A 47,327-nucleotide genomic window follows, 5' to 3' on the forward strand; every position below is an offset into this window, starting at 1 on the left:
AACGCGGAACAGCCGGTCCTTGTACTCGCGGTTTGCCGCAGGATATTCCTGGTTATTTAATTTTTCATCATTCAATTAGTTGCACCTCCATTATAAAAAATAACTTCTGCAGTTGCAACCTTCTGTGAGCTCAATCAAAAGGAATTTGTCCGGCAAATACTCTCCTGGTAAAATCGCTGTTGCAAAACACATACGCTTTGCCGGATGAATGTTTCATTATTATAGGCGCAATGCGTTAATCTGTCAATATGGAAATATATACAAATCTTTAGACTGAAAATGTACAGCCTTTTTTGTCGTGAAGAACACGTAAAACCTATTGACAAACGCCCCTGTGTCCCCTACACTTAATAAGATTAAGCACAATTTTACATGGTAAGGAGAAGAGCCATGAGTGAGAATATTATTGAATTAAAAAATATCAAAAAATGTTTTGATGACATGGTTGTCGTGGAGGACTTTAACCTGACAGTGAAAAAAGGGGAATTCGTCACTTTCCTGGGGCCTTCCGGCTGCGGAAAAACGACGACGTTGCGGATGATAGCCGGGTTCGAGTTCCCCACGGAGGGGGAGATCCTGCTGAACGGGAAAGACATCAGCCATCTGCCGCCGAACTTAAGGCCGATCAATACGGTTTTTCAGCGGTATGCGCTCTTTCCGCACCTGAATGTGTACGACAATGTGGCGTTCGGACTGAATCTGAAGCGGCTGCCGAAACAGGTGATCAGCGAGAAGGTGAAGAAAGTCCTGGAGGTTGTGGATCTGGAAGGATTTGAAAAGAGAAGGATCTCCACACTCTCCGGCGGACAGCAGCAGAGAATCGCCATTGCCCGGGCAATTGTCAATGAGCCGGATATCCTTCTGCTGGACGAGCCCCTTGGAGCACTTGACCTGAAGATGCGCAAGGAGATGCAGCTGGAGCTTAAATCCATGCATGAACGGCTGGGGATCACATTTATCTATGTGACCCACGACCAGGAGGAAGCGCTTACCATGTCGGACAAGGTTGTTGTCATGTCGGACGGAATGATCCAGCAGGTCGGAACGCCTGAGGAGATCTACAATGAGCCGAAGAATGCGTTTGTGGCGGATTTCATCGGGGAGAGTAATATTTTCGAGGGCAGGATGACTGCATCCATGACGGTAGAGTTCTGTAAGGCACAGTTCCCCTGCGTGGACAATGTTCCCAAAGATACCCGTGTGGATGTGGTGGTGAGGCCCGAGGATGTGATCATTACCGCGCCGGAAGAAGGGCAGATACGGGGAGTCGTAGATTCCGCCATTTTCAAGGGCATGTACTATGAGATTACAGCCCTGTGCGGGGACAACGAGGTGGTAATCCAGAGCACGAAGAGCGCTCGGACCGGAGAGGAGATCGGAATGCGGATCGATCCGGACGGGATCCATGTCATGCCGGCAGGTGTGATGATGAATGTATTTGAGGGTGTTATCACGAAAGACGGCATGGCTGCTTTCGCAGGCGGAGAATATGCGTGCGATCTGACGCAGCTGCTCGAAGGCTCCGCTCCGGCAGAGGGCGCTTCCGTGATTGCCGCAGACGGAGAAGAGATCAGCCTGGCAGGGATGGAAGTTACTGTGGAAGTACCGGTAAAAGCGGTGTCCATGAGCGATGAGCCGGATGAGTACAGGGCAGACGGAAATATTATCTCCTTTATCTACAAGGGAAGCCACTACAATTATACTGTGCGCACAGGCACGGAGGATGATTTCGTACTGGATGAAGATGATCTCTGGAACGAGGGTGACCATGTCAGCCTGATTATTCCGGCAGATCAGATCATACTGAAGAGAAAACAGGGGGAATGATGTGATGGGGACCTTTCGTTTCAGCCGGAAACAACTGTGTATTCCATATGCACTGTTTCTGGTCTGTTTTGTTGTGCTGCCTCTGGCAGTGATTATTTACTATGCGTTTACGGACGGGAGCGGGAGATTCACCCTTGAGAATCTGCTGAGCTTCTTCACAAACGGCAATACCATCGGCACGCTGTGCTACAGTGTGGTGATCGCGGTGGCCGTGACCGCAGTCTGCCTGCTGATCGCCTATCCGGTGGCTTATGTGCTTGCCCGGAGCGGGCTGAAAAGAGGTCCGGTGATCCTGATGATGTTCATCCTTCCCATGTGGATCAACTTCACGCTTCGAATCACTGCGCTCAAGGAAGTGCTGACGCTGATCGAGGGAAATCTGTCACTGCATCCGTTCTTAAACACGATTATTGCCATGACCTATGATTTCCTTCCGTTTATGATTCTGCCGCTCTACACGACGCTTCTCCAGCTGGATGAGAGCCTTCTGGAAGCGGCGGCGGATCTCGGGGCAGGACCGGTGGCCGTTTTTTTCCGGGTGACCCTTCCGCTGTCCATGCCGGGAATCGTAAGCGGTGTGACTATGACATTCCTTCCGGCGATGACCAACTACGTCATCCTGGATATGATTTACAACAGCACCTATATTATGGGATCCCTGATCGGAAGTTATTTCAACATCTATGACTGGCACAACGGCTCTATGATCTCGCTGATCCTGTTTGCGGGAATCTGTATTGTGTCGATATTTACGGGAAAAGCAGATCAGAGTGATCTGGACAACAGGGGGGCGGTGTTATGATGAAGAAAGTACTATCATATTCGTGGCTTGTGCTCGTGGCACTGTTTATGTATATCCCTGTTCTGATTCTCGCCTTTTACAGCTTCACGGATTCCACAACCATCGGCGCGGTGCGTGGATTTTCCCTGCACAATTATGTGACTCTGTTTACCATGGAAGAGCTGAGAAACATGATCGGGGGAACGCTTCTCCTGGCTGTCGGCGCGGCTGCCATCGCCGCTGTCCTCGGGACTCTGGGCGCGATCGGAGCGTTCTATTCAAGACCCGTTCCCAGGACACTGGTGGAGACGGCAAACCGGGTGCCGGTTGTAAATGCGGATGTTGTAACCGCGTTTTCCATATGCATCCTGCTGATCGTTGTGCTTGGAATTGAGAAAAATACATTTATTCCCCTTGTGATCGGACATGTGGTGCTCTGTACGCCTTTTGTCTATCTGGCGGTGATGCCGAAACTCAAACAGATGGACAACGGGCTTTATGAGGCGGCGCTTGATCTGGGAGCCACCCCATTCCAGGCGCTCCGGAAGATTGTGCTGCCCCAGATCATTCCGGGAGTGATCTCCGGTTTCATGCTGTCCATCACGCTTTCACTGGATGATTATTTTGTTTCCACGTATACGAAACCGGCAACTTTTGATACGATCAGCACGTATGTGTATAATGCGACCAGAGGGGCACAGACCGAGATCAAAACAGCACTGTGGGCGCTTTCCACCGTGATCTTCCTGGTGGTAATCATTGCGGTGGTGCTTATGAATCTGGCGGCGTCGAAGCAGCCGAAGACACAGGAGGTGAGCGGGCATGACGGCAGAGAGAGAGAATAGAAAAAGCGCGGCGGCAAGAATTGCTGCGGCGGGAATCGCAGCGGCAGGGCTCGCAGTGGCGGGCATGCCGGCGAGGATCCTGAGTACCGGAGCAGTGCATGCGGAAGCGGCGGAGAAGGATACAGGCGCAGCGGCAGCTGGCACAGCAACCGGGCAGGCTTCCGGGGAAAAGGTGACGCTGAGGATCGCCAACTGGGAGGAATATATCGACGAGGGCGGCTGGGATGAGGAAGAGGCCATCGACCTGGACGACCGTGAGGGTACGGTGATCCTGGGGGAGAATTCCATGATAGAGGACTTTGAAGCCTGGTATCTGGAAAATTACGGCGTGGAGGTGGACGTGGAGTACTCTACCTTCGGGACAAATGAGGATCTTTACAACCAGCTCACGCTCGGCAATACGTTTGATCTTGTCTGTCCGTCGGAATATATGTTCATGAAGCTGATTGCAGAGGATGAACTGAAACCTCTCTCAGAAGAGTTCTTTGACGAGACAAAAGAGGATAATTACTATATCCGCGGCGTGTCCGATTATATCAGAAACATATTTGATTCGAATACGATCAACGGGGCGCCATGGAGCAGATATGCGGCAGGTTACATGTGGGGAACCACGGGAATCGTCTACAACCCGGAGAAGATCACAGAGGAGGAAGCTTCCCACTGGGCGCTTCTGACTGACCCGCGGTATAAAGGACAGGTTACGGTAAAGGACAATGTGCGTGACAGCTATTTCGCCGCCCTGGGAATCTTAAACGAAGAGGAGCTGCTGAGTCCGGACTTCATTAATTCCGACGACAGGCTGGAGCGGATTGCGGAGATCATGAACCGCACGGATGAGAAGACGGTGGAGGCTGCGGAGGATATCCTCAAGCAGATGAAAGAGAATGCCTACTCTTTTGAGTCCGACAGCGGAAAGGCAGACATGGTAACAGGAAAGGTCCTGGCCAACTACCAGTGGTCCGGAGACGCGGTCTATACCCTGGACCAGGCGGAGATCGATGACTATTATCTCGCCTATGCGGTGCCGGAGGAATGCACCAATGTGTGGTTTGACGGATGGGTGATGTTAAAGGACGGAATCGGCGATGACGCGCGGAAACAGCAGGCTGCCGAGGCTTTTATCAATTTTGTCTCCCGCCCGGACAACGTGGTGAGAAATATGTATTATATCGGCTATACTTCTGTTATCGCCGGAGGTGACAGCGATATCATTTATGCTTATGCAGACTGGTGCTACGGCGCAGAGGATGATGCGGAGGACACCATCGAGTATCCGGTTGGATTTTTCTTCAGCGGGGATAACGGGGATCCGGATTATATCATCACCGCGGAGGCAGATCAGGCAAACCGGCAGCTCTTCGCCCAGTATCCGCCCGAGGATGTGCTTGGCCGGGCAGTGGTCATGCAGTATTTTGACCAGGAGAACAACCAGAGGATCAACCAGATGTGGGTTAATGTGCGCTGCTTTGACCTGACGTCGATCTCTGTGGCAGACTGGGGAAAGATGGCGCTCGGCGTGATAATTGCCGCTGCCGTGATCTTTGTTTTCATCAAACGGGACGATATTTTCCGCAAGAAAAGTCCTGCTTGAAATTCTCCGTAAAATAGCGTATAATCTGTATCTGTCTGATACAGACAATACGCCGGCAGATACCGGCGTGCGTTACTTCCAGATATAGAATTGACAGTTCGAGACCATCCTGTCATTAAACAAAACTAGGGACAACAAAACTGAAAGTGTAACGTTGTTGACATCCCTGGAACAAAAGTTCCGGGGATTTTTTCTGCGGAGGAGATTCCGCGGTATTCTTATGGAGGTGAACGAAATGGATAATAGTGTAGAAAGCATGAGCCGGGTGCAGAAGATGACAGTCTCTGCCATGGTAATGGCACTTTATATTGTCATTCTGGCTCTCACCCAGAGCTTTTCATTTGGAGCGTACCAGATCCGTATCGCAACGGCACTGTATGCGCTTGCCTATCTTTTTCCGTTCCTGGTTTTGCCCCTTGGTCTCGCAAATTTTATATCAAACCTGTTATTCGGCGGTTTCGGAATCGTGGATATGCTCGGCGGCTGCATTGTAGGAATGACGGCTGCGGCATGTATTGTTCTGATCCGGAAAATGAAATGGAACCGTGTGTTTATCGCGGTACCGATCGTTCTCGTGCCGGGACTGGGAGTAGCGACATACCTGTCGTATTTCCTTGCCATGCCCTATCCGCTGATGGCGCTGAACCTGTGCATCGGGCAGCTTCTGCCCTCGGTCTGCGGCGTGGCGCTTGTGAAAGTACTGGAGCGGGTGCTTTATCCGCACAGGGCGGTCCGCACGGAGGAACAGAAGAGCTGAGATAGGTGTTCCGGCCGGATTGTATGTAAGAACAGATGAAAGAAAATATCAGATAAGGAGTCAGAAAAAATGAGCGGCAGATCAAAAGAAGAATTAAGCGGCGTATCCCTCCTGGGAAACCAGAAAGTTTCCTATCCGATGGATTATGCCCCGGAGATGCTGGAGACATTTCCAAATAAGCATCCGGAAAATGACTATTTTGTAAAATTCAACTGTCCGGAGTTCACAAGCCTCTGCCCCATGACGGGACAGCCGGACTTTGCGACAATCTATATCTCCTATGTGCCGGGGGAGCGGATGGTGGAGAGCAAGTCTCTGAAGCTGTATCTTTTCAGCTTCCGCAACCACGGAGATTTCCATGAGGACTGCGTCAATATTATCATGAAAGACCTGATCCGGCTGATGGATCCCAAGTATATTGAGGTGTGGGGAAAATTCACCCCCCGTGGCGGAATCTCCATTGATCCGTACTGTAACTATGGAAAACCGGGGACCTGCTGGGAGAAGGTCGCTTTCGAGCGCCTGACCCACCATGATCTCTATCCGGAAAAAGTGGACAACCGGTAAAGGAGGCACTATGTCAGAGAAAGCGATGGTTCTGTTCAGCGGCGGTGTGGACAGCACGACCTGCCTTGGACTTGCGATTGAAAGATTCGGAAAAGAAAATGTAATCCCTCTGTCCATCCATTACGGGCAGAAGCACGATAAAGAAGTACAGGCGGCGGAAAAGATTCTGGATTACTACGGGATCGAAGGAATGGAGATGGATCTCTCTCCGGTCTTTGCCTACAGTGACTGTTCCCTCCTGGAGCATTCGGACAAAGAGATTCCGGAGGCTTCCTATGCGGAACAGCTGCAGGGAAATGAGGGAAGCCCGGTTTCCACCTATGTTCCCTTCCGCAACGGCCTCTTCCTCTCCGTGGCAGCCAGTATCGCCCTGTCCCGGGGATGCTCCTGTATCTATTACGGAGCCCACATGGATGACGCGGCGGGCAGTGCGTACCCGGACTGCAGTGAGAGTTTCTATGAAAGCATGAACCGGGCAGTTTACGAGGGAAGCGGAAAGGCTCTGCGCATTGAGGCGCCCTTTATCAGCAGGAACAAGGCGGGAGTAGTGGCAGAAGGGCTGCGGCTCGGAGTGCCCTATGAGCTGACATGGAGCTGCTATGAGGGGAAGGACCGGCCCTGCGGCGTGTGTGGAACATGTATCGACAGGAGAAAGGCCTTCGAGGCAAACGGAGTGGAGGATCCGGCGCAAATCCCAGGTTGACAGAAAAAGCTCATGCGCACATAATATGATATCAGGAGTACAAGGTACGATCCTGCGTACCGGTATCATACTATACTGATGAAAAGACAGACTGGGAGTGAAACAGCATGAGATACAATTTCGATAAAATCGTTGACAGAAAAGGAACGGACTGCCTGAAATATGATTTTGCAGTTGAGCGGGGAAAGCCGGAAGGGGTTCTGCCTCTCTGGGTGGCGGATATGGATTTTCAGACGGCGCCGGCAGTCATAGAGCAGATCGAGAAGACGGCAGCGCACGGAATCTTCGGATACACCGACACAAAGGATGATTATTACCGGGCAGTGGCGGGATGGTATGAGAAGCATTTTGGCTGGAGACCGGAGAAGGAGTGGCTTGTCAAGACTCCGGGAATCGTATTTGCCCTGGCGGCGGCTGTCCGCGCATACACAAAAGAGGGCGACGGAGTTCTGCTCCAGCAGCCGGTTTACTATCCCTTCAGCGAGGTGATCCGCGACAATGACCGCCGGATTGTAAATTCACCGCTGAAACTGAAGGGAGGACGCTATGAGATCGATTTTGACGATCTGGAAGAAAAGATTGCCGGAGAACATATAAAGCTGTTCCTCATGTGCAGTCCCCACAACCCCACAGGACGTGTGTGGGAGGAATGGGAGCTTCGCAAGATCGGAGAGCTCTGCCTGAAATACCACGTGACGGTTGTCAGCGATGAGATCCACTGTGATTTTGTTTATCCGGGACATGAGCACCATGTGTTTGCCTCCCTGGATGAGCGGTATGCCGGAATATCCCTGATCTGCACCTCGCCGAGCAAGACCTTTAACACGGCGGGGCTGCAGGTCTCCAATATCTGGATTCCCAACCCGGATCTCCGGGAAGCGTTCGAGCGGGCGGTCCGCCAGACCGGATACAGCCAGCTCAATGTGATGGGGCTTGCCGCGTGCCGTGCGGCATATGAAGAAGGCGGGGAATGGTATCTTCAGGTTAAGGATTATCTGAAGGGCAATCTGGATTTTACCCGGGCGTTCCTCACGAGGGAACTGCCGGAGATCCATCTGATCGAACCCGAGGGAACCTATCTTCTGTGGCTTGATTTCCGGGATCTGAATATGACGGAGGAAGAGCGGGAAGATCTGATTCTGAACCGTGCAGGGCTGTGGCTCGACAGCGGCGCGATCTTCGGAGAGGACGGAGAGGGCTTTGAGAGAATCAATATCGCCTGTTCCCGGAAGGTGCTTGAGGAGGCGCTTGTGCGGCTCAGAGATGCGCTGGGCAGCCTGGAATCTGGCAGGGGTGTGAAAAGTAAGCGCACCAGAGCTGAAAAAGAAAAATAAAAAAAACTCTTGACAGATAAAAAGAAAGGGCATATAATCGCTAATATCAAAAAAACATATGAATCAAGCAAGGGCGCTTACCAGTGTGTAAGCGCCCTGTTTTTTTGCCATATGTTGTATACAACAGATATATTTTACAAATACAACGAAGAGAGGCGAAGGACATGAGTGAAGAAAAATATATGATTCGTTTGAAAGATGTGAATAAAAGTTTCGGTGATCTCCATGTGCTTAAGGATGTTAATCTGGATGTCCGGCCGGGAGAAAAACTGGTTATTATCGGTCCTTCCGGTTCAGGGAAATCAACCACAATCCGGTGCATGAATTTCCTGGAGAGACCCACCAGCGGTGAAGTCTGGATCAACGGGGAGCTGCTGACACATAAGAACAGAACCCGGATTATCCGGGAAAACATCTCCATGGTATTTCAGCAGTTCAATCTCTATCCGCACATGACCGTGCTGAAAAACCTCACGATGGCGCCGGTTATGCTGAAGCTGATGTCAAAGGAGGAGGCGGAGAAGACCGCATATGAATATCTGGATCTCGTAGGGCTTCGGAACAAGGCGGACGCCTATCCGGGGATGCTCTCTGGAGGCCAGCAGCAGCGGGTAGCGATCGCGAGAGCACTCTGTATGAAATCGAAGATCATCCTCTTTGACGAGCCTACATCAGCCCTCGATCCGGAGATGGTTCAGGAAGTGCTGGACGTTATGATCAGGCTCTCAAAGGAAAATATCACGATGGTTGTCGTAACCCATGAGATGGGCTTTGCCAGGGAGGTGGCTGACCGGATTATTTTCATGGATGACGGCAGGATTGAAGAGGAGGGCACTCCGGAACATTTCTTCCAAAATGCGCAGAATAAGCGGACCCGGGAGTTCTTAAGCAAGATACTCTGATCCAATGCCCCGGGCAGGGCAGCAGGGATAATTCCCCTGAACAAGGGTTTACATAGATTGTCACATGGAAACAGCATATCGCGGAGAATCAACGGATCCGCGAACAGATAAGAATGGAGGACAAATGTTATGATGAAGATGAAAACGGCGAAAAAACTCGGAGCAATGATCCTTGTAGGAGCAATGACCGCGGCGATGGCTGCGGGGTGCGGCTCTGATTCCGGAAGCGGAGGAACGGATGACAGCAAGACAGAGAGCGGCGGATCCGAGTCCTCAGGGAGCACCTCTGCAGTGGATGAGATCAAGGAGAGAGGCGTTCTGAGAGTGGGAACGGAAGATTCCGCCATCGGCTTCGGATATCTGGATCCGGCGACAAACGAGTGGACCGGAATCGAGGCGGATCTGGGGAAGATGATCGCCGACGAACTTGGCGTTGACGTGGAATACACGGCAGTTACGACAAGCACCCGCGGCCAGCTCCTGGACTCCGGAGATATCGATCTGGTAGCCGCGACATTTACCATTACAGATGAGAGAAAGCTTTCCTATGATTTTACAGATCCCTATTATACAGACGCTCAGAGCGTCCTGGTCATGAAGGACTCCGGGCTTAAGACGATTGACGATTTTGACGGGAAGACAATCGCAATGTCCGCAGGCGGAACCGAGAAAGACTCTATCGAGGCAATCACAGATGCGAATATCACATTTAAGGAGTTTACAGATTTCTCGGAAGCAAAGATGGCTCTGACAGCCGGCACTGTGGACGGATTTGCGGCAGACAGCTCGATTCTGCAGTCCTATCTTGATGACAGCTGTGAATTCATTGACACAAAATTCAGTCCGCAGCCATACGGAATTGCAACAAAGAAGGGATCCGACCTCTGCGGGTATGTCAACAATCTGATCGATCAGTGGAGTGAGGACGGTACACTTGACCAGCTTGTAGCAGATAATAATATTCAGCCTTCTTACGTGGCTGACGACGCGGAGTAAAGCGGCCGGTAAATAATTACTTTAAGAAATTTGACAGGACGGTGAGGGAAAGACGATGACAGATATATTTGCATTTTGGAGATGGGAGTATCTATGGGAAGACAGAATGCTCTTTGTTGATGCGTTCATAGTCACTGTGGAGCTTGCCGTCGGAGGACTGATACTGGCGCTGATCCTGGGATTTGCCGTGGGAATCGCATCGACACTTCCCTCACGGATCGTCCGCGCAGTGACAAGAGTATATGTGGAGCTTTTCCGGAATATCCCTCTGACACTGCAGGTAATGTTTTTCTATTACGGATGTATTTACGGAGGAATTCCCATATCCACAAGAACAGTCGGAATTGTAGGGCTTGGCGTCTGTTCCGGGGCATTTATCGCAGAGATTGTGCGGGGCGGGCTTAATGCAGTGCCGAAAGGCCAGTACGAGGCGGCGGCGTCCCAGGGGCTGAATTATTTCCAGACCATGAGGAAGATTATACTTCCACAGACGATCCGGATCATCCTTCCCCCTCTGGGAACGCAGCTATCCTGGCTGATTCTGGACACATCCGTGCTGTCGGTCATCGCAGGCGGAGATCTGCTGTATGTGACGAAAAACTGGGCGTCAAACGGAACACTCAGCTACGGGCCGGCATATCTGGTCTGCGGAATTATTTTCTTCATTATCTGCTATCCCATCACAAGGACAGCGCGGAAATATGAAGAGAAACTGAAGATAACGAGAGGAGGGCAGGGCTAAATGACGGATCTTATCACAGAAATTCAGATGCTGTTCAACAGTGTCACCATCCGGGCTCTCTTAAGGGCGCTGGTCCTGTCCTTTGAGCTGGCAGGGGGGATTCTCCTGGCAAGTCTCTGCGCGGGAACTCTCCTGGCGTGCCTGAAGACCTATGCGGGGAAGATTTTCGGAAGAATCGTCACGATCTATGTGGAGATCTTCCGGAACACTCCGATTCTCTTCTGGATCTTCGTCTGTTATGTGGCGTTCCCCTTCGGAAACCAGTACATACGGGCGGCGAGCGGTATGTTTTTCGCCTCCACAGCCACCATCTGCGAGATCGTCAGAGGAGGGCTGAATTCCATTGACAGAGGCCAGATTGAAGCGGGACATTCCCAGGGACTCAGTACATTCCAGGTAATGTATGCCATCGTCCTGCCCCAGTGTTTAAGAAGGGTGGTGCCCAACTTTATCAACCAGACCATATCGGTATTCAAGGACACCTCATTTTTAGGGCAGGTGGCAATCCCGGAATTCCTGTACTGCTGCAGACAGATCCTTGGCACAGCGAACAAATATACCGGGCATGGAATCGAGGCGAGGGATGCGTTCATCATATTCGGGATGGCGGCAATCGTCTACTTTATCATTAATTTCCTGCTCTCGAGCCTGCTGCGGGTTCTGCATCAGAACACTATGACTGGAGGGAGGACAAGATGAGCCATTACGCAATCACAATTACAAGACAGTTTGGAAGCCTCGGACGCCCCATTGCCAAACGGCTTGCCGAGCGGCTGGGCATTGAATATTATGACCGGGATATTGTGGAGCAGGTCTCCAGGGAAACCGGACTGTCAGTACATACTATCAGCGACGAGGAAGAGAGCGCCACGAACCGTTTCTGGAAGATGAAATTTCCCCTGGGAGTTCCGGGAACCAATATGGTTCAGGATCACATTTTCGAGGTTCAGAGACAGATTATTCTGGATCTTGCGGAGAAGGAGGACTGCATTATCGTGGGAAGGTGCTCGGACTATGTGCTCAGAGACCACGAGCAGGTCATCCGCATCTACATATATGCGGATACGGAGCAGAGAATGAAAAACTGTGTCAACACCCTCCATCTGGAACCCCACACAGCAGGGAAAATGATGAAGGATGTGGACAAGGCACGGGAGCTCTACCACATCCGGTATGCCGGATACTTCCCCAACGATGTGGAGCACCAGGACATTATGATTAACAGCGGGTTCCTGGGGGTAGACGGAACCGCGGAAGCCCTGGAAATGCTTGTGAGAAAGAAATTTGAGATCGGCAAAGATCCGGATATGACGGACTGATCTGAAGAATGGCAGATGGGTCTGAAAAATCACGGATTCATATAGAGTACTATCAAGAAAGAGAGGCAGAAATTATGAACATTTATCCTGAAAATTTCGACAAAACTGACTGGAGATATTCCCGTTCCTACCAGAGGAGCTTGGACCTGCTGAAAGGTTCCATCGACCTTCACGTGCATGCAGGTCCCCATCTGGTGAGCAGCCCGAGAAGCGTCAATCCCGTGCAGGCGGCGATTGAGGCGAGAGATGCAGGAATGCGCGCCATCGCTTACATGTGTGTGTTCAACTGGTCTGTGGGGACGTCCTGGATCGTAAATGAGACGGTGCCGGATTTCTCGACCTACGGCGGAATCATATTGAACACCGTGCTCGGCGGAATGAATCCGCGGGCGGTAAAGACGGCGGTGTATTACGGGAACGGCGCACGGTTCGTCTCCTTTGGAGCCCATTCCACGAAATACCAGGCAGGCGTGGAAGGACGCTATGTTGACGGAGAGTGGAAGAAGCTGACGGAGCTGTATCCGGAGTTTGTGGAGGAGGAATATAACCGCTGCATCGAGATCCCCCTGGACAAACCGACAAAGGAATTCGATGAGATCATGAAAGTGGTGGCGGATAATCCGCAGATCTATCTCGTCAGCGGACATCTCTCCAACGCCGAGGCACTGAAACTCTGCGACTATGCGCAGGAGTACGGAATTAAAAAAGTGCTGATCTCCAACGCGGTGACAGAGCATCTCTCAGAGAAAGAGATCGACTATGTGATCAGCAAAGGCGCAAAACTGGAGAAATGCCTTGCCGAGCACACCCACACGGGATCGATTCCGAAGACACACTACTATGTGGAACCGCAGTACCGGGCGTATGACGAGGGACAGTCGGGAGCACCCAAGGGCGGCGTGTTCGCATCTGCAAACCAGATGAAGAAATTCGGCGTGGAGAACTTCATCATCGGAACCGATTTCGGCGTCTATACGCTGCCCCATCCGGTGGAGGGCTTCCGGGAGTGGATCGCCTGCCTGATGGACTGCGGCTGGACGGACGAGGAGATCCGCATGGTCAGCACAGTGAACCCGGCGAAGATGCTGGATATCGATATCACAAAGCCGATGCCGTGGGAGCAGGAAGAGAAGAAGGAAGACTGACCGGAGGAGGAAGCCGGCTGACAAGAAAAACAGAACAGGGAAAGGTTCGGAAAGAAGGCGGAAGATGAGAGCGCAAGAGACAACAACAGCAGAACTTCTGGAAAAGGTGAAGGTTCTGAAAAAGAAATATAAGGAATATCTTGACATGGATCTGTCCCTCGACATCAGTCGGGGGCTTCCCTGTCAGGAGCAGCTTGACCTGAACGGGGAGATGTTCCATGTACTGGATGAAAATAACTGTATGGCAGAGGACGGAACGGACTGCAGAAACTACGGAGTCATGTACGGGCTTCCGGAGTGTATCCGGCTCTTTTCCGAACTCCTGGACATCCCGGAGGAGCAGATCATTCTGGGCGGCGAATCAAGCCTGAATCTGATGTACGACCAGTTCCTGCGGTATTATACATTCGGCACGCTGGGGGAAAAGCCCTGGGGCGTCCAGGCGCAGGAGCGGAAACTGAAATGGCTCTGTCCGGTGCCGGGGTATGACTGCCATTTTAACCTGACGGAGGCACTGGGATTTGAGATGATCAACATTCCTCTGCTGGATGGCGGACCGGATATGGATCTGGTGGAAAAACTGGCGGCAGAAGATCCTTCAGTCAAGGGGATCTGGTGTGTGCCCCAGTATTCCAATCCTACCGGCACCGTCTACAGTGACGAGACTGTGGACCGGCTGGCAGAGATGAAGACCGCAGCCCCGGATTTCCGCATTTTCTGGGACAATGCCTATGCGGTTCACCATCTGTATAAAGAAAACCATGTGAAAGATCTGCTGAAGGCGTCCCGGAAGCACGGCACAGAGGACCGGGTGCTGTATTTCTTCTCTACCGCGAAGATTACATTTCCCGGTTCCGGAGTCTGCATGATGGCATCTGGTCCGGCAACTGTGGAGGAGACGAAGAATCTTCTGAAACTGCAGATCTTCAGCCATGACAAACTCAATCAGCTCCGGCATGTGAAATACCTGAAAAGCCCGGAGAATATCATCCGCCACATGAAGGAGATCGCCGCTATTCTCCGCCCCAGATTCGATCTGGTGGATGAGATCTTAAGAGAGAACAGGCTCTTTGACGAGGCATATCAGTGGAAGAAGCCGGACGGGGGATATTTTATCACTGTGGAAACCTGCGGGGGCTGCGCGGCGAAAGCGCTGGCGATGGCGGAGCAGGCAGGGGTGAAAGTGGCGACACCGGCGGCCACCTATCCCTATCACAGAGATCCACATGATTCCACGATCCGTCTCGCTCCGACCCATCCGCCGGTGGAGGAACTGAAACAGGCGATGGAGCTGTTCTGTGTCTGTGTAAATCTGGCTGCTGCAGAGAAAGTCCTGGAAGAGAGGGGGATCAGAGATGCGGATAATATGTAATGACCTGTATAAACATCTGATCCGGGAAGAATATTACAGCGACATTCTCTTCCTGACAAATGAAGAATGTGAGAAATGCGCCTCCGACTACGACCTGTCGGGTGTGGAGATGGCGGTATTGCAGCCCTTTTACGTGCAGAAAGAATTTCTGGACCGCATGCCGGATCTGAAGTTTATCCAGATTACGGGAGCGGGCTACGACCGTTCGGATATGGAGGAAGTCAGACGCCGGAAGCTTCTTTTCAGCAATACGAGAGGAGTGATGTCCATCTCCATCGCGGAGGATGTGTTCTCCAAGATCCTGTTTTTTGCCAGGGAGATGCGCCGTATGGAGCAGGACAAAAAAGACCATGTCTGGGACATGTTCGGGCAGGATCAGTGGATGTGTACCTGTTATGATGATCTGTACGGAAAGACCCTGGGAATTATGGGATACGGCTCCATCGGAAGGGAGATCGCGAAGCGGGCGGAGGCCTTCGGCATGAAGATCTTTGTCTACGATGTGGTGGAGCAGAGGGACGAAGGAATCACCCGTTGCTTTGTGGGAGAGGAGCAGCTGCAGGAGTTCTACGGGGCGGTGGATTATCTGACGGTGTCTATTCCCCTGAATGAAAAGACAAGACATATGATCGGAGCGGAGGCATTTGCAGCCATGAAACCTACCGCTGTGCTGGTCAACGTGGCAAGGGGCGGACTGGTGGACACAGAGGCACTGCTCCGGGCGCTTGACCGCAGAGAGATCAAAGGCGCGGCACTGGATGTATTCGAGCAGGAACCGCTGCCTGCAGACAGCCCCCTGTGGGAGACGGACAACCTCTTTATCAGCTCCCACAAAGCGGGAATGGGCGACAGCTGGAAGGGATTTATCGGAAATCTGATCATGCGGAATATCGATCACTTTAAGAACGGAGAGGAGCCGGAGAATCTGATCCGTATATAAAAGGAATGTTCCGGGATACAGGAAGAACTTCCGAATAAAAAGAAGGAGAAGATTATGAGCACAATAGCAGAAAAATTTGCAAAACTGGGCGTGGAGAACGCGCCCGGGCAGGAGGGACTCAGAAAAAACGGAACACTGGACCTGCGGGGAGAGAAGTGCCCCGGGGTCCCCGTTGATTTCTCCCACGGAGATGTGGATGCGTTCCCGCCCCTGCCGGGGAGCTTTGAGGCTTTCGAAAAAGGATATCATGTGGGCGGAAAGCAGGCTTACACCGAGTACCGCGGGAAAAAATCCATCCGGGAGGATCTGGCGGAGAAGCTGGCTGCATTTACCGGAGCGCCCATCGATCCGGAGAAGGAGATTATCCTGACGCCGGGTACCCAGGGGGCACTCTTCCTCGCCATGGGCGCCATGGTGTCGGCAGGGGACAAAGTGGCGATTGTGGAGCCGGATTATTTTGCAAACCGGAAACTGGTGGAGTTTTTTGACGGGGAACTGGTTCCGGTCTCCATGGATTACTACGGAAAGGAAGGCTGTGCAGGACTGGATATGGAAAGTCTGGAGCAGGCTTTCAGAAGCGGGGCCAGGCTGTTTCTATTCTCCAATCCGAACAACCCCACCGGTGTGATTTATTCCCGGGAGGAGATCGTGAAGATTGCGGAACTGGCGAAACAGTACGGGGCGGCGCTTCTTGTGGACGAACTCTATTCCCGGCAGATTTTTGACGGAAAGACCTACACCCATCTGCGGGCGCAGAAGGAGACACCGGATAATCTGATCACCATTATCGGTCCGTCCAAGACCGAATCGCTGAGCGGCTTCCGGCTGGGGGCAGCCTTCGGAACGGCGGAGATCATAACACGGATGGAGAAACTGCAGGCCATTGTATCCCTGCGCTGTGCGGGATACTGCCAGTCCGTGTTCTCCGTGTGGTTTGATGAGCCGGAGGGCTTTATGGAGCAGAGAGTGAAAGAGCATCAGGCGATCCGGGATGAACTGGTGGAAGTTTTCACCGCTGTTCCGGGAGTGAAGGTAAGACCGTCCGACGGCGGCAGCTACCTGTTCGTCACAATGCCGAAACTGGATGTGAATATCGGAGAGTTCGTAAAGATCGTGCGGGAACTGGCGGGTGTGACAGTGACTCCGGGAACGGAGTTCGGACCGGAATATACGGACAGTTTCCGGATTAATTTTTCACAGGATCACAGGGCGGCAGTGGATGCTGCAAAAAGACTGCTGACCGTTATGGAGCGGTACCGGGCAGAAGAAAGGTGGGAGGACGCATGAAAAAAATCGGTTTCCTGGGATGCGGGAAGATCGGACAGGCACTTTTGAAACATATAAAAGAAAAGAGATATGGACAGGTGGTGTTTATTGAAGATCCTTTTGCGGATCTTCCGGGAGAACCCGTGGTGCGTTCCCCCAGGGAGGAACTGTACGGGGAGACAGAGCTGGTGATCGAGTGCTGTACGGCGGATGTGCTGAAAGAGCACATTGAGCTGATCCTGAAGCACGGGGATCTTCTCATGTTTTCCGTGACCGCTTTCTCGGATGAGACATTCGAGAAGAAGGCCCGTGAACTCTGCGGGAAATATGGAAGAAAGATCTATATTCCCCACGGCGCGATTCTGGGGACGGATGGAATCTTTGATGGAAAGCCGGTCTGGGAGAGCGTGGAGATTACGACTACAAAGAGCCCCAAAAGCCTTGGCAGGACAGATACAGAGAGAACTGTTGTCTACGAGGGCCCTGCCCGGGAGGCGTGCAGGCTCTATCCGAGAAATGTCAACGTCCATGCAGCTATCGCCCTTGCGGGAATCGGTTTCGACCGGACGAAGTCCAGGATCGTGTCCGATCCGGCTGTCAGCACCAATGCCCATGAGATACGCCTGAAGGGAAGCGGCATTGACATTGCCATGCACATTGAAAGCTATGCAGCCGGCGCGGTTACGGGGGCTTATACACCCTGGTCCGCATGCGGCAGCCTGGACCGGATCTGCGGGGAAGACAGCGGAACACGGTTTGTATAGAGACGGATATGAGGTGATGCGGATATGAAAGAGAAACAGGAAATCACAGAAAGTGCAGAACGGACAGACGGATCAGAAAAGACAGAAAGATCGGAACAGATCAGAAAACAGTTCTGCAGGCTGGCAGAGATCGGCAAAGAAGAAAACGAGACGGGGATCAGCCGTGTCTTCGGGAGCCCCTTCATGGAGACGGCACAGCGGGAAGTCCGGGAATATTTTGAAACATGCGGGCTGACCGCCTGGATCGATCCTGCGGGCAATGTCCACGGCCTGCTGAAAAGCGGCAGGAAGAATGCTCCCGTGATCTACGCGGGCTCCCACCTGGATACGGTAAAGGAGGGAGGAATGTTCGACGGGCTTCTGGGCGTGGTGGCTGCGGCGGAATGTGCTGTCTCTCTTCAGAGGGAGAAGATCCCGCTCTCCTGTGATTTTCACGTCATCGCCACCAATGGAGAAGAAGGAAATGAACTGGGCGGCACATTCGGGAGCAGGGCCATGGCAGGGCTGCTCCCGCTGGAGTCGGCAGAGTATCTGGAAAAGGCTGAAAAATACGGCTATACAGAGGACGATCTGAGAGCGGCCTGCATGGACTTTTCCGATGCAAGGTGCTGGCTGGAACTCCATATCGAGCAGGGACCGACACTCTGGAAGCAGGGGGAGCAGATCGGGATCGTGACCGGTATCGTGGGGCTGCAGAGGTATGCGGTGACGGTATACGGGAAGAGCAACCATGCCGGGACCACCATGATGGAGGATCGGGACGATGCCCTGGTCACAGCGGCCAGGCTGATTCTGGAAGGGGACGCTCTGGCGAGAAAGACGGGGCATCATTTCGTGGAGACGGTAGGCATTATGCATGTGTACCCCGGTTCCGCTCCGGTGATTCCGGACCGGGTGGAGATGGTTCTGGAGATCCGCAGCGAGGACGAGAGCCGGATGGACTCCTTTATGGAAAAATACCGTACTGTTGCCGAACATACAGGAAAAGTTACCATAGAGCCCATTGTCAGAAAAGCGCCGGTTACGTGCAGCAGTAAGATCGCCCATGAGATCGGCGGGGTGTGCAGGGCATGCGGAGTATCATACCGGAAGATGCCAAGCGGCGCCACCCACGACGGCAACGCCATGGCACAGCGGATGCCTGTGGGAATGATCTTTGTGCCCAGTGTGGAGGGAATCAGCCATGCCGGGGAAGAATGGACAGACTGGGAGGATGCGGAGCGCGGCATGAGGATTCTGACAGAGACAGTGAAGAGGCTGATGGAAGAGGAGGATGCAACATGTTAGATCTGCTGTTAAAGAATGGAAACGTATATCTGGACGGACATTTTACCTATGCTGATATCGGGGTGAAGGGAGGAAGAACCGTATTTGTCGCTTCGCCGGGAACATACACGGAAGCGGAGCAGACGCTGAATCTGACCGGTCAGTATGTGATCCCGGGAGCCATTGACACCCATATGCACGTCCGGGATCCGGGACATACGGAGAGAGGTAACTTCTATACCGAGACGCTGGCTGCAGCGGCAGGCGGTGTGACCACGATCATGGAGCATCCCATCAGCGTGCCGCCTCAGTACAATGTGGAAATCCTGGAAAACCGGATCCGGCGTGCCGAGGCACAGTGCGTGGTTGACTTCTGTTTCTACGGAGCAGCCGGAGGAGAATTCCCGGAAGAGATCACAAAACTCGCCGCCGACGGGCGGATCGTGGCATACAAGACATTTCTCCACGCTGCGCCGGAGGGCAGGGAACAGGAGTTCCGGGGACTGACCATGGCGGATGACGGGGAACTGATGGCAGGGATGCGGGAGCTTGCAAAGACCGGGCTGATCTGCGCATTCCACGCCGAGGACAATGACCTGATCCAGTATAATATCCGGAAAATGAAAGCGGAAGGCAGAACTTCCGGGAGAGACCATGCCTTAAGCCGCCCGGTGATCTCCGAGGTGCAGAGCGTGGAGCGGGTGCTTCGTTTTGCCGGGGAGACCGGGGCGAGAGTGGAGATCGCCCATGTCTCCACACCCCAGGCAATGGAGCTGATCAGACAGGCAAAGAGAAGCGGGCTGGATGTATACGCGGAAACCTGCCCTCATTATCTTTTCCTGAATGAGGACGCCCTGGAAAAATTCGGTCCCTTTGCAAAGTGCAATCCCCCGCTGAGAAGGCAGGAACTTGTGGATCAGTTGTGGGAGTACGTAGTTGACGGAACCGTGGATTACATCGGAAGCGACCACAGCCCGTTCCTGTATGAGGAAAAGACAAAGGGGCTGAAAGACATTTTCGCCGCCGTGTCCGGATTCCCGGGAGTGGACTTAAGACTTCCCCTGATGCTGAACGCAGTGAAGGAAGGGAAGATCACTCTGGAGCGGGTAACAGAGCTGCTCTGCGAAAATCCGGCGAAGATCTTCGGGATTTTCCCGCAGAAAGGAACCATACGCCCGGGGGCTGACGCAGACTTCGCGGTGTTTAATTTCGACCATACAATGACCGTGGATAAGAAGAAAAACTATTCCCACGCCAGAGATATCGCAATCCCCTATGACGGCTGGAAACTGAACTGCCAGGTAAGCTATACGATTCTCAGGGGGCGCATCCTGATGAGGGACGGTGTTGTGGATGAAGGGGCGAAAGCATACGGGCAGCTGGTGTGCCCGGGAAGACAGAGGTAAACCGCCCTGCTTGCTTTTTTATATTGATTGCTATATGATGAGAGAAAGGAAACGGACAGATGGAAGAATATACAGTGGAACAGCACGCGGTCCTGATCGGACTTGCAGGAAAGTATCTTGAAAAATACGCAGGCGAGTACGGAACGGATCTGTTTATCAACAGCATTGTAAAATACGGGAACCAGCGCGGGCAGAGAATGAGAAAGCGTGCGCTTGCAGACGGGAGACCTCTGAATTACGAGACATTTCTTGCGTATGGGGAATTGAAGCTTGACACGCTGCCCGGGGACTACAGTGTAAAGTCAGAGTCTCCGGTATATATCAACTGCTGTCACAGATGTATGTGGGATGAGGCGTGGAAGAAGTTCGGGCTTTCCAGATACGGAGAATGGTACTGCAGATATATTGATATCAACCTGGTGCAGGGCTTTTCCAATGATATGGTGATGATTGCAAAGACCATGAAGGGCCTTGGGGATGAGTGCTGCACTTTTGTAAATGTAGGTTACGAGCAGACCGAAGAGTCCAAAAAGAGAATTGCGGACATGAAAGAGGAACTGAACGGAAAATACTGCCGGGACTTCCTCTATCATGAAGGACATTTTCTGAACGCCGTGAGGCGGATATGCAGCGCGCCTCTCAAAGAAAATTATTCCCGTTTTGAACAGGATATGATGAATGAGTTTGCCGGAATCTACGGGAAAGAACTGGCGCAGAAGGTAATGGAAGAGTCAGAGAAAGATTTTGATAACTGACCGGAAGGAGAGCAGGGTATGGAGAATTTACGGACAAGAGCATATACGGGGATAAAGGAGAAGATTATTAACTGTACTTATGCCCCCGGCAGTTTCCTGGATTCGATATACCTTGCGCAGACCCTCGGAATGAGCAGAACGCCGGTGCGCGAGGCGCTGACCATGCTGGAACAGGAAGATCTCGTCACGATCGTTTCCCAGAAAGGAGTCATGGTCCAGAATATCACACTCAAAAATGTAAGGGATGTCTATGCCACAAGAGAGATGATCGAGCCTCAGATGATTCTCTGCTATGGAAAGGATATACCGAAAGAGACGCTGGAAGACTGTAGAGAAAGACTGACTGTCGATATGTCTTCCCTTCCCGTGGAGGAAGTCGTTGAGCTGGATGATCTCCTGCATAAAATCATTATGCATGCGTCCGACAATTCCTTTATTATTCTTCTTTTCCAGAAACTCTGCGATCAGAACCGGAGAATCCAGTATATGACGCGAAGTCTGACGGAACGCCGCCGGAAGAACCAGGACAGGCATATTGAGATTCTGGACCTGATGCTTCAGGAAAAGCTCGAGGAGGCGTCAGAGATGATGCGGTCGCACCTGAAAGAATCCCGGGAGGATGCTTTCCGCTATATGATCAGTCACTGAGGAGTTGCCAGTATCCCCAAAAACGGTTATAATGGAGAACAGATTTTGGGACGGAGGTGTTTCTTTGAAAATTCTGATTATTGACGGACAGGGCGGAGGTCTCGGAAGACAGCTTGTGGCGGCGGTAAAGGAGCGTTTCCCGCAGATTGAAGTGATGGCTGTGGGAACCAACAGCGCTGCAACGAACTCCATGCTCCGTGCAGGGGCAGACCAGGCGGCTACCGGAGAGAATTCCGTGCGCGTGGCGTCTGCGAGGGCTGATGTTATCATGGGACCGGTGGGGATCGTGATCGCGGACTCCATGCTGGGAGAAATCACTCCGCAGATGGCTCTGGCTGTGGGCCAAAGTCATGCAAAGAGAATCTTGATTCCGGTCAATCTATGTGATAATATCGTTGTGGGTGTTTCAGAATCATCCATGGCAAAAAATGTACAGAATGCAATGGACGCGCTTGAAAAGCTGCTTGGGCAGCAGTCCTGAGAAAAGAGAGAATCCGGCAGAAGCCGGAAGGAGACGGCAGAAGCCGTATAAGAGAGTGCAGAAGCTGTATAAGAGAGCGCAGAAGCGCCGGAATATGCATACATACGGAAAGGCACATATCTGAAAAGAGCGTGCTTTCATAAAATATTTTGATAAGATACTAGGAAGGTATCTGTTTTCAGGAGGGAACAGACGCCTTCTTTTTTTGCGTGGGAGAAAAAAGAAGCAGATACTTTTATTGTAAAGGAAGGACTCAGATTATGACGACACTGAAAGATTATTTTAAAAGTGTACCGAAAGCGGCGGTGGCTTTCTCCGGAGGAACGGATTCGGCATTTCTCCTGTGGGCGGCGAAGACGTATGGGTGTGATGTCACAGCATATTATGTGAAAACGGCATTTCAGCCGCAATTCGAACTGGAGGATGCCGTAAGATTTGCCGGAGAACTGGACATTCCTCTTAAGGTGATCCGAAAGGATATTCTGGCTGTGCCGGAGGCGGCCCAGAACGGACCGGACCGCTGCTACTACTGCAAGAGAGCACTGTTTACCGCCCTGTGGGACGCAGTGAGAGCAGACGGCTTCAACGTTCTTATGGACGGAACCAATGCCTCGGACGATGCAGGAGACCGTCCGGGTATGCGCGCCCTCCGGGAGCTGGAAGTGCGCTCCCCCCTAAGAGCGTGCGGGGTTACGAAGCGGCAGGTACGGGAGCTTTCTGAAAAGGCAGGGCTTTTCACCTGGGACAAGCCTGCCTATGCCTGCCTTGCAACCCGGGTGCCGACAGGAGTCCCCATTACGGAAGATGTTCTGCGAAAGATTGAGAGTGCGGAGCGCTCACTTGAAAAAATGGGATTCCGGGACTTCCGGGTGCGGCTGTACGGCGATGGCGCGAGGATACAGGTGAGAGAGGAACAGCTCCCACTGCTGATGGGGCAGCGCAACGGCGTTCTTGACGCGCTGAAAGCGTATTTCCCTGCAGTGCTTCTGGATCTGGAAACCAGAACGGGAAAGGAATAGAACGTAAAGTGACAGAAAATGCGGAAGGAGAAAATAAGATGGATAATAAACAGGAAATACTGAAATTGCTCCGCAGTGTTGCGGATGGAAAAACCACGCCCGAGGATGCGCTTTTGGAACTGAAAGAAGAGCCTTTTGAAGACCTCGGCTATGCAAAAGTAGACTATCACCGCAGTGTCCGGCAGGGCGCGTCCGAGGTGATATACGGGGCGTCCAAGACACCGGAGCAGATCCTCGGGATTGTTACTGCCATGGGAGCGCGCGGCTGCGGCAATATTCTGATTACACGGATCCATGAGGAGGCGGCTGAGCTTCTGCAGAAGAAGGTTCCGGTTGACTATCACCCGGAGGCGCGCCTTGCGGTTGCCTTCCCGAAAGAGCAGGAGCACCGGGGAAATATTGTGGTGGTCACGGCGGGGACAAGCGACCTGCCGGTTGCCGAAGAGGCGGCGCTGACGGCAGAAGTACTCGGAAACAAAGTGACCCGGGTCTATGATGCCGGGGTCGCCGGACTGCACAGGCTTCTTTCCAATCTGGATGTGCTGATGAGCGCCCGCTGCATCGTTGCAGTTGCCGGGATGGAGGGCGCACTTGCTTCGGTGGTGGGCGGCCTGGTGGACTGTCCGGTTATCGCAGTGCCCACAAGCGTAGGGTACGGCGCAAGTTTCGGCGGATTGTCCGCCCTTCTCTCCATGCTTAATTCCTGCGCTTCCGGGTGCAGTGTAGTTAATATTGACAATGGATTCGGCGCCGGGTATCTGGCGGGAAGGATCAATCAGATGGAAGGAATCAGGGAGGAATAAGAGATGAGAATACTTTATATAGAATGTAACATGGGAGCAGCCGGAGATATGCTTATGTCTGCGCTGTATGAACTTCTGGAAGACAAGCAGGGCTTTGTGGATACCATGAACGGACTGGGACTGCCCGGAGTGAAGATTGAGCCGCAGAGAAGCCGGACATGCGGAATCGCGGGAACACATATGGCGGTTACAGTGCACGGGCAGGAAGAACTGGAGCACGGACACGAGCATGGACACGACCATGAACACGGACACGGTCATGAACATGGACACGGTCATGAGCATGGATACAGCCATGAGCACGGACACGAGCATGAGCATGGACGCGGTCATGAGCATGGACATGACCATGAGCACTCTCATCATCATGCCACGCCGGGGCATATTGCTGAGCTGATCGACAGCCTTCCCCTTCCTGACGAAGTGCGCGCCCACGCCCGGGCTGTTTACGATGCGATTGCCGATGCAGAGGCAAAGGCTCACGGCTGTCCGGCAGGGGACGTGCATTTCCATGAGGTGGGGGCTCTGGATGCAGTGGCGGACGTCGCGGGTGTCTGCTATGCCATGTATCTTCTCCGCCCGGAAAAGGTTGTGGTCTCACCGGTTCATGTGGGAAGCGGAACTGTGCGCTGCGCCCACGGAATCATGCCGGTTCCCGCTCCGGCGACTGCCAATCTGCTCCAGGGCGCACCGTTTTACGGCGGGGAAGTGAAGGGGGAACTCTGTACGCCTACCGGGGCGGCACTGCTGGTTCACTTCGCGGATTCCTTCGGTCCGATGCCTGTAATGCTCGGGCAGGACGTGGGAATTGGAATCGGCACAAAGCAGTTTGAACAGGCAAACTGTGTCAGGGTTTTTCTGGGGGAGAGCATGAATCCGGGAGCAAACGTTCCGGCGGAGAAAATCACGGAACTGGTATGCAATATTGATGACATGACGCCGGAGGCACTGGCGTTTGCATGTGCCCGCCTGCTTGAACTTGGTGCTTTGGATGTGTACACCATACCCGGCATTATGAAAAAAGGGCGCCCCGGTCATGTGCTGACGGTACTCTGTGCGCCGGATCAGGAGGAGGAGACTGCCCGGAATATTCTGGAACAGACTACGACCAACGGGGTGAGAGTCCGCCGGTGCGGAAAATATTTTCTCAAGCCCGGCAGCAGGACGGTTCAGACAAAATGGGGGGAGGTAAGGGTCAAGACAGCCTCCGCATTCGGAATTACCCATGAGAAGCCGGAGTATGAGGATGTAGCGGCACTGGCGAAGGAAAACGGAGTCCCTTACAGAAATGTCTATGAAGACGCGCTGAGGAATCTTTCGTGAGAGGGTGCCCGAAAAGTGCCCCGGCTACCGGACCCCTGACAGGAAAACAGCTTGGAAAATTATCCTGATAACGCGGAAACCCACCGGCTTTACAGCCGATGGGTTTCCGTTGTTTTATAAGTTATCTAAAAAGGAATGAGAGTAAAGTGCGGAATCCCGGTCTCCCGGGATTCCTGACTTTATGAGGGGGGAGATAGTTGTTTTATCAACTATCTGGGATATAGTATAGCCAGAAAATGTGTCCAAAGTATGTTTAAAGTCTAAAAGAAATAAAAAATTATAAAGAAATTATTAATCGGAAATATTTGTATGCGGTTTCCCTGCCAGCCGGATTCCTTTGAGGCCGAGGAGAAAGATTATGGCTCCGATCAGGCTGACGATCAGTTCGGTTGCCGGAAATGAGGACCATACACCGATGATTCCGGCAATGGAAGAAAGCAGGAAAGCCATGGGAATAATGACGATGAATCCCCGCATCAGCGAGATAATGTGGGCGGGCAGCGGCCATTCGGTAGATGTAAAATATACGGATACCACGATATTAAACCCGGCAAACACACATCCGATAAAATAAATTTTAAGTCCCGTGGCAGCAATTTCCTGCAGGAGGACGTTATGCTCGCTGTTAAAGACCGCGGCGATCGGCTCTGCAAAGAAAAATATGCACAGATAGACTGCAGCGGAGATAAACAGGACGCAAATCAGGGCGTACCGGAGTGTTGCCAGAATATTTTTCCGGTTCCCGTATCCGTAATAGCTGCTCAGGAGCGGTTGGATTCCCTGGGCGATTCCGGTGTAAATTGCAATGACGACAAGAGAGAGGTTGGCAATCACCCCGTATGCCGCCACCCCGGTATTTCCCGCGATCCCCAGAATAATGATGTTAAAGACGATGATGACAATACCGGACGAAACTTCCGTAACCAGGGAGGGCAGACCGCTGGAAAAAATATCCAGGGCTGTCCGAAGGCTGATCCGGCATTTGTCCAGATGAAAATGGTTCTTCTTCCGGAACAGAAACGGCGAGAGAATACCGATGCTGATTACCGGGGCAAGGCCTGTGGCAAGTACTGCACCGAATATTCCCATCCCGAAAGGAAACATGAATACATAATCCAGCACCACGTTGGAAAGGCTGCCGCCGATCATGGCAGCCATGGAAAGCTGCGGGGCGCCGTCGTTGCGGATGAAGCAAAGCAGCAGGTTATTTGTCATAAACGCAGGGGCAAACAGAAGAATTACCTGCAGATAAGTGCGGCTCATCTCATACACGGTTTCATCCGCGCCAAGCAGACGGATCAGAAAACCGGAGGCAAAGACCCCGAGGAGAAAGAATACGGAGGCAAGAACTGCCGTCAGCATTACAGCGTGGGTGAATGCCTGGCAGGCTTCTTTCATATTTCCCTGGCTTTTGAAGATAGAAAACTTCGTGCTGCCGCCCATGCCGATCATCAGGCCGCTCCCGTGGATGAAACTGTAGACCGGGATCGCCAGGTTCAGGGCGGTAAGTCCGTCTGCTCCCAGTGCCTGAGAGACGAAGAAAGTATCCGCCAGTATGTAGCACGACAGACCGATCATCCCCATTATATTGAGGGAAGAATATTTTGCAAAATCTCTGAAACATGACCTGCTTTCCATTTTATACCCCTTTCTGTGTTCTTTCCTTTTCACGGATCAGTTCAATGGCTTCTTTTCCGCTCAGGTGTTCGATATCCATGCGGAGCATGCAAAGAGGTGCATATTCCCTGTCAATAGCGGCATTTATACTCTCCCGGCTTTCCAGGGGCGCATATTTCCGGGCCAGTTTTTCGATGGCGTCTCTTTTTTCTGTGTCATTTTCGATGATGTGGATTCGTCCGAAGGCAATGATACTGCGGAAATATGTGGTGTATTCTTCCGGAACGATTCTGTCCTGGTCAATGACACAGAAGGAAACCCGGTCATTTCCTGCGATGGCGTCAAGTTTATGGCCGCTTCCGGCACTGTGAAAGAAGATTTTTCCGTCTTCATAAAGATAACTCAAAGGAACGGCGTAGGGATAGCCGTCATCACCTGATACTGCCAGAACCCCGGAGGTTCCCCGGCAAAGGACGGATTCACATTCTTCTTTTGAGAGCATCTGTCTTTTTCTGCGCATTTGTCTGAACATATGGACTCCTTTTCTGCCAAAAAAAACGTCTTATATTATTTCAACAAAGGCCTACTGAAATAAATAAGACGTTACCCGGCGGTAAAATGTATTATTAATGATTTTAAATGCTGCGGCGTTGAGCCTGCAGCACTTCTGACCCTGGTATCATATCACAGAGATCTGCAAAAGTCAACGCGGAAAAATTCCCGGAAATTCCTGGAATCCCCCCGGAGTTCCGATAGAGTCCGCTGTCTGCCGGTCGGATGTCGGGAACCGGTCAGGGAATCCGTCAGGGAATACGGATCGTGGTCCCGGCATAGATCCGGTTCGGATCAGAGATGCCGTTCAGGGCGGCAATGGCGCTGACGGAGGTGCCGAACCGCGCGGCAATTCCACTCAGTGTGTCGCCGGAGCGGACCGTGTAATATCTGGCGCCGGTTCCTGTTTCCGGGACTTTAATTGTCGTCCCGGCATAGATTTTATCCGGGTTGGAGATGCCGTTCAGCCGGGTGAGTTCGGCAACCGTTGTGCCATAGCGTGCTGCGATTCCGCTTAATGTGTCTCCCGGCTGTATCACATAGGTGATATACCCGGAAGATGGTCCGGGAGCAGGCTCCGGGGAAGGAGACGGCGAGGTTCCGGATAAATGATTCAGCCCTGCGGAACGGATTACGGACGGATAATCTTCATAAGCGGTGTCAAGATCTACATTTCCGCTGAGGCCGGGGACGCTTCCCTGGCTTGTGTACTGCCAGATCCCGCAGTCGGTTCCGTCAAAAGTATCGGTATACCGGGCGTACCAGAGTGCGTAGCGTTTTGCAAGATCCATGCCGAGATACTGATCGATAAAGCTGCGGTTGCTGTAGTACATGGCAAAGTAACCGGCCTTTTCAACCCGGTCGCAGAAATTTCTGACAAATTCCTGTGCAAGAGCGGGAGTTACCGTAACGCCCTGTCTGACTGCGTAATCTACGGACGCCTGTTCCACGTCGTAACAGACGGGATAATCCAGGCGATAGGGTGAGATGGCGTTAAGACACCCTTCTGCCTCGGTCACTGCATCGGCAGCGCTTGTGGCGTAGCAGAACCAGTAGACGCCGATTGGCAGACCGATGCGGTTGCATTCGGATGCGTTGCGGTGAAACTGTTCATCAATAGTATCTGTGCCGTATCCTGCTCTTATCATGGCAAACTGATATCCGGCAGCCCGGACCTGTTCCCAGTCCACGGTCCCCTGGAATTTACTGACATCAAGCCCTTTTATGCTCATGGAATAACATCCTTTCAAAATAGTGTGGTGATATCAGTATATGTCCCCGGCCGGGAAGTGTGAGGAGGGAGAGGCAGCAAAAACGATATCAGAATCCTCCCTTTTTCTTCACGATATAGATTGGTCTTTTTTTGCTCTCCATATAGTCCCGGGAGATGTACTGTCCCAGGATGGAGATGAAAAACATCTGAATGCCGCTGAGAAAGAGAATCAGGCAGACTATAAGCGAGGTGCCTGCAATCGGGTGCCCCGAAAGAACTGTACAGAGGGCAGTTATGACAGCAGCAATGACCAGAAACATTCCTGCGGAGCCGGCAAGGGTTGCCGGTGCGGAGGAGAAGGAGAGAATTCCGTCCACCGCGTAGCGGAAGAGGGAGCGGAAGTTCCACTTTGTCTCTCCCGCCGCACGTTCCACATTGTGAAAAGGAATCCATTTGGTGTCAAATCCCACAAAGGAAAAGATCCCCTTCATATAGCGGTTGTACTCTTTGAGCTCAAGGACAGAGTCTGCCATGGTACGGCTCATCATGCGGAAGTCTCCTGCACCGTCTGTCATATCAAGCCGGCACATGCGGTTGATAATCCGGTAAAAACTGTGGGAGAGAAAATTGCGCAGGCGCCCTTCCCCGGTGCGGTCCTCCCGGAGACCGGCACAGCAGTCGTAGCCTTCATTTTTTACGGCGTGATACATTTCTTTAAGGAGAGCAGGCGGATGCTGCAGATCCGCATCCATGAATACGCAGTAGTCACCGGATGCGTTCTGCAGCCCCGCGTACATGGCGGCTTCCTTGCCGAAATTTCTGGAAAATGAGATGTATTTGCAGCGGTGGTCAGCGCAGGAAAGACTCTGCAGTATATCCGGCGTGTGATCGCGGCTGCCGTCGTCCACAAAAATGAATTCGCACTGAGCGCCTTCGATGTCCGCCACCGCGGCGGACGTCTCGCGGTAGAAGGCGGAAAGGACTTTTTCTTCGTTATAGCAGGGTACAATAATGCTGATTTTATCCATGACAGATCTCCTCCTTTTTATCAGCAGACTTTTTGAATACACCATATTTGCAGAGCACGTAGTTGCCGGCCACTGTCACCACACTGACCAGGAGTTTTGCGGGAAACGGGAGAAACTTCAGCCGGCTGATGAGCAGCCAGAGCAGGAAGTTTTCTGCCGCCAGGGTGAGCAAACGGAGCCCCGCAAACGATATCAGTTCGTGCAGAACGCGGTTCCCGGATCGGAAGACCCACATCCGGTTCAGGACATATGCCGTCACGACTGCGCCCGTCCAAGCGATGCTGTTGGCGGCAAGATATGGAATATGTGCCGACAGGAGCGCGGCATAGAGAACATAGTTCACTCCCGTGGTAATGCCTCCGCTTAAGATGTAAGTGACAAGTTCTTTTTTCAGTTTCATGGGAATCCTTCTTTCTGTATGAGATTTGGAGCTGCCCTTTTTACCGGCAGCAATACATGCGTTTGGACAGATGTTTTCTGCCAGAAGCAGCCTCAGGCCCGGGAGAATCAAAAAAAGCACGTATCCGCATACGGACAGGATGCTGAGAATACATCCGGCAGCTTTTCCCGGCGGGGTAAAGCGGATTTCAACCGTATGGGTTCCCGCTTCCACAAATGTTCCGGCAAATGCTTCGTTTACGGAAATCAGATCGGAGGGCTCTGAGTCCACCAGAATCTCCAGACCGTTCTGCAGGGGGATGGATGTGGCAAGATATCCGTCCGTCTCTGCGTGAATGGTTCCGCTCTGTACCGTCCGGGACCAGATATTTTTCCCGGAGATCTCTGAGCCGGTTTTCCCGGAAGATTCCAGGGGTGTATATGATTTCTCCTGCAGAAATTTCTGGTCGTACAGATGCCAGGTAAAGCCGCTGAGGATGTAACGGCCTTTGGGCAGCGAGATCTCAAGCCGGGTTACGCTCCCGCCGTCCTTCGGGGAAAACTGATAGTGAAAGCAGTTGTTTCCGTTCGGATACGGGGCAAAGCGGTTGGACAGCTTGTTGCGGATTCCGTTGATGTCGATCACGACGGATCTGCTGGTCAGGCTGTCAACCTGAAATTCAAGCAGTACAATCTTCCCGGGAACAGGGTTGCGGATCTCTGCAGTGACGGTACAGTTCTGTTCCGCATGGATCTCATAGCCGGCGGAAGTCTTTTCCACAGAGAGACCTTCGGGCAGATCCGACAGCTTAAGATCCGGTTCCCAGCTTTCCATTGTTGAGCAAAAGGGTGTACTGCTGCCGGCGCCATCCACGATGGTGTACCGGGTCAGAGCATCCAGTTTTTCATAGGGGCCCAGGGTGTCATATTCTTCCTGTGATATTGTGTCCCCGGTAAAATACACGATGGGAAGAACCTGTTTGTTCTCTGCCACAACGGTATTTCCGGATTCGAAGAGAATCTCATATCCGGCGGGAATATTGTCTTTTGCGGTCTCCAGGTAGCGGACGCCCATCAGGTTGGTCATAAACGGATTGTCCGATGTCAGTATGGCAACTCTGTTGTTGATGCGGATGGGCGTCATAAGCGTATCGTAATAAAGGCCGGAATAATCCCGGTTCGTGATGGAGGAATACATACTGCTCCGTGGCTGCCCGGTGCGGATCAGTTCGTTGGAACTCTCCAGGGGGCTGATCAGGCTGTCGAACCGGTATCGGGTATCCAGATCCGGTGCCTGGGCTTCTTCTTTCGTAAGTCCGGCACTGATTTCGGAAGCGGAGACCCATTCCTCCGTCTGAGCTGTTGTCAGATACAGTCCTACCGGTGCGGTCAGTGCCAGCAGCAGGGCCAGGGCACCCGGGACAATTCCGGGGAGCCGCCTGAATACGGGGCGTGTTTTTAAAAACCGGCCATGTCTCAGCAGGATACAGAGACACAGGAGCAGGAAAAGTTCCAGCAGGATCATGGGAAACTGTGCCTGGCTGAACCACAGGAGGCCAACCGGGATCATCACGGCAAAGGGCCACCGGGGAAACGGGTTTTCTTCTGAACCTGCCTGTCCTGCCGGGAGCCTCTCCTCCCGGGAGATCTGGACGCGGTGCCATGCCTCCTGAAAGTACCGGGCACAGTGCAGAATCACCAGCGGCATAAACGGAATCAGGATCTTCGGGCGTGCATACAGGGTACCGTTCAGAAGGTAGGAAAAGATTCCGAACAGGCCCAGGAGGAGAAACAGGATGCTCCATCTGCGGAATTTTTTCCGCCCCAGTCCCGCAAGTATGGCATAAAAGCAGATAAAGGACAGTCCCATGCCGTATTCGTTGAACAGCAGGTTATTGAACGCCACATTGGGGCCGAACAGTTCCGGAAGGAAAGGGCTGCTTCCGCTCCGCCGGTGTTCCAGGATGACAAGCCCGGTGGGGATCAGAAGAGCCGCCGCCATACCTGCGGAAAGGACCGTGGAACTTACAAATCCTTTCAGAAAATATTTCCGGCGGAAATCCCTGCCTTCCACGGAAAGCCAGTACCAGCCCACCGCAGCAAGCACCCCGATAATATAGTAGAAACTGTGGAGCCAGATCAGGCAGAGGCAGAGCGGCAGCCAGCGGAGCCGTTTCCTGCGGATGCACAGAAATGCCAGGAGCAGAAAAGGCATATAGCTGACGAACATTACCTGACGGTGCATGTGGAACATGCACCCGGCTGTCATGAACAGGACGCTTCCACCAAAGGCAAAGGGAACCGCAATATCTTCTGTCCGCAGAAAGCAGTAGCAGAGCAGAACCGATGCCAGGTATATGGCGAGCATACAGGCGGTCAGTATGCGGATCATCGGAACCTGGGGTAGCAGGCAGCCGATCAGGATGTCCGGGCGCAGGAATCCATAATAAGAAAACATGTATCCGTTGCTGCCGCCGCCAAGTTCAAGCCAGGAGGGAAGGATGGTGCCCTGTTCCAGACAGGCATTCCGGATCGTTTCAGCCAGTGCGGCGTGCTGGCTCAGCCAGTCTACATGGGAGCCGAAGATACATCCCTCAGGAACACTCAGGGTAATCAGAAGAATAAAAATCAGGATAAGCGCCGCCGGTACAGACAGGCTCCGCAGGATAGTGCGTGCGGAGTCCTTACGGACAGCCGTTTTATTCCCAATAAAAATCGATGTCATAGTTTTGCCTCGCTTCCGGTTGTTTTTGCAGTATTTTGTGCTGCATCTGTTTTACTATAGAGTAGCTGTGATTTCTTAATAAAGGCCCGAAGAGATTCTAAAGAATTCTTAAGAAGAAGTGCATAAATATTAAAAATGTGTATAATGACAGAGGAAGATGAAAAGAGAAGGGAGAAAAAGATGGAGCACGGGAGTGAAAAGCCGGGAATTCTTATTGTGGATGATAACCCGGAAATACGGGAAGTCCTGCGGATCCTTCTGGGGGGAGAAGGCTTTGAGATCCACGAGGCCAAAAACGGGAGTCTGGCGTTGGAAAAGGTGCAGAGCCGGGAATTCGATCTCATTATTCTGGATATTATGATGCCCGGCATGAACGGCTATCAGACCTGCATGGAGATCAGAAAGAACAGCAACGCACCGATTCTTTTCCTGAGTGCAAAGACACAGGAAGGGGACAAGATGCTTGGGTTTTCAAGCGGGGGTGACGATTACCTGGCAAAACCATTTTCCTATAATGAGCTGGTCAGCCGCGCTAAAGCGATGATACGGCGGTATCAGGTCTATCAGGGAAAAGACGGGAGAAATGCGCAGGGCCAGGCAGGCACCGGATATCCGGCCGGAACGGAAGAAATTGCGGATTCGATAATCAGAATCTTTGATATAGAGATTAACGAGACAAGGTCCTGTGTCAGCCGGGGCGGGCATGTCATCGACCTGACAGATACGGAGTATGCGGTGCTGCACCTGCTTGCGAAAAACAGGCACCAGATTTTTTCTGCAGAGCATCTGTACGAGTCCGTCTGGGGAGAGCCCTACTACTATGGGGCAAATAATACGGTTATGGTCCACATAAGGAATCTGAGACGGAAAATTGAGGACGATCCCAAGAATCCGACGGTGATCCGGACCGTATGGGGAAGGGGATACCGCTGTGATTAGAGAAAAATGGAAGCAGTTTTTTGAAGAGCACAGACTGGCAAAATGGAAGATCCGGACAAAACTGGCAGTATTGATCCTGGTGATGGCAACGGTGAGTCTTTCCGTTTATAATGCACTTTGGGTTTCACAGAGAGCTGTATGCCTTTTTCTGGAAAAGACTGGAATTGTGACATTTTTTGACGAGGAGAAATTCGTCGGGAAGCTGAGAGCAGAGGCTGTGAAATATAGGGTGCCGCTGGAACTTGAAGAAGCGCAGTGGGATGAGATAGAAGGCTTTTTTGATGTGATGACAGGGGATGGCTACACTTCCGTGTCGATATACAGAGAGGATGGGGATCTGTATTACTGCGGCCGCCTGGCGGCAGTCCTGTCCAGACTTTTGTACGGGACACTGACAGACGAGAGCATGTCCAGGCTTGGAGAACGGGTGGGACACGCGATTGTCGAATTTCAGAACGGGACATTCTATGTGGAATACCGTTCCTATCACAGAGCACTGTTTACCTATCCTTACACGATCACTATCGTTGCGCTGTGCGTGCTGATCTTTCTTGCAGTCATCCTCATTTTTATCGGCAGGGTGATCCGCCGGATCCTGAGAGTACAGGAGGCAATCACACGAATGTCTCTGGGGGATCTGTCCCGTCCGGTTCCGTCCTGCGGAGCGGATGAGGTCGGGATACTGGCGGCGGAGCTGGACAGTCTGAGGAAGACACTGGATGAAAATATTACCCGGGAGGAGGAGAACCGCCGGGCAAATCAGGATCTCATCACGGCAATGTCCCATGACCTGCGGACGCCGCTCACTGTGCTTAACGGTTATCTGGAAGTGCTTAAGCTGAAAAAAGGAGATCCGGAGAAGCAGGAAGAATATATAGACCGATGCCTGAAAAAGACCGGAGATATCCGCGCCCTGACAGACCGTATGTTTGAGTACGCCCTCGTATATGAAGATACCGAAACCGCCCGGCTCAGACAGATCCCGGTCGCTCTTCTTGAGAATATCCTCCGGGAAAACTGCGATTTTATTACACTGGCGGGATTCCGTGTGGAAATGGCGCTCCATCCGGGAAGGCAATATATGTTCGGGGATGAGATCATGCTGAAGCGGATTTTCAGCAATCTGTTTTCCAATGTATTGAAGTATGGCGATAAATCAGGTCCGGTGATCGTGGAGCTGTCTCCCGACAGAGGAAGAATCAGGATAACCGTTGCAAATACGGTGAAGAAAGACGCTGCGGAGGTGGAAAGCAACCGGATCGGGCTTAAGAGCACGGAGAAGATGGTGAAAATGCATCAGGGGGAATTGTATACATTTGATGAAAATAACGTGTATTCTGTGAAAATTTGGTTCGGGACGTAGTCAAATTTAATTTGACTACGTCCCGAATTAACTTTTGCCCTGTCCCTTTTTGAAAAGCCTGTCTGAAAAGTCTGTCAATATCTTATCCGGAATCTATATATAGTATATCCGGCATGATTTATGTCCAAAAGGTCTTTAAATTATCAGAAAATTCATATAAAAACATACAATAATAAATTTATTTAAAATAAAATAATATAATGTGTTGACAAATACAAGCTCGGATGGTATTATTAAGTCAATCCAAAAGAGATACAAAAGTACAAAAGAAAAACATCTCAGATGGATATTTATCTAAGAGAACATAAATTATCAGGTGTTCGATTAGATTAAAAATACAAGGCAACAGGAGGTCAGTCCAATGGACAGTATAGTTTCAGTTAATAATCAATATGTCAGTGGTACGGCAGATGGAAGTTCCTGTGATGCAAGAGACCTTTGCTGTAGATAAAGATTAATAATCCAGAAATAAGTACAAGTGAGATAATTTGATCGGAGAGTTCGGAATCTGGATGAAAATCAAGAGATTTAACATCTGCAGACGTATTGAATATAGATACCACATATAGTAAAATTTCGAAAGATGTGTAAAGAAACATTGAGTAGAATATTCATTTTATAATAAATGATATATAGTTATAGAAGCAATAATTCAGTAGGCTGTTGGAATATCGGGTTATGGTACTGCTTCAGGTGAACGATTATAGGAATAATAACTGAGAGATTATTTATAGAGATAAAATGGTACCGGAGCTGACGGAAAGCCGAATGCAGAAGGATTTTACTATGAACCTCAATTTGTTATTAAAGGAGGGAAGATTTAGTAAGCTGGTCTTAATAAATCGACCGCGAATTATAATAGCAAACCGGCAGAGGTCTCACAGGAACAAAATCAAGTATTTGCCTCCGATTTCAAATATAAAATAATAATAATGAAAAAATTAAATAAATCATAAAATGCATCTTCAATGTCAATTGAGGGTGCATTTTTTTGACATTGAGCAGCTCATATGGTAAACTAGGGAAAGAGTAGCGCTTTGTGTCAGGAAGACGCAGGGGGAGCTAAGAAATCGATAAAACATTATTTTCGATGAGGTGAATGCGGTGGATAAGTATGAATATAAGTTAAAGACAGAACAGATGCTTGAACTTATGGAAGAGGGGTCATATAGGAAGGCAGCAGAACTGGCGGACGAGATTGACTGGCGGAAAGTGCGCAATATTACGATGCTGATGAATGTCAGCGATATTTATGAGAAAAACGGGGAATATCAGAAAAGCTATGAGGTGCTTAATGACGTTTACCGCCGTGCGGAAGGAAGCAGGAAGGTTATCTATCGCCTGTGTACTCTTGCACTGAAGACGGGAAATGTGGATGAAGCTATTGACTTCTACGATGATTTTATGCAGATCGCTCCGAAAGATCCAAATCAGTATATCCTTCGCTACCAGATCCTGCGGGCACAGAGAGCACCGGTCGAACAGCAGATTGAGGCTCTCGAAGAATTTAAGAAGTCGGAATATATTGAAGAATGGGCTTATGAACTGGCAAAACTGTATCAGGAAGCCGGAATGACAGCCGAGTGTCTGGAAGAGTGTGATGATCTGATCCTCTGGTTCAGTGAAGGCAAGTATGTATATAAGGCAATGGAACTGAAGATGCAGTATAAGCCTCTTACGCCTTCCCAACAGGAGAAATATGACCGGAGATTTGAAAAACTTTCTGCTGAGACGGAGGAAATGCCTAACCTTGAGGCATTTGAAGAAAACCAGGAGGAGCAGGAAGAACCGGAAGTGGTTGAAGACGCAGAAATTATAGAGGAACCGGAAACTGCTGAGGAGAAAAAGGGACCGGAGCCGGCGGAAGAATCGATCCCGGAAGTCGCTGAAGCCGGAGAGCCAAGAAAGAAAAAAATCGGCGACACAATGCGTCTGGATGAGGCTCTTCAGAAGCTGCTTCACAGAGAACCGGAGCCGGAAGTTGTGGAGACAGAGTCAGTATCAGCAGTGACGACGGCTGAAACACAAGAAGATGCGCCGGATGTGGAAGACATAGAACTTACGGAGGATGCAGAAGATCTGGACGAGGAGCTGGATGACAGTCTGAGTGAGAATGTGACCGCCGATCTGTGGGATGAACCGGAAACAGAAGAGGTAGATGAGGATATGGCAGATCTTGAGGACGCTATCGGTGAGATTGAATCCGTTGCAGACCTTGATATTGTCAACCGGATAGCGGAAGAAAAGGCGGCAAAGGCTGCCGAAGCGAACAGCCGGATTTCTACGGCAGGCGCTATGAAAGAAATTATTCCCGAAGAAACAGTGGATGAGATACCGGAAGATGAACTTCCGGAAGCTGAAGCAGATGAGGCACCGGAAACTGAGAAAGCGGAAATGCAGGAAGGCGGAACCGCAGATCTGACGGAGACAGCAGAGCTTGATCTGGCGGAAGCTGAAGAATTCCTTGATGAAAGACCAACAGATGAAGCAGCTTCGCCGGAAGCAGACACTTCCTTGGCAGATGCTTCAGAGACAGATAAGGCCGGAAAGAATATTGAAGATGAGGAGGAGAACACTGCGTCTGGAGATGATGACCAGATTGCCGGACAGATGAGCCTGGAGGATATACTGGCAGGATGGGACTCTCCGCAGGAGCCGGAAGCCAAGCCGGAGCCGGAGGCCGAGAAGGCTGCTTCGGAGCCGGAAGCAAAAGCCGCTCCGGAGAAAGTGGAAGAAAAGCCGGAGGTCGAGAAGGCCGCTCCGGAGCCGGAAGCAAAATCTGAACCGGAGCCGGAAGTAAAAGCCGAACCGGAGAAAGCGGAAGAGGAGCCGGAGGTTGAGAAGGCCGCTCCGGAGCCGGAAGCAAAGGCTGAACCAGAAACCGAGGAGGAAATCCTTGATGTTGAGGAGGCGGAAGAACTTCCGGAAGAGAGTACACCGAAAAAGAAGACTGAGCCGATTCTTCCGCCGGATATCCAGAGGATGATTGATGAAATCGAAGGTGTTATACCTCCGGAAGAGCCGAAGCCCAAGGCCCCGGCAAAGAAAGCAGATGAACCTCGTGAAAATATGGGGAAAGTTGCTGAAGAACTTCGGATCGATGATGAGTTTGAGCTTGACGAGAGTGAGGATCTTCTGGATGATGAAGAGCTTTTCGATGAGGAAGATGAAGTAGTTCTCGACGAAGGAGAAGCACTGGAAGATAGTGACGCAGAGCTCGTCGATGATGGGGAAGAGCTGGAAGATAGTGACGCAGAGCTTCTCGATGATGGGGAAGAACTGGAAGACAGCGAGGCAGAGCTCATCGACGATGCTGAAGAGCTGGAGGATGATGACGCGGAAATCCTTGATGACGGAGAAGAACTGGAAGACGATGATGCGGAACTTCTGGATGATGGCGAGGAATTTGAGGAAAGCGATGAGGATCTTCTTGCAGACGCCGAGGAGTTCGAGGAGTCTGGTGATGATCTGACAGCGGATACAAAGGATCTCGGGGACTTTGAGTTTGACGATGAGGGGGCACCGGATCTGGAGGAAGAGTTCCGTGTGAATCCGGAACACAGCAACGAGCCGGATGACAGAGAGATTCCGGATGACGATGATGATGATATGGATATCCTCTCGGCGACCACGCCGCTTAGCAGAAAAGAAACTGCCAAATTGATTGCTACAGGAAAGACGGCGCCGCTGCCGCTCGATGAGATATCGGATGCACTTTCCATGTCAGATACCGGGTTTATCGTACACGGGCGTTATGATCTGGAGATGCAGAGCGGAATAGGAACGCGTGCAGGACTGACGGAAGAACAGAAGAAGCTGTTTTCCTATTTTGTGCCGGTACGGGGAATGAGCGAACAGCTGGTGGATGTGCTTGAGCAGGATAAGAACTGTACGAATCGGGAAGGAACTTCCCGGACGGGAAATCTGCTCATAATCGGAAATAAAGGAAACGGAAAGACCGTTCTGGCGGTGGATGTTGTAAAAGCAATCCAGAAACAGAGAAATATCCGTCAGGGAAAAGTTGCCATCGTTACAGGTGAATCGCTCAACAAGAAGAAGATCGGAGATATCTTTGAAAAGCTGTACGGAGGTGCTCTGATTATTGAAAAAGCGGGTAAAATGAATGAAAAAACCGTGGCGAGACTGAATAAGGCCATGGAGAAGGATACGGGAGAACTTCTTATTGTTCTGGAAGAGCAGCGTAAACCGCTTGACCGCCTCCTTTCATCCAACCGTGAATTCAGGCGGAAATTCACCTGTCGTCTGGAAGTACCGATCTTTATCAATGATGAACTGGTAACATTCGGCCAGACCTATGCTCAGGAAAACGGATACCGCATCGATGAGATGGGAATTCTTGCACTGTACAGCAGAATTGACTCGCTCCAGAGGGAAGATCATGCTGTTACTGTTGCCGAGGTAAAAGAGATCATGGATGAGGCAATCCGACATTCACAGAAGGCATCGGCAAAGAAGCTGGTACGCCGTGTGTTTGGAAAAAATACGGATGAGGCAGATCGAATCCTGCTTTCAGAGAAAGATTTTAACGTTTGACAGACAATAGACCGGCAGTCTTGAAAAAGACTGCCGGTTTTTGTGCAGAAAGGCTGTTTTCTCTTTCTTTTTCCATGTGATTCAAGTATAATAGATACTATGAAAATAAACTTGAGCGGCGAGGTGGCTTTATGGTTAAGAAAGAAAGCACAAAAAAGAAAGTGCAGCCTTATGAAATCGGTGAACTTGATCAGTATCTTTTCGGCCAGGGGAATCATTACGAGATTTATCAGAAAATGGGAGCTCATCTGGTTACTGTTGACGGGACGCCGGGAGTCTATTTTGCGGTATGGGCGCCGCATGCACGGAGAGTCGCTGTCGTAGGTGACTTTAATGAGTGGGATTTTGAGGCAAATTATATGGAACGGCAGGAGCCGATGGGAATTTATACCTGTTTTGTCCCCGGTGTAAAAGAAGGCGATCTCTATAAGTTCTGCATTGAGACCCAGCAGGGCAAGAGAATCTTCAAGGCAGATCCGTTTGCCAATTATGCCGAGTTGAGGCCGGGAACAGCATCCCGTGTGACAGATATCTCTCACCTGAAGTGGACGGACGACGCCTGGATGACGGAGAGAAAGACGTGGGATCACAAGGTGAATCCTGTGTCGATTTATGAGGTGCATCTTGGCTCATGGATGAGACATCCGGGGAGAGAAGATGAGGGCTTTTACACTTACAGAGAATTTGCAGAGGCAATTACGAAATATGTGAAGAATATGGGTTATACGCATGTCGAGCTGATGGGAATGGCAGAGCACCCGTATGACGGTTCCTGGGGATATCAGGTAACCGGGTATTACGCTCCGACTTCCAGGTACGGGACTCCGGAGGATTTTGCCTACATGATCAACTATCTTCACAGGAACAAGATCGGAGTAATCCTTGACTGGGTTCCGGCGCATTTCCCGAAAGACGCGCATGGTCTGGCAGATTTTGACGGAACGCCGACATTTGAATATGCAGATCCGAGAAAAGGGGAACATCCGGACTGGGGAACGAAGATCTTCGATTACGGGAAACCGGAAGTAAAGAATTTCCTGATTGCCAACGCTCTGTTCTGGATTGAGCATTATCATGTGGACGGGCTTCGCGTGGATGCAGTTGCCTCCATGCTGTATCTGGATTATGGAAAGCAGGACGGGCAGTGGGTGGCAAATAAATATGGCGGAAACGAGAATCTGGAAGCAATTGAATTCTTCAAACATCTGAATTCGGTTGTCCTGGGAAGAAACCACGGAGCGATGATGATCGCGGAGGAGTCTACGGCATGGCCGAAAGTTACGGGGAAACCGGAGGACGGCGGGCTGGGATTCAGCCTGAAGTGGAATATGGGCTGGATGCATGATTTTATAGAATATATGAAACTTGATCCGTATTTCAGGAAAAACGCCCACCATATGATGACTTTTGCAAGTTCATATGCATACAGTGAGAATTACATCCTTGTGCTTTCTCATGATGAAGTAGTGCATCTGAAGTGCTCCATGATCAATAAGATGCCGGGCCTGGGATTTGATAAATATGCGAATCTGAAAGTCGGGTATGCATTTATGATGGGGCATCCGGGCAAAAAACTGCTCTTTATGGGGCAGGAATTCGCACAGCTTCGGGAATGGAGCGAGGAGAGAGAGCTTGACTGGTTCCTTCTGGAGGAGGCTCCGCACCAGCAGATACAGAACTGGTACAGAGACCTGCTGCATCTGTATAAGAAGAACAAGGCCCTGTTCGAGATGGATGCGGATCCGGCGGGCTTTGAATGGATCAACGCGGATGATATATTCCGCAGTATATACAGCTTTGTGAGACACTCAAAGGACAATAAGAAAAATCTCCTGTTCGTCTGCAATTTTACACCGATGGAGCGCCGGGACTACAGAGTGGGAGTACCGCGCAGGAAACAGTGTAAACTGATTCTGAACAGCGATGAACTTCAGTACGGCGGTACAGGTGAAGCGAGACCTCTGCTCTATAAGCCGGTAAAACAGGAGTGCGATGGAAGAAAATATTCATTTGCATATCCGCTTCCGCCATATGGCGTTGCAGTATTTGAGTTTTAGGGACATGTCGTCTCCCGGGAATAATTCCCGGGAGATTTTTTTTGTGGCGCAGGCGCTGTTTTTGTTGCAGAAGGTGCGTATCCGGAGCAGAGGTGAAGCTTTCTGTCCGCCTCTCCTATTTTATGAATAATTTGTTAATAATGAAATAAAATCAGAAAAATATATTAAAATTTTTGTAAAAGTGTTATAATGGATTGCGTATTCATAAAATTTTATATAAGGATTGGAGGAATGATAGAAATGGATAATCAATTGGCACTACTGACATTATGCGGCTCCATTATCGCACTTCTCTTTGTGGCAAGCAGGGCACAGAAAGTGCTCCGGTTCCCGGAAGGAAGCGATAAAATGAAAAAGATTTCCGCATCCATTCACCAGGGGGCAATGGCGTATCTGAGACGCCAGTACAAGATCCTTATCGGATTTTTTGCAGCGATGTTTGTGATCCTCTTTGTTATGGCAGCTCTCGGACTGCTTACATGGTTTGTTCCGTTCGCGTTTGTGACGGGAGGATTTTTCTCGGGACTTTCCGGATTTGTGGGAATGCAGATCGCGACCCGGGCAAATGCCAGGACGGCTGCAGCCTGCCAGAAAAGCCTGAACAAGGGACTGAATGTGGCGTTTTCGGCCGGATCGGTTATGGGATTTACCGTTGTCGGACTCGGTCTTCTGGACATCTCGATCTGGTACCTGCTGCTCAGGCTTGTGTTTAAACTCCCGATCGAAGATATCACAAGCACAATGCTGACATTCGGTATGGGTGCTTCTTCCATGGCACTGTTTGCACGTGTCGGCGGCGGTATTTATACAAAGGCGGCGGATGTGGGAGCTGACCTCGTAGGAAAAGTCGAGGCGGGAATCCCGGAAGATGATCCGCGAAATCCGGCTGTTATTGCCGACAATGTGGGTGATAATGTAGGAGATGTTGCCGGAATGGGAGCGGACCTGTATGAGTCATACGTAGGTTCGATCCTGTCAGCATGTGCTCTTGGGGTTATCGCATTCAATAAGATAGAATCTGTGGACCGTGTGAATGCAGTTGTGATTCCGATGATCCTGGCGGCAGTCGGAGTACTCGCGTCGATTATCGGCTCGCTTCTGGTAAAAACGGGGGAGAACACGGATCAGAGCACACTGCTGAAAGCACTCAGAAGAGGAACAAATACGAGCGCACTCATCATTGCGGTCGTTGCATTTCCGATTGTATGGTTTATCCTGGGCAAGGAGTTTATCGGATTTTACTTTGCGATTCTCGGAGGTCTGCTCGCAGGTGTGCTGATCGGATTCTTTACGGAATATTTTACTTCGGATACATATAAACCGACGCAGAAGCTGGCGGATAAGTCGGAGACAGGCTCTGCGACGATTATCATCGGCGGTCTGAGCCTGGGAATGCTTTCCACCGCAGTTCCGATCGTCATCATTGCAGTATGCGTTATGGCGGCATATGCGTTCTCGGGTGGTTTTATTGAGTCTACAAGAGGTCTGTATGGTATTGCTCTTGCGGCTGTGGGAATGCTTTCCACCCTTGGAATTACTCTTGCCACAGATGCATACGGACCGATTGCTGACAACGCGGGCGGTATCGCGGAGATGGCAGGACTGGATGAAAACGTGAGAAAACGTACAGATGCCCTGGATTCTCTGGGAAATACCACAGCCGCGACCGGAAAAGGATTCGCTATCGGATCTGCAGCGCTTACAGCGTTGGCACTGATTGCTTCTTATGTTGAGAAGGTTCAGGAAGTAGGCGGTTCGGAGGTTGTGCTTGATATGAGTGTCATGAATCCGACGGTTCTGGTCGGTATCTTCATCGGTTCATGCCTGCCGTTTGTATTTGCAGCGCTTACGATGGACTCCGTGGGACGTGCGGCGCAGAGTATCGTAGTTGAGGTGCGCCGTCAGTTCAGGGAAATCAAGGGGCTGATGGAAGGAAAAGCGGATGCGGACTATGCAACCTGTGTTGATATCTGTACAAAGGCAAGTCTTCGTGAGATGATCCTTCCGACGCTGCTTGCCATTGTGACTCCTGTTGTGACAGGTCTTATTCTCGGATACAACGGCGTGATCGGACTTTTGACAGGTTCCACGGCAACCGGATTCCTCATGGCTATCTTCATGGCGAATGCCGGCGGTGCATGGGACAATGCTAAGAAATACATTGAGGGCGGCGCTCACGGCGGAAAGGGAAGCGAACAGCACAAGGCTGCAGTTGTCGGCGATACGGTGGGCGATCCGTTCAAGGATACATCGGGACCGTCCATCAATATCCTGATCAAGCTGCTTTCCATGGTTTCCATCGTGTTTGCGGCACTTGTGGTGAATTATCATATTTTCTGATGCGGGGATGTGCAGTTTCAGCACCGGGGATATCAGGATGAAGTGAATTTAAAGAACGATTAAGAGTGAAAAAGATGGCGGTGATGGCCATCTTTTTCCTTTGTGAACAGGCTTATAATTTTTATTTGGCCGGCACTATTTCGAGCCAGTACCCGTCAGGATCGGAGATGAAGTAGATCCCCATTTTCGGATTCTCGAAGCAGACGCAGCCCATCTCTTTATGTTTTGCAAAAGCAGCGTTAAAATCATCTACTTCAAATGCAAGATGAATCTCGTTGTCGCCGAGATTGTAGGGACGGTCCATATCCCGGAGCCAGGTGAGCTCAAGAAGATGAGGCGTGGTGCCGTCTCCTAAATATACAAGTTTGAAACTGCCGTCGTCCGCGTCTTTTGTGCGCGTTACGGTGAGCCCGAGCGCTTCTTTATAGAAAGCAAGCGATTTTTCCAGGTCGTAAACATTCAGGTTATTGTGTGCGAATGTAAATTTCATGTGAGAGCCTCCTTATTTTGGATTTCTGTACAAAAAGGGATCTGCCTGTTGATGAATATTGTATTCAGCGGCAGGAGATATTCTGTGTACCTGCTTATAGTAACAGAAAATACGGGGATTTTCAATAAAATCGGTCGGTGCGGAAAAGTGATAAAATTTCTGGCTGCCGGACAGCAAAACAGGGCATGGCTTACTGATTTCCTGCATACATTGTAAAAATGAGGTTTGCAGGGGGATTTTTTTGAAGGATTATATTGAAGAGAGAGCCGTGGAGATCGCAAATTATATTATAGAGAACAGTGCAACGGTGAGACAGACGGCAAAGAAGTTCCGGATCAGTAAGAGTACGGTACATAAGGATGTCACCGAGCGGCTCCTCCAGATCAATCCAACCCTCGCCCGGGAAGCGCGCAAGGTTCTGGATACCAACAAATCAGAACGACACATCCGGGGAGGGATGGCCACGAGAGAGAAATATCTTCATCAGCACTGAGAATCGCCGGAAGTGCCAGAAAAGAATTCCCGGCAGGGTAGAACATGCCGGGAATTCTTTTTTATAAAGGGTAGACAAAATATAGAGAACATAGCCATTATAAAAATGGCTATGTTTTTTACTTGTGTGCCGAGCATGGCACTAATCTTACTGGTGAAAGTCCAGTCACGGGTATTTACCGCCAAGTGTAGTGAACCACAAGCCGGTGTCAGTAATGGCATAGGTGGAGGAAGTGGTGTAGCAAAGTTCTTGAGCCTACGAACAGAAACTTGATCAGGCAATTAGGTGGGTAAGGTTGCAAGACAAACTGAAGCCCGAAAGGTAAACGTAAGCCAAAGTTGTAAATCAAGAGGTTGTGGAACGAAAGATTAGTGTCTTACCTCGGGAGGCCCTACTCACATACCGGGAGGTATGGTCGAAAAAGGTTTGGAGAGGGAGTCAGATGATGTCATAGTAGGCGAAGCCCCAGTGGGGATATAGCCGAAGGACTGAAACGATTTATAGTACAAATCGCTATGTTTAAAATAATACATGAGCCGGAAATCGGGTGGACAGGAAAGTAGGAACGTAACCGAGGAATAATGTCTATACCTGGAGGGGCGGTATGTATGAATCTTGAGATAGGTCAGAGGAGTAACAACGATGGAATTAATTGAAGTGATTTTATCAAAGGAAAACCTGAACAGAGCCTATAAAAAGGTAGTTGCCAATAAAGGCGCGGGCGGCGTTGACGGAGTTACTGTAGAGGAGTTGGGGAACTATATAAGGGAGAACCGGGAGAAAATCATAATGTCTCTCAGAAACAGAACTTATATGCCGAAGCCAGTCCGAAGAGTATTCATTCCAAAAGACAACGGAAAGAAAAGACCGTTAGGGATACCGACGGCGCTGGACCGAACAATCCAACAGGCAATATCACAGCCTATATCTGATATTTACGAGAAAATATTCAGTGACTACAGCTACGGGTTCAGACCGGGAAGAAGTTGCCATGATGCCATCAGGCAGGCACTGGAATACTTGAATGAAGGGTATGAATGGGTAGTAGATATAGATATAGAACAGTTTTTCGATAAGGTAAATCATGACAAACTAATTCAGATACTAAGGGAACAGGTAAATGACAGTACCACATTAAATCTGATTCGGAAATATCTGAAAGCAGGAGTAATGGAAAACGGGTTGGAGAAAGCGACAATCACGGGCGTGCCACAAGGGGGTCCACTTTCCGTCGTATGTTCAAATGTGTATCTAGATAAGTTGGACAAAGAACTGGAATACAGAGGGCTCCGGTTTACGAGGTATGCAGATGATGTGCTGATATTTACAAAAAGTGAAATGGCAGCCAACCGGGTGATGAAATCCATAAGCAACTGGTTGGAAAGAAAACTATTCCTGAAGGTAAATGCAGCCAAAACGAAAGTTGTCAGACCGACACGGAGTAAATATCTGGGATTCACATTTCTGAAGAATGGTGGAGAATGGAAAGTAAAACCCACTACGGAAAAGAAAAAGAAGCTCAAAAAGAAAGTGAGTGAATATCTGAAAAGAGGCAGAGCAGTCGCGAGACCTCTGGCGGCGACAATCAAACGCGTTAATGAAATGGTGAGAGGATGGATTAATTACTTTCGGATTGGGCTGATGAAGCAGTATATGGAAGAGTTTGGAGAATGGCTGAGGCACAAAGTAAGAGTGATTGTCATGAAGCAGTGGAAGAAGCCGAAAACCATATACAGAAATCTGAGATACTTAAACTGGAAGAATCACAATGGATTTAGCCATGAAGATATTTATAAAGTGGCAAATTCAAGGCTTGGTTGGTACAAGAGAAGTGGAATGAACGTAGTAAATTTCATTCTCAGCAAAGATATACTTGAAAACAGGATAAAAGATGGAGCGGGGTTGCTCAATCCTTTATCCTATTACTTAGTAAAAGTTGGAATATAAGTTGTAGAGCCGTATACGAGACCCGTACGTACGGTTCAATGGGAGGGGCGAGATTTTATTCTCCCTCTACCCTATT

Annotated in this window: 39 protein-coding genes; 33 read left to right on the plus strand and 6 right to left on the minus strand. The window is 50.8% G+C overall.

Translation table 11 applies throughout. The annotated features are described in order from the left end of the window. Positions 1-390: 390 nt before the first annotated feature. The 26 genes from B5F07_RS18510 to larC all read left to right on the plus strand — a co-directional run bounded on the left by B5F07_RS18510 (position 391) and on the right by larC (position 25,555). Positions 391-1,827 carry an ABC transporter ATP-binding protein gene (locus B5F07_RS18510; RefSeq protein ID WP_242972590.1) on the plus strand — a complete coding sequence of 479 codons (1,437 nt, stop codon included), beginning with the start codon at positions 391-393 and terminating at the stop codon, positions 1,825-1,827. 4 nt (positions 1,828-1,831) lie between these two features. Continuing rightward, positions 1,832-2,629 carry an ABC transporter permease gene (locus tag B5F07_RS18515; RefSeq protein ID WP_087162697.1) on the plus strand — a complete coding sequence of 266 codons (798 nt, stop codon included), beginning with the start codon at positions 1,832-1,834 and terminating at the stop codon, positions 2,627-2,629. Continuing rightward, positions 2,626-3,453, plus strand: a complete 828-nt coding sequence (locus B5F07_RS18520; protein WP_087162698.1) for an ABC transporter permease — start codon at positions 2,626-2,628, stop codon at positions 3,451-3,453. Before B5F07_RS18515 ends, B5F07_RS18520 begins: the two co-directional genes overlap by 4 nt. Further along, a complete protein-coding gene (locus tag B5F07_RS18525) occupies positions 3,431-5,047 on the plus strand; it encodes an extracellular solute-binding protein (RefSeq protein ID WP_242972591.1) in 1,617 nt (538 codons plus the stop codon). The genes B5F07_RS18520 and B5F07_RS18525 overlap by 23 nt, the downstream gene beginning before the upstream one ends. A gap of 235 nt (positions 5,048-5,282) precedes the next feature. Beyond that, positions 5,283-5,804: a QueT transporter family protein gene (locus B5F07_RS18530; RefSeq protein WP_204248868.1), complete on the plus strand. Its 522-nt coding sequence runs from the start codon at positions 5,283-5,285 to the stop codon at positions 5,802-5,804. A 69-nt stretch (positions 5,805-5,873) separates the two neighbouring features. Next, on the plus strand, positions 5,874-6,371 hold the full coding sequence (gene queF, locus B5F07_RS18535; protein ID WP_087162699.1) for a preQ(1) synthase: 498 nt from the start codon (positions 5,874-5,876) through the stop codon (positions 6,369-6,371). Between the two features lie 10 nt (positions 6,372-6,381). Beyond that, a complete protein-coding gene (queC, locus tag B5F07_RS18540; protein ID WP_087162700.1) occupies positions 6,382-7,074 on the plus strand; it encodes a 7-cyano-7-deazaguanine synthase QueC in 693 nt (230 codons plus the stop codon). A 107-nt stretch (positions 7,075-7,181) separates the two neighbouring features. After that, positions 7,182-8,408: a MalY/PatB family protein gene (locus B5F07_RS18545; protein ID WP_087162701.1), complete on the plus strand. Its 1,227-nt coding sequence runs from the start codon at positions 7,182-7,184 to the stop codon at positions 8,406-8,408. Positions 8,409-8,590: 182 nt separating this feature from the next. Then, a complete protein-coding gene (locus B5F07_RS18550; protein WP_087162731.1) occupies positions 8,591-9,310 on the plus strand; it encodes an amino acid ABC transporter ATP-binding protein in 720 nt (239 codons plus the stop codon). 129 nt (positions 9,311-9,439) lie between these two features. Then, entirely contained in the window at positions 9,440-10,306 is an 867-nt protein-coding gene (locus tag B5F07_RS18555) for a transporter substrate-binding domain-containing protein (RefSeq protein WP_087162702.1), read from the plus strand. Positions 10,307-10,361: 55 nt separating this feature from the next. Further along, on the plus strand, positions 10,362-11,048 hold the full coding sequence (locus B5F07_RS18560; protein ID WP_087162703.1) for an amino acid ABC transporter permease: 687 nt from the start codon (positions 10,362-10,364) through the stop codon (positions 11,046-11,048). Further along, positions 11,049-11,747: an amino acid ABC transporter permease gene (locus B5F07_RS18565; RefSeq protein WP_087162704.1), complete on the plus strand. Its 699-nt coding sequence runs from the start codon at positions 11,049-11,051 to the stop codon at positions 11,745-11,747. After that, positions 11,744-12,367, plus strand: coding sequence for a cytidylate kinase-like family protein (locus tag B5F07_RS18570; RefSeq protein ID WP_087162705.1), 624 nt, complete (start codon positions 11,744-11,746; stop codon positions 12,365-12,367). The genes B5F07_RS18565 and B5F07_RS18570 overlap by 4 nt, the downstream gene beginning before the upstream one ends. A gap of 74 nt (positions 12,368-12,441) precedes the next feature. After that, positions 12,442-13,512 carry a DUF6282 family protein gene (locus B5F07_RS18575; protein WP_087162706.1) on the plus strand — a complete coding sequence of 357 codons (1,071 nt, stop codon included), beginning with the start codon at positions 12,442-12,444 and terminating at the stop codon, positions 13,510-13,512. A 64-nt stretch (positions 13,513-13,576) separates the two neighbouring features. Then, positions 13,577-14,884 carry an aminotransferase class I/II-fold pyridoxal phosphate-dependent enzyme gene (locus B5F07_RS18580; RefSeq protein WP_087162707.1) on the plus strand — a complete coding sequence of 436 codons (1,308 nt, stop codon included), beginning with the start codon at positions 13,577-13,579 and terminating at the stop codon, positions 14,882-14,884. After that, positions 14,868-15,824 (plus strand): NAD(P)-dependent oxidoreductase, encoded by a 957-nt coding sequence (locus B5F07_RS18585; protein WP_087162708.1) that lies wholly within the window; start codon positions 14,868-14,870, stop codon positions 15,822-15,824. Before B5F07_RS18580 ends, B5F07_RS18585 begins: the two co-directional genes overlap by 17 nt. A 54-nt stretch (positions 15,825-15,878) precedes the next feature. Continuing rightward, complete coding sequence (locus B5F07_RS18590; protein WP_087162709.1) at positions 15,879-17,111, plus strand: pyridoxal phosphate-dependent aminotransferase; 1,233 nt, start codon at positions 15,879-15,881, stop codon at positions 17,109-17,111. Continuing rightward, on the plus strand, positions 17,108-17,854 hold the full coding sequence (locus tag B5F07_RS18595; protein ID WP_087162710.1) for an aspartate dehydrogenase domain-containing protein: 747 nt from the start codon (positions 17,108-17,110) through the stop codon (positions 17,852-17,854). The genes B5F07_RS18590 and B5F07_RS18595 overlap by 4 nt, the downstream gene beginning before the upstream one ends. A gap of 24 nt (positions 17,855-17,878) precedes the next feature. Then, a complete protein-coding gene (locus B5F07_RS18600) occupies positions 17,879-19,141 on the plus strand; it encodes a hydantoinase/carbamoylase family amidase (protein WP_087162711.1) in 1,263 nt (420 codons plus the stop codon). Next, entirely contained in the window at positions 19,135-20,526 is a 1,392-nt protein-coding gene (allB, locus tag B5F07_RS18605; RefSeq protein ID WP_087162712.1) for an allantoinase AllB, read from the plus strand. The genes B5F07_RS18600 and allB overlap by 7 nt, the downstream gene beginning before the upstream one ends. A 59-nt stretch (positions 20,527-20,585) precedes the next feature. After that, the gene (locus B5F07_RS18610) at positions 20,586-21,281 is read left to right on the plus strand and encodes an L-2-amino-thiazoline-4-carboxylic acid hydrolase (protein ID WP_087162713.1); all 696 of its coding nucleotides are present in this window, start codon (positions 20,586-20,588) and stop codon (positions 21,279-21,281) included. An 18-nt stretch (positions 21,282-21,299) separates the two neighbouring features. Beyond that, on the plus strand, positions 21,300-21,929 hold the full coding sequence (locus B5F07_RS18615) for a GntR family transcriptional regulator (protein ID WP_087162714.1): 630 nt from the start codon (positions 21,300-21,302) through the stop codon (positions 21,927-21,929). 64 nt (positions 21,930-21,993) lie between these two features. Next, the gene (locus B5F07_RS18620; protein WP_087162732.1) at positions 21,994-22,410 is read left to right on the plus strand and encodes a DUF3842 family protein; all 417 of its coding nucleotides are present in this window, start codon (positions 21,994-21,996) and stop codon (positions 22,408-22,410) included. A 260-nt stretch (positions 22,411-22,670) separates the two neighbouring features. Next, positions 22,671-23,429, plus strand: coding sequence for an ATP-dependent sacrificial sulfur transferase LarE (gene larE / locus B5F07_RS18625; RefSeq protein ID WP_087162715.1), 759 nt, complete (start codon positions 22,671-22,673; stop codon positions 23,427-23,429). A 38-nt stretch (positions 23,430-23,467) separates the two neighbouring features. After that, a complete protein-coding gene (larB, locus tag B5F07_RS18630) occupies positions 23,468-24,232 on the plus strand; it encodes a nickel pincer cofactor biosynthesis protein LarB (RefSeq protein ID WP_087162733.1) in 765 nt (254 codons plus the stop codon). Positions 24,233-24,235: 3 nt separating this feature from the next. After that, positions 24,236-25,555, plus strand: a complete 1,320-nt coding sequence (larC, locus tag B5F07_RS18635) for a nickel pincer cofactor biosynthesis protein LarC (protein WP_087162716.1) — start codon at positions 24,236-24,238, stop codon at positions 25,553-25,555. A 291-nt stretch (positions 25,556-25,846) separates the two neighbouring features. Here larC and B5F07_RS18640 read toward each other — a convergent pair whose 3' ends face one another. The 5 genes from B5F07_RS18640 to B5F07_RS18660 all read right to left on the minus strand — a co-directional run bounded on the left by B5F07_RS18640 (position 25,847) and on the right by B5F07_RS18660 (position 33,068). Continuing rightward, positions 25,847-27,193, minus strand: a complete 1,347-nt coding sequence (locus tag B5F07_RS18640) for an MATE family efflux transporter (protein ID WP_087162717.1) — start codon at positions 27,191-27,193, stop codon at positions 25,847-25,849. Between the two features lies 1 nt (position 27,194). Then, the gene (locus B5F07_RS18645; RefSeq protein ID WP_087162718.1) at positions 27,195-27,704 is read right to left on the minus strand and encodes a pyridoxamine 5'-phosphate oxidase family protein; all 510 of its coding nucleotides are present in this window, start codon (positions 27,702-27,704) and stop codon (positions 27,195-27,197) included. Between the two features lie 271 nt (positions 27,705-27,975). Continuing rightward, a complete protein-coding gene (locus tag B5F07_RS18650; protein ID WP_087162719.1) occupies positions 27,976-28,956 on the minus strand; it encodes a LysM peptidoglycan-binding domain-containing protein in 981 nt (326 codons plus the stop codon). An 88-nt stretch (positions 28,957-29,044) separates the two neighbouring features. Continuing rightward, positions 29,045-29,965 (minus strand): glycosyltransferase family 2 protein, encoded by a 921-nt coding sequence (locus tag B5F07_RS18655; protein ID WP_087162720.1) that lies wholly within the window; start codon positions 29,963-29,965, stop codon positions 29,045-29,047. Further along, positions 29,958-33,068, minus strand: coding sequence for a YfhO family protein (locus B5F07_RS18660; protein ID WP_087162721.1), 3,111 nt, complete (start codon positions 33,066-33,068; stop codon positions 29,958-29,960). Before B5F07_RS18660 ends, B5F07_RS18655 begins: the two co-directional genes overlap by 8 nt. Before the next feature lie 180 nt (positions 33,069-33,248). On the opposite strand from B5F07_RS18660, the gene B5F07_RS18665 reads away from it, so the two are divergent. The 5 genes from B5F07_RS18665 to B5F07_RS18685 all read left to right on the plus strand — a co-directional run bounded on the left by B5F07_RS18665 (position 33,249) and on the right by B5F07_RS18685 (position 44,321). Further along, the gene (locus B5F07_RS18665; protein ID WP_087162734.1) at positions 33,249-34,007 is read left to right on the plus strand and encodes a response regulator transcription factor; all 759 of its coding nucleotides are present in this window, start codon (positions 33,249-33,251) and stop codon (positions 34,005-34,007) included. Then, positions 34,000-35,370 carry a sensor histidine kinase gene (locus tag B5F07_RS18670; protein ID WP_087162722.1) on the plus strand — a complete coding sequence of 457 codons (1,371 nt, stop codon included), beginning with the start codon at positions 34,000-34,002 and terminating at the stop codon, positions 35,368-35,370. Before B5F07_RS18665 ends, B5F07_RS18670 begins: the two co-directional genes overlap by 8 nt. 1,104 nt (positions 35,371-36,474) lie before the next feature. Continuing rightward, complete coding sequence (locus B5F07_RS18675) at positions 36,475-39,924, plus strand: hypothetical protein (protein ID WP_330397885.1); 3,450 nt, start codon at positions 36,475-36,477, stop codon at positions 39,922-39,924. A gap of 131 nt (positions 39,925-40,055) precedes the next feature. Then, positions 40,056-41,981, plus strand: a complete 1,926-nt coding sequence (gene glgB, locus B5F07_RS18680; RefSeq protein WP_087162724.1) for a 1,4-alpha-glucan branching protein GlgB — start codon at positions 40,056-40,058, stop codon at positions 41,979-41,981. A 240-nt stretch (positions 41,982-42,221) separates the two neighbouring features. Beyond that, the gene (locus B5F07_RS18685; RefSeq protein WP_087162725.1) at positions 42,222-44,321 is read left to right on the plus strand and encodes a sodium-translocating pyrophosphatase; all 2,100 of its coding nucleotides are present in this window, start codon (positions 42,222-42,224) and stop codon (positions 44,319-44,321) included. 121 nt (positions 44,322-44,442) lie between these two features. Here the strand turns inward: B5F07_RS18685 and B5F07_RS18690 are convergent, their stop codons facing one another. Further along, on the minus strand, positions 44,443-44,811 hold the full coding sequence (locus tag B5F07_RS18690) for a VOC family protein (protein ID WP_087162726.1): 369 nt from the start codon (positions 44,809-44,811) through the stop codon (positions 44,443-44,445). A 241-nt stretch (positions 44,812-45,052) separates the two neighbouring features. On the opposite strand from B5F07_RS18690, the gene spoIIID reads away from it, so the two are divergent. Both spoIIID and ltrA read left to right on the plus strand, forming a co-directional pair. Further along, positions 45,053-45,304: a sporulation transcriptional regulator SpoIIID gene (spoIIID, locus tag B5F07_RS18695; RefSeq protein ID WP_087162727.1), complete on the plus strand. Its 252-nt coding sequence runs from the start codon at positions 45,053-45,055 to the stop codon at positions 45,302-45,304. Positions 45,305-45,946: 642 nt separating this feature from the next. Continuing rightward, on the plus strand, positions 45,947-47,251 hold the full coding sequence (gene ltrA, locus B5F07_RS18700) for a group II intron reverse transcriptase/maturase (protein ID WP_087162728.1): 1,305 nt from the start codon (positions 45,947-45,949) through the stop codon (positions 47,249-47,251). The last annotated feature ends 76 nt before the right edge of the window (positions 47,252-47,327 follow it).

The sequence above is a fragment of the Lachnoclostridium sp. An169 genome, assembly GCF_002160525.1.
GTDB classification, from domain to species: Bacteria; Bacillota; Clostridia; order Lachnospirales; family Lachnospiraceae; genus Mediterraneibacter; species Mediterraneibacter cottocaccae.

What these genes read in the sequence shown, in the direction of transcription:
- larB (WP_087162733.1), top strand. Translation starts at nt 23,468, where the DNA reads ATGGATAATAAACAGGAAATACTGAAATTGCTCCGCAGTGTTGCGGAT.
- B5F07_RS18690 (WP_087162726.1), bottom strand. Translation starts at nt 44,811, where the DNA reads ATGAAATTTACATTCGCACACAATAACCTGAATGTTTACGACCTGGAA.
- B5F07_RS18560 (WP_087162703.1), top strand. Translation starts at nt 10,362, where the DNA reads ATGACAGATATATTTGCATTTTGGAGATGGGAGTATCTATGGGAAGAC.
- B5F07_RS18665 (WP_087162734.1), top strand. Translation starts at nt 33,249, where the DNA reads ATGGAGCACGGGAGTGAAAAGCCGGGAATTCTTATTGTGGATGATAAC.
- B5F07_RS18570 (WP_087162705.1), top strand. Translation starts at nt 11,744, where the DNA reads ATGAGCCATTACGCAATCACAATTACAAGACAGTTTGGAAGCCTCGGA.
- B5F07_RS18685 (WP_087162725.1), top strand. Translation starts at nt 42,222, where the DNA reads ATGGATAATCAATTGGCACTACTGACATTATGCGGCTCCATTATCGCA.
- larE (WP_087162715.1), top strand. Translation starts at nt 22,671, where the DNA reads ATGACGACACTGAAAGATTATTTTAAAAGTGTACCGAAAGCGGCGGTG.
- B5F07_RS18595 (WP_087162710.1), top strand. Translation starts at nt 17,108, where the DNA reads ATGAAAAAAATCGGTTTCCTGGGATGCGGGAAGATCGGACAGGCACTT.
- B5F07_RS18525 (WP_242972591.1), top strand. Translation starts at nt 3,431, where the DNA reads ATGACGGCAGAGAGAGAGAATAGAAAAAGCGCGGCGGCAAGAATTGCT.
- ltrA (WP_087162728.1), top strand. Translation starts at nt 45,947, where the DNA reads ATGGAATTAATTGAAGTGATTTTATCAAAGGAAAACCTGAACAGAGCC.
- B5F07_RS18610 (WP_087162713.1), top strand. Translation starts at nt 20,586, where the DNA reads ATGGAAGAATATACAGTGGAACAGCACGCGGTCCTGATCGGACTTGCA.
- B5F07_RS18650 (WP_087162719.1), bottom strand. Translation starts at nt 28,956, where the DNA reads ATGAGCATAAAAGGGCTTGATGTCAGTAAATTCCAGGGGACCGTGGAC.
- B5F07_RS18615 (WP_087162714.1), top strand. Translation starts at nt 21,300, where the DNA reads ATGGAGAATTTACGGACAAGAGCATATACGGGGATAAAGGAGAAGATT.
- allB (WP_087162712.1), top strand. Translation starts at nt 19,135, where the DNA reads ATGTTAGATCTGCTGTTAAAGAATGGAAACGTATATCTGGACGGACAT.
- larC (WP_087162716.1), top strand. Translation starts at nt 24,236, where the DNA reads ATGAGAATACTTTATATAGAATGTAACATGGGAGCAGCCGGAGATATG.
- B5F07_RS18555 (WP_087162702.1), top strand. Translation starts at nt 9,440, where the DNA reads ATGATGAAGATGAAAACGGCGAAAAAACTCGGAGCAATGATCCTTGTA.
- B5F07_RS18580 (WP_087162707.1), top strand. Translation starts at nt 13,577, where the DNA reads ATGAGAGCGCAAGAGACAACAACAGCAGAACTTCTGGAAAAGGTGAAG.
- B5F07_RS18530 (WP_204248868.1), top strand. Translation starts at nt 5,283, where the DNA reads ATGGATAATAGTGTAGAAAGCATGAGCCGGGTGCAGAAGATGACAGTC.
- B5F07_RS18545 (WP_087162701.1), top strand. Translation starts at nt 7,182, where the DNA reads ATGAGATACAATTTCGATAAAATCGTTGACAGAAAAGGAACGGACTGC.
- queC (WP_087162700.1), top strand. Translation starts at nt 6,382, where the DNA reads ATGTCAGAGAAAGCGATGGTTCTGTTCAGCGGCGGTGTGGACAGCACG.
- B5F07_RS18590 (WP_087162709.1), top strand. Translation starts at nt 15,879, where the DNA reads ATGAGCACAATAGCAGAAAAATTTGCAAAACTGGGCGTGGAGAACGCG.
- B5F07_RS18550 (WP_087162731.1), top strand. Translation starts at nt 8,591, where the DNA reads ATGATTCGTTTGAAAGATGTGAATAAAAGTTTCGGTGATCTCCATGTG.
- B5F07_RS18655 (WP_087162720.1), bottom strand. Translation starts at nt 29,965, where the DNA reads ATGGATAAAATCAGCATTATTGTACCCTGCTATAACGAAGAAAAAGTC.
- B5F07_RS18640 (WP_087162717.1), bottom strand. Translation starts at nt 27,193, where the DNA reads ATGGAAAGCAGGTCATGTTTCAGAGATTTTGCAAAATATTCTTCCCTC.
- B5F07_RS18520 (WP_087162698.1), top strand. Translation starts at nt 2,626, where the DNA reads ATGATGAAGAAAGTACTATCATATTCGTGGCTTGTGCTCGTGGCACTG.
- glgB (WP_087162724.1), top strand. Translation starts at nt 40,056, where the DNA reads ATGGTTAAGAAAGAAAGCACAAAAAAGAAAGTGCAGCCTTATGAAATC.
- B5F07_RS18660 (WP_087162721.1), bottom strand. Translation starts at nt 33,068, where the DNA reads ATGACATCGATTTTTATTGGGAATAAAACGGCTGTCCGTAAGGACTCC.
- B5F07_RS18515 (WP_087162697.1), top strand. Translation starts at nt 1,832, where the DNA reads ATGGGGACCTTTCGTTTCAGCCGGAAACAACTGTGTATTCCATATGCA.
- B5F07_RS18510 (WP_242972590.1), top strand. Translation starts at nt 391, where the DNA reads ATGAGTGAGAATATTATTGAATTAAAAAATATCAAAAAATGTTTTGAT.
- queF (WP_087162699.1), top strand. Translation starts at nt 5,874, where the DNA reads ATGAGCGGCAGATCAAAAGAAGAATTAAGCGGCGTATCCCTCCTGGGA.
- B5F07_RS18575 (WP_087162706.1), top strand. Translation starts at nt 12,442, where the DNA reads ATGAACATTTATCCTGAAAATTTCGACAAAACTGACTGGAGATATTCC.
- B5F07_RS18645 (WP_087162718.1), bottom strand. Translation starts at nt 27,704, where the DNA reads ATGTTCAGACAAATGCGCAGAAAAAGACAGATGCTCTCAAAAGAAGAA.
- B5F07_RS18565 (WP_087162704.1), top strand. Translation starts at nt 11,049, where the DNA reads ATGACGGATCTTATCACAGAAATTCAGATGCTGTTCAACAGTGTCACC.
- B5F07_RS18585 (WP_087162708.1), top strand. Translation starts at nt 14,868, where the DNA reads ATGCGGATAATATGTAATGACCTGTATAAACATCTGATCCGGGAAGAA.
- B5F07_RS18600 (WP_087162711.1), top strand. Translation starts at nt 17,879, where the DNA reads ATGAAAGAGAAACAGGAAATCACAGAAAGTGCAGAACGGACAGACGGA.